This is a genomic window from Knoellia sp. Soil729, from assembly GCF_001427985.1.
Lineage (GTDB): Bacteria > Actinomycetota > Actinomycetes > Actinomycetales > Dermatophilaceae > Knoellia.
Genome location: NZ_LMSA01000002.1, coordinates 1,131,414 through 1,187,133 on the forward strand (window position 1 = coordinate 1,131,414; position 55,720 = coordinate 1,187,133).

The 55,720-nt window shown below is 70.0% G+C and carries 55 protein-coding genes, 1 tRNA gene and 1 pseudogene (2 of these 57 only partly in view); 28 read left to right on the forward strand and 29 right to left on the reverse strand.

The features are described from left to right. A protein-coding gene (locus ASG74_RS10360; RefSeq protein WP_082569647.1) for an NmrA family NAD(P)-binding protein crosses the window boundary here: on the forward strand, positions 1-1,289 show its 3' portion. The gene continues 409 nt to the left of window position 1, outside the view; only the last 1,289 of its 1,698 coding nucleotides appear in the window; its start codon lies off the left edge, out of view; its stop codon occupies positions 1,287-1,289. Positions 1,290-1,295: 6 nt separating this feature from the next. Here ASG74_RS10360 and ASG74_RS10365 read toward each other — a convergent pair whose 3' ends face one another. Further along, positions 1,296-2,123, reverse strand: a complete 828-nt coding sequence (locus ASG74_RS10365; protein WP_056142428.1) for a helix-turn-helix domain-containing protein — start codon at positions 2,121-2,123, stop codon at positions 1,296-1,298. 182 nt (positions 2,124-2,305) lie between these two features. On the opposite strand from ASG74_RS10365, the gene ASG74_RS10370 reads away from it, so the two are divergent. From ASG74_RS10370 to ASG74_RS10385, 5 genes and pseudogenes are all read left to right on the forward strand, one after another. Next, positions 2,306-3,163, forward strand: coding sequence for an SGNH/GDSL hydrolase family protein (locus ASG74_RS10370; protein ID WP_082569649.1), 858 nt, complete (start codon positions 2,306-2,308; stop codon positions 3,161-3,163). Between the two features lie 54 nt (positions 3,164-3,217). After that, positions 3,218-3,392, forward strand: a pseudogene (locus ASG74_RS17195) (aldehyde dehydrogenase family protein); the annotation flags it as partial. Between the two features lie 319 nt (positions 3,393-3,711). Further along, entirely contained in the window at positions 3,712-4,317 is a 606-nt protein-coding gene (locus ASG74_RS10375; protein ID WP_156465350.1) for a hypothetical protein, read from the forward strand. 207 nt (positions 4,318-4,524) lie between these two features. After that, a complete protein-coding gene (locus tag ASG74_RS10380) occupies positions 4,525-4,749 on the forward strand; it encodes a tautomerase family protein (RefSeq protein ID WP_056142437.1) in 225 nt (74 codons plus the stop codon). A gap of 162 nt (positions 4,750-4,911) precedes the next feature. Further along, entirely contained in the window at positions 4,912-6,549 is a 1,638-nt protein-coding gene (locus tag ASG74_RS10385) for a LuxR family transcriptional regulator (RefSeq protein WP_056143498.1), read from the forward strand. On the opposite strand, the gene ASG74_RS10390 is transcribed toward ASG74_RS10385, so the two are convergent. Next, positions 6,530-7,459, reverse strand: coding sequence for a hypothetical protein (locus ASG74_RS10390; RefSeq protein WP_056142439.1), 930 nt, complete (start codon positions 7,457-7,459; stop codon positions 6,530-6,532). The two genes, ASG74_RS10385 and ASG74_RS10390, sit on opposite strands and share 20 nt — an antisense overlap. A gap of 105 nt (positions 7,460-7,564) precedes the next feature. Next, the gene (locus ASG74_RS10395) at positions 7,565-8,248 is read right to left on the reverse strand and encodes an alpha/beta fold hydrolase (protein WP_056142443.1); all 684 of its coding nucleotides are present in this window, start codon (positions 8,246-8,248) and stop codon (positions 7,565-7,567) included. Between the two features lie 155 nt (positions 8,249-8,403). Between ASG74_RS10395 and ASG74_RS10400 the strand changes: the two genes are divergently transcribed. Then, positions 8,404-9,144 (forward strand): spermidine synthase, encoded by a 741-nt coding sequence (locus ASG74_RS10400; RefSeq protein WP_056142447.1) that lies wholly within the window; start codon positions 8,404-8,406, stop codon positions 9,142-9,144. A 184-nt stretch (positions 9,145-9,328) separates the two neighbouring features. Beyond that, positions 9,329-9,826, forward strand: coding sequence for a hemerythrin domain-containing protein (locus ASG74_RS10405; protein ID WP_056142450.1), 498 nt, complete (start codon positions 9,329-9,331; stop codon positions 9,824-9,826). 114 nt (positions 9,827-9,940) lie between these two features. On the opposite strand, the gene ASG74_RS10410 is transcribed toward ASG74_RS10405, so the two are convergent. Beyond that, positions 9,941-10,510, reverse strand: coding sequence for a DUF2231 domain-containing protein (locus ASG74_RS10410; protein WP_056142452.1), 570 nt, complete (start codon positions 10,508-10,510; stop codon positions 9,941-9,943). Positions 10,511-10,729: 219 nt separating this feature from the next. Here ASG74_RS10410 and ASG74_RS10415 point away from each other — a divergent pair, with 219 nt between their 5' ends. Then, positions 10,730-11,167, forward strand: a complete 438-nt coding sequence (locus tag ASG74_RS10415; protein ID WP_056142455.1) for a methyltransferase family protein — start codon at positions 10,730-10,732, stop codon at positions 11,165-11,167. Between the two features lie 84 nt (positions 11,168-11,251). On the opposite strand, the gene ASG74_RS10420 is transcribed toward ASG74_RS10415, so the two are convergent. Next, positions 11,252-12,643, reverse strand: a complete 1,392-nt coding sequence (locus ASG74_RS10420; RefSeq protein WP_235498920.1) for a glycoside hydrolase family 3 N-terminal domain-containing protein — start codon at positions 12,641-12,643, stop codon at positions 11,252-11,254. Between the two features lie 296 nt (positions 12,644-12,939). Between ASG74_RS10420 and ASG74_RS10425 the strand changes: the two genes are divergently transcribed. Further along, positions 12,940-14,784 carry a hypothetical protein gene (locus tag ASG74_RS10425; protein ID WP_056142462.1) on the forward strand — a complete coding sequence of 615 codons (1,845 nt, stop codon included), beginning with the start codon at positions 12,940-12,942 and terminating at the stop codon, positions 14,782-14,784. 102 nt (positions 14,785-14,886) lie between these two features. Here the strand turns inward: ASG74_RS10425 and ASG74_RS10430 are convergent, their stop codons facing one another. Next, positions 14,887-16,410 (reverse strand): acyl-CoA synthetase, encoded by a 1,524-nt coding sequence (locus tag ASG74_RS10430; protein WP_056142467.1) that lies wholly within the window; start codon positions 16,408-16,410, stop codon positions 14,887-14,889. 122 nt (positions 16,411-16,532) lie between these two features. On the opposite strand from ASG74_RS10430, the gene ASG74_RS10435 reads away from it, so the two are divergent. Beyond that, on the forward strand, positions 16,533-17,321 hold the full coding sequence (locus ASG74_RS10435; RefSeq protein WP_056142471.1) for a hypothetical protein: 789 nt from the start codon (positions 16,533-16,535) through the stop codon (positions 17,319-17,321). A 2-nt stretch (positions 17,322-17,323) separates the two neighbouring features. On the opposite strand, the gene ASG74_RS10440 is transcribed toward ASG74_RS10435, so the two are convergent. After that, positions 17,324-17,947 carry a hypothetical protein gene (locus ASG74_RS10440; protein ID WP_156465351.1) on the reverse strand — a complete coding sequence of 208 codons (624 nt, stop codon included), beginning with the start codon at positions 17,945-17,947 and terminating at the stop codon, positions 17,324-17,326. Between the two features lie 493 nt (positions 17,948-18,440). Between ASG74_RS10440 and ASG74_RS10445 the strand changes: the two genes are divergently transcribed. Continuing rightward, the gene (locus ASG74_RS10445) at positions 18,441-21,317 is read left to right on the forward strand and encodes a hypothetical protein (protein ID WP_056142477.1); all 2,877 of its coding nucleotides are present in this window, start codon (positions 18,441-18,443) and stop codon (positions 21,315-21,317) included. Between the two features lie 77 nt (positions 21,318-21,394). Then, entirely contained in the window at positions 21,395-21,736 is a 342-nt protein-coding gene (locus ASG74_RS10450) for an MmcQ/YjbR family DNA-binding protein (RefSeq protein ID WP_056142480.1), read from the forward strand. Positions 21,737-21,765: 29 nt separating this feature from the next. On the opposite strand, the gene ASG74_RS17200 is transcribed toward ASG74_RS10450, so the two are convergent. After that, positions 21,766-21,987, reverse strand: a complete 222-nt coding sequence (locus ASG74_RS17200) for a hypothetical protein (RefSeq protein WP_056142482.1) — start codon at positions 21,985-21,987, stop codon at positions 21,766-21,768. A 243-nt stretch (positions 21,988-22,230) separates the two neighbouring features. Here ASG74_RS17200 and ASG74_RS10460 point away from each other — a divergent pair, with 243 nt between their 5' ends. Continuing rightward, on the forward strand, positions 22,231-22,833 hold the full coding sequence (locus tag ASG74_RS10460) for a hypothetical protein (protein WP_056142487.1): 603 nt from the start codon (positions 22,231-22,233) through the stop codon (positions 22,831-22,833). Between the two features lie 133 nt (positions 22,834-22,966). Here ASG74_RS10460 and ASG74_RS10465 read toward each other — a convergent pair. From ASG74_RS10465 to ASG74_RS10475, 3 genes are all read right to left on the reverse strand, one after another. Beyond that, positions 22,967-23,049, reverse strand: a tRNA-Leu gene (locus tag ASG74_RS10465). Positions 23,050-23,103: 54 nt separating this feature from the next. Continuing rightward, entirely contained in the window at positions 23,104-24,342 is a 1,239-nt protein-coding gene (locus ASG74_RS10470) for a glycosyltransferase (RefSeq protein ID WP_056142490.1), read from the reverse strand. Beyond that, positions 24,339-24,986, reverse strand: a complete 648-nt coding sequence (locus tag ASG74_RS10475; protein ID WP_235498888.1) for a MerR family transcriptional regulator — start codon at positions 24,984-24,986, stop codon at positions 24,339-24,341. Before ASG74_RS10475 ends, ASG74_RS10470 begins: the two co-directional genes overlap by 4 nt. Before the next feature lie 56 nt (positions 24,987-25,042). On the opposite strand from ASG74_RS10475, the gene ASG74_RS10480 reads away from it, so the two are divergent. Beyond that, positions 25,043-25,555: a DUF4188 domain-containing protein gene (locus ASG74_RS10480; RefSeq protein WP_200942562.1), complete on the forward strand. Its 513-nt coding sequence runs from the start codon at positions 25,043-25,045 to the stop codon at positions 25,553-25,555. An 84-nt stretch (positions 25,556-25,639) separates the two neighbouring features. Here ASG74_RS10480 and ASG74_RS10485 read toward each other — a convergent pair whose 3' ends face one another. From ASG74_RS10485 to ASG74_RS10510, 6 genes are all read right to left on the reverse strand, one after another. Next, positions 25,640-26,296 (reverse strand): 3-oxoacid CoA-transferase subunit B, encoded by a 657-nt coding sequence (locus tag ASG74_RS10485; RefSeq protein WP_056142497.1) that lies wholly within the window; start codon positions 26,294-26,296, stop codon positions 25,640-25,642. Continuing rightward, positions 26,293-26,973, reverse strand: coding sequence for a 3-oxoacid CoA-transferase subunit A (locus tag ASG74_RS10490; RefSeq protein WP_056142502.1), 681 nt, complete (start codon positions 26,971-26,973; stop codon positions 26,293-26,295). The genes ASG74_RS10485 and ASG74_RS10490 overlap by 4 nt, the downstream gene beginning before the upstream one ends. After that, on the reverse strand, positions 26,973-27,266 hold the full coding sequence (locus ASG74_RS10495) for a muconolactone Delta-isomerase (RefSeq protein ID WP_268766030.1): 294 nt from the start codon (positions 27,264-27,266) through the stop codon (positions 26,973-26,975). Before ASG74_RS10495 ends, ASG74_RS10490 begins: the two co-directional genes overlap by 1 nt. A gap of 20 nt (positions 27,267-27,286) precedes the next feature. Next, a complete protein-coding gene (gene catA / locus ASG74_RS10500; RefSeq protein WP_056142507.1) occupies positions 27,287-28,141 on the reverse strand; it encodes a catechol 1,2-dioxygenase in 855 nt (284 codons plus the stop codon). A 47-nt stretch (positions 28,142-28,188) separates the two neighbouring features. Beyond that, the gene (locus ASG74_RS10505; protein ID WP_056142510.1) at positions 28,189-29,292 is read right to left on the reverse strand and encodes a mandelate racemase/muconate lactonizing enzyme family protein; all 1,104 of its coding nucleotides are present in this window, start codon (positions 29,290-29,292) and stop codon (positions 28,189-28,191) included. Positions 29,293-29,398: 106 nt separating this feature from the next. Next, a complete protein-coding gene (locus ASG74_RS10510) occupies positions 29,399-30,388 on the reverse strand; it encodes a LysR substrate-binding domain-containing protein (protein ID WP_082569651.1) in 990 nt (329 codons plus the stop codon). Between the two features lie 108 nt (positions 30,389-30,496). On the opposite strand from ASG74_RS10510, the gene ASG74_RS10515 reads away from it, so the two are divergent. From ASG74_RS10515 to ASG74_RS10525, 3 genes are all read left to right on the forward strand, one after another. Further along, positions 30,497-31,717: an acetyl-CoA C-acetyltransferase gene (locus tag ASG74_RS10515; protein WP_056142513.1), complete on the forward strand. Its 1,221-nt coding sequence runs from the start codon at positions 30,497-30,499 to the stop codon at positions 31,715-31,717. Next, positions 31,717-32,526, forward strand: a complete 810-nt coding sequence (gene pcaD / locus ASG74_RS10520; protein ID WP_056142515.1) for a 3-oxoadipate enol-lactonase — start codon at positions 31,717-31,719, stop codon at positions 32,524-32,526. Before ASG74_RS10515 ends, pcaD begins: the two co-directional genes overlap by 1 nt. Before the next feature lie 291 nt (positions 32,527-32,817). After that, a complete protein-coding gene (locus tag ASG74_RS10525) occupies positions 32,818-33,405 on the forward strand; it encodes a hypothetical protein (protein WP_056142519.1) in 588 nt (195 codons plus the stop codon). Positions 33,406-33,594: 189 nt separating this feature from the next. Here ASG74_RS10525 and ASG74_RS17205 read toward each other — a convergent pair whose 3' ends face one another. The 5 genes from ASG74_RS17205 to ASG74_RS10550 all read right to left on the reverse strand — a co-directional run bounded on the left by ASG74_RS17205 (position 33,595) and on the right by ASG74_RS10550 (position 39,261). Then, entirely contained in the window at positions 33,595-34,812 is a 1,218-nt protein-coding gene (locus ASG74_RS17205) for an NYN domain-containing protein (RefSeq protein ID WP_056142524.1), read from the reverse strand. Positions 34,813-34,919: 107 nt separating this feature from the next. Continuing rightward, positions 34,920-36,080, reverse strand: a complete 1,161-nt coding sequence (locus tag ASG74_RS10535; protein WP_056142527.1) for an MFS transporter — start codon at positions 36,078-36,080, stop codon at positions 34,920-34,922. After that, positions 36,077-37,612, reverse strand: coding sequence for a tripartite tricarboxylate transporter permease (locus tag ASG74_RS10540; RefSeq protein WP_056142530.1), 1,536 nt, complete (start codon positions 37,610-37,612; stop codon positions 36,077-36,079). The genes ASG74_RS10535 and ASG74_RS10540 overlap by 4 nt, the downstream gene beginning before the upstream one ends. After that, a complete protein-coding gene (locus ASG74_RS10545) occupies positions 37,612-38,142 on the reverse strand; it encodes a tripartite tricarboxylate transporter TctB family protein (protein ID WP_056142534.1) in 531 nt (176 codons plus the stop codon). Before ASG74_RS10545 ends, ASG74_RS10540 begins: the two co-directional genes overlap by 1 nt. 93 nt (positions 38,143-38,235) lie before the next feature. Next, positions 38,236-39,261 carry a Bug family tripartite tricarboxylate transporter substrate binding protein gene (locus ASG74_RS10550; RefSeq protein WP_056142536.1) on the reverse strand — a complete coding sequence of 342 codons (1,026 nt, stop codon included), beginning with the start codon at positions 39,259-39,261 and terminating at the stop codon, positions 38,236-38,238. Between the two features lie 124 nt (positions 39,262-39,385). Between ASG74_RS10550 and ASG74_RS10555 the strand changes: the two genes are divergently transcribed. The 9 genes from ASG74_RS10555 to pknB all read left to right on the forward strand — a co-directional run bounded on the left by ASG74_RS10555 (position 39,386) and on the right by pknB (position 50,444). Next, a complete protein-coding gene (locus ASG74_RS10555; protein WP_056143504.1) occupies positions 39,386-40,063 on the forward strand; it encodes a GntR family transcriptional regulator in 678 nt (225 codons plus the stop codon). 60 nt (positions 40,064-40,123) lie between these two features. After that, complete coding sequence (locus tag ASG74_RS10560) at positions 40,124-41,641, forward strand: MmgE/PrpD family protein (protein WP_056142541.1); 1,518 nt, start codon at positions 40,124-40,126, stop codon at positions 41,639-41,641. 30 nt (positions 41,642-41,671) lie between these two features. Next, entirely contained in the window at positions 41,672-42,571 is a 900-nt protein-coding gene (gene prpB / locus ASG74_RS10565; RefSeq protein WP_056142543.1) for a methylisocitrate lyase, read from the forward strand. Between the two features lie 241 nt (positions 42,572-42,812). Continuing rightward, complete coding sequence (locus ASG74_RS10570) at positions 42,813-43,739, forward strand: FhaA domain-containing protein (protein ID WP_056142545.1); 927 nt, start codon at positions 42,813-42,815, stop codon at positions 43,737-43,739. A gap of 19 nt (positions 43,740-43,758) precedes the next feature. Next, a complete protein-coding gene (locus ASG74_RS10575) occupies positions 43,759-44,286 on the forward strand; it encodes an FHA domain-containing protein FhaB/FipA (RefSeq protein ID WP_056142548.1) in 528 nt (175 codons plus the stop codon). A gap of 3 nt (positions 44,287-44,289) precedes the next feature. Further along, positions 44,290-45,699, forward strand: a complete 1,410-nt coding sequence (locus ASG74_RS10580) for a PP2C family protein-serine/threonine phosphatase (protein ID WP_056142553.1) — start codon at positions 44,290-44,292, stop codon at positions 45,697-45,699. Beyond that, complete coding sequence (locus ASG74_RS10585) at positions 45,696-47,078, forward strand: FtsW/RodA/SpoVE family cell cycle protein (RefSeq protein ID WP_056142565.1); 1,383 nt, start codon at positions 45,696-45,698, stop codon at positions 47,076-47,078. The genes ASG74_RS10580 and ASG74_RS10585 overlap by 4 nt, the downstream gene beginning before the upstream one ends. Continuing rightward, on the forward strand, positions 47,075-48,532 hold the full coding sequence (locus ASG74_RS10590) for a peptidoglycan D,D-transpeptidase FtsI family protein (RefSeq protein WP_056142568.1): 1,458 nt from the start codon (positions 47,075-47,077) through the stop codon (positions 48,530-48,532). Before ASG74_RS10585 ends, ASG74_RS10590 begins: the two co-directional genes overlap by 4 nt. 7 nt (positions 48,533-48,539) lie before the next feature. Then, positions 48,540-50,444, forward strand: coding sequence for a Stk1 family PASTA domain-containing Ser/Thr kinase (gene pknB, locus ASG74_RS10595; RefSeq protein WP_056142570.1), 1,905 nt, complete (start codon positions 48,540-48,542; stop codon positions 50,442-50,444). Positions 50,445-50,597: 153 nt separating this feature from the next. On the opposite strand, the gene ASG74_RS10600 is transcribed toward pknB, so the two are convergent. The 5 genes from ASG74_RS10600 to ASG74_RS10620 all read right to left on the reverse strand — a co-directional run bounded on the left by ASG74_RS10600 (position 50,598) and on the right by ASG74_RS10620 (position 54,097). After that, positions 50,598-51,551, reverse strand: a complete 954-nt coding sequence (locus ASG74_RS10600) for a hypothetical protein (protein WP_056142573.1) — start codon at positions 51,549-51,551, stop codon at positions 50,598-50,600. A gap of 215 nt (positions 51,552-51,766) precedes the next feature. Then, positions 51,767-52,426 carry an aminodeoxychorismate/anthranilate synthase component II gene (locus ASG74_RS10605; protein ID WP_056142577.1) on the reverse strand — a complete coding sequence of 220 codons (660 nt, stop codon included), beginning with the start codon at positions 52,424-52,426 and terminating at the stop codon, positions 51,767-51,769. After that, a complete protein-coding gene (locus ASG74_RS10610; RefSeq protein ID WP_056142580.1) occupies positions 52,423-52,665 on the reverse strand; it encodes a hypothetical protein in 243 nt (80 codons plus the stop codon). Before ASG74_RS10610 ends, ASG74_RS10605 begins: the two co-directional genes overlap by 4 nt. Continuing rightward, positions 52,665-53,345, reverse strand: a complete 681-nt coding sequence (locus ASG74_RS10615; RefSeq protein ID WP_056142583.1) for a class E sortase — start codon at positions 53,343-53,345, stop codon at positions 52,665-52,667. The genes ASG74_RS10610 and ASG74_RS10615 overlap by 1 nt, the downstream gene beginning before the upstream one ends. Then, entirely contained in the window at positions 53,342-54,097 is a 756-nt protein-coding gene (locus ASG74_RS10620) for a DUF881 domain-containing protein (RefSeq protein ID WP_056142586.1), read from the reverse strand. Before ASG74_RS10620 ends, ASG74_RS10615 begins: the two co-directional genes overlap by 4 nt. A gap of 67 nt (positions 54,098-54,164) precedes the next feature. Between ASG74_RS10620 and ASG74_RS10625 the strand changes: the two genes are divergently transcribed. Continuing rightward, a complete protein-coding gene (locus ASG74_RS10625) occupies positions 54,165-54,419 on the forward strand; it encodes a cell division protein CrgA (protein ID WP_056142590.1) in 255 nt (84 codons plus the stop codon). A 252-nt stretch (positions 54,420-54,671) separates the two neighbouring features. Here the strand turns inward: ASG74_RS10625 and ASG74_RS10630 are convergent, their stop codons facing one another. Continuing rightward, entirely contained in the window at positions 54,672-55,607 is a 936-nt protein-coding gene (locus ASG74_RS10630; RefSeq protein WP_200942563.1) for a rhomboid family intramembrane serine protease, read from the reverse strand. A 56-nt stretch (positions 55,608-55,663) separates the two neighbouring features. Beyond that, positions 55,664-55,720, reverse strand: partial view of a peptidylprolyl isomerase gene (locus ASG74_RS10635; RefSeq protein ID WP_056142592.1) — the end only. It continues 462 nt past the right edge of the window; the window shows 57 of its 519 coding nt (coding positions 463-519); its start codon lies beyond the right edge, outside the window; the stop codon is at positions 55,664-55,666.

Sequence of the window (55,720 nt, forward strand, 5' to 3'; positions counted from 1 at the left end):
ACCTGGTCGAGATCTCCAACACGCGCCCGGTCGTCCTCGGCGTGGGCAACTTCATGCAGTGCGACGAGGCCCTCCTCGACGTCATCCGCGCCGGCCAGTTCGTCCTCCCGACCCACCGCGAGGGCCTGAACCGCGTCGACCTGCGCGACCTCGGCGACATCGTCGCCAACGTCCTGCTCGACCCGACGATCCCCGCCGGCGCCTACCCCGTCGTGGGGCCGCGCTCGCTCACCGGAGCCGAGTGCGCCCGCACCTGGTCGCAGGCCCTCGGCATCCCCGTCACCTACGTCGGCGACGACGACGCGGCGATCGACGCTGCGCTCGAAGCCCACCTCACCGGCTACCGCCTCGAGGACTGGGAGTCCTCGTTCAGGGCCCTGCGCGGGTTCGCCGTCACGGCCAAGAAGTCCGAGATCGACGCCACCACACGCCTGCTCGGCCGCCCACCGACCGACTTCACCGAGTTCGTCGGACGCATCGTCGACGAGCACGGACTCGCGCCGGCCACGGCAACGGGAGCGGACGGTATACCGGCGAACGAGGACGCAAGGGGCACTGCGGTGAAGCAGCTCGACCTCCCCGGCCAGACGCACGTCGCCGAGGGCCCGCACGACCACACGGGCATGCATGTCATGCACCACGCCTTCCGCCGCGACCTCGCGCGGTTCGCCGCAGCCGCGACCGCGACGCCGCTCGGCGAGCCGGACACCTGGGCTGCGCTGGGCGAGCGCTGGGACCGGTTCTGCCACGTCCTCCACGAGCACCACCACTCCGAGGACACGCTCTACTGGCCCGTCCTCGACACCGCAGTCCGAGCCCGTGGCACTGACGCCGACCGCGCCGAGGTGGCGGCGATGAGTGACGAGCATGCCGAGATTGACCCCACGCTGACCGCCCTCACCACGGCCTTCCGCGCCATGGCGGACCACCCGTGCGAGGACCGCCGGCACGCGATCGAGATCCGGCTCGCTGGCCTGCGGGAGGTGCTCGGCGCCCACCTCGAGCACGAGGAGACCGTCGTCCTCCCGCTCGTCCAGCGGGTCATGACCGAGGGCGAGTTCGCCGAGGTCGAGCGCGAGATCCAGAAGGGCTACCGCCTGCGCGACACGCCCTTCATCATCGGCTGGGTTGTCGACGGCCTGCCGCAGGAGGCTCTCGAGCGCTTCTTCGCCTTCAGCGGTCCGCCCTGCAAGCTCCTGTATGCCGTGGTGCGGCGTTCGTACGCCCGTCGCGAGCAGCGGGCCTTCCGTCACGCCGGACTGGTCGGGGCACCCAGCCACACGGTGTGAGAGAGGTCAGTCCTGCGCGTCCGAACCGGCGAGCGCAGGTGGGCGGGTGTCACCCAGCTCGGCCACCAGCCGGGTGGGGCTCGCCCCGCTGAGGCTATGGAAGTCGCGGACCAGGTGCATCTGGTCGTAATACCCGGCGCCGTGAGCGACGTCGAGCCACGACCGGCCCGGGCCGACGAGCTTGGCGTCGAGGGCGAACTGGAACCGGGCGATGCGCGCGAACCGCTTGGGCGGCAGACCCAGCTCTCTCTCGAACTGCCTCTCGAATTGTCGAACGCTGAGCGAGGCCAGTCCAGCCATCTCCGCGACACCCAGGCGGCCGTGGCGGCTGAAGGTGTCCATCGCGACCTGGGCGATGGTCGCGGGTGCGTTGTCGTGGAGCTTGCCGAGGAGATGGGCCTCGACCAGCCGGACGCGCTGCTCGAAGCTGGTCGCGTCGGCGAGGACCGACCAGAGGGCGTCGATGCCGGGCCCCAGCACGTCCCCCGCCGGATAGGAGCGGTCAGCCAGGTGCTGCGTGGGGATGCCGAGCAGGCGCTGGAGCGCCGTCGGCTGCAGGAAGACCGCGAAGGACTCCACACCGGCGCCCAGGGCGAGCGTCGCGTTCGGCGAGCAGTGCGAACCCACGAGGGCGATGCGGTGTGCGGGCTCACTCCTCCCGTCGCGATAGTCGACGGTGAACAGCGAGCCGAACTCGAACCCGAGGACCACCTCGAGGGAGGCCGGCACTCGCTGCACCACCGGGGCCTCGAGGGCGCCGGTGGTCCGCTGGGCGTAGGCGCGGACGAGATCGCGCAGGGCTGGGCTGGGCGCGGCGGACTGGAGGGTGCCCATCAACCCTCCTCGCCCGTGGCTGGACGCCGGCAGAGACGTCGCTTTCGTCCTAGGCGACGGCCTCCTGACACCCCGATAGTAGGGATGCAGACCCGTGGCCGGAGGCGGATTCCTCATGGTCGGACGGTCCACGCTCGGACGGGTCACGTCCGTGCGGCGAGCTCGAGAGAGAGGGCACGGCGATGAGACTTCTCGGATGGGTCGTGGCTGTCGGCGTGGCGGCACTCGTGGGGGGATGCGGCGCAGCCGAGAAGCCGGTCACCAGCCCGTCCTCCTCCTCGTCGGCAGGCTCGACGGCGACCCCGGCACCCAGCGCCTCTGGAGCGCCACTGTCCCTCGTGGCGATCGGTGACTCGATCCCCTTCAACAGCAAGGACGACTGCCCGAACTGCACGGCGTTCGTCTACCAGTACGGCGACGCGTTGGCCAAGGCGACCGGGCGCACGGTGCAGCCGAACAACCTCTCCGACCACACCGGCCTCACCCTGCCGCGACTGTTGGAGAACCTCGACTCCCTCTCCACGGACCTGGCGGGGGCCGACGCGATCATCGTGGGGATCGCCCACAACAGCATCGAGCTCGGGACCGACGCGCCCTGCGGTTCGACCCTCGACCCCAACACCGGCGCCCTCACCGACTGGACCAAGGTCGACAAGGCGTGTGCGACGCGCTCGGCCGCAGCCTCGCGTCCCCGCTACGACGAGCTGTTCAGCAAGGTGGCGGCGCAGCGCGCGGGCAAGCCCACCATCCTCATCGCCCTCAACAAGTACAACGACTGGGTCGGCTCGAGCTCGCTCAACCTCACGGCCGACCAGGCGACGCGGACGGTGCTGGTCCACGACGCGTGGAGCGCGATGATCTGCGACTCGGCCAAGGCACACCAGTTCAGCTGCGCCGACATCTACCACGCGTTCAACGGCCCGACCGGGGAGAAGCCGAGCGGGGACCTGCTCGCCGACGACTACACCCATCCGTCGCAGAAGGGGAACGACGAGATCACCCGGGTCCTCGTCGACCTCGGCTTCGCGCCTCTGGCATAGGTGACCGTCCAGAAGCCGAGGCCTCGGCGCTGGGCCGGGGAGTCGAGGGGCGTTGCCCTGCGCACCGACCACCGCATCGACTCCGGCTGGGTGCAGGTCAACCAGGGTGGCGGGCAGGTCGTGGGCCAGTCCTACGGCGGGATGAAGTCCAGCGGTATGGGCCGCGACCTTTCACTCGAGGATGCTCGAGGGCTTCACCCCGATCAAGCAGATCAACGTCAAGCTCTGACGGTCTCGGGACTGGGCGGCGGAGGTCGACGGGACGGGAAGGTGCGCGGACGGCATACGCGAGTGCCTGACCCGCTGGCCCTGGCGAGCCGGCCTGCCGGCTGAGTAGCCGGGCGGATGCCCACCCCGCGGTGAACGGGGATGCTGGTCCTGCCATCACCGCCACCGCAGGCCAGGAGGAACACGTGGGTCCGACCACCGGCACGCACGGCCCGGCCTGGTCGAGCGGGCCGCCCGGGAACGGCGCTCCTCCCCGCTGGTTCGGTGCCACTCATCGTGTCCGACTGCAACGTCGGCCCGTCTGGGTGCGAGTCCTTACCGTGGTTGGCGGATTCGTGTATGCCGTGATCGCGTTCTTTGCGCTCGGCTTCTTCGCCGTGCCGTCCGGGTTCCACGGCTGGCTGCCCGCGGCACTGGGCTACCTCCCGGGCCTGCTCCTCATCACCATGGGGCTCGGCATGGGGCGGTGGCCGATCGCCATCGCCTGGGCCGTCGGGGCCGCCCTGCTCTTGGGCGCTTGGGCCTACCGGCAGTCGGCCCCGATCCACGAACGAATCGAGGCGGTCGCCGCGAACGTGAGCACTCCCCCTGGGTGGACCACCATCGATGACGGCTCGTGGACGGGCAGCACGTGGGGCCTGTTCGGCTCGTGGCCCGAGGTGACCTACACCTACGCGACCCCGGATGCGCCCCAGGTCGCCACCGACAGCTACACCGCCCGACTGGAGGACGACGGCTGGGAACAGCAGCCTCCCCCGGACGCGTCACCGTCCAGCTCGCCGGGCGTCATCGCCGAGACCTGGACGAAGGGCCGCTGGACCGTCGAGGTCCACGTCGCCGGATCTCACTCTCGGCCACGCGAGTTCGACACGGTCGTGCCGGACGCCCTGACCCGGGTGGATCTGTACTTCGACGGTCAAGGCTGAACCAGCGGCACGCCTTGGGTCCGCACACGGCATACCAAGGTCTGTTCCTCGGCACCTGCGGCACGCAGTCCGCCGATGGCCTGAACAGGCCATGGCGCCCCGCGGCAGAGATGGCCTGCTCTCGGGATGTGCGCGGGGTGGCCAGGGCCGGAGGGTGGTCGTAGCGCTTCCGAACTCGCGGAGGTGCCCCGAGCACAGGAGGAAGTCATGCCGTTCATCCAGGTCAAGGTCATCGAGAAGGTCTTCACCCCCGAGCAGACCCAGCAGATCGTGCGGAGCCTGACCGACGCCATGGTCGCGATCGAGGGCGAGAACATGCGCCCGGTCACGTGGTGCGTCGTCGAGGAGGTCAAGAGCGGTTCCTGGGGCATCGCCGGCAACCCGCTGACGACCGAGGACGTGCGCGCCCTCGCCGCCGGCGTATCGGCGTAGGCGCACCCGCCCCCGCGCCCACGTCCTTGCCCACTGGCGACACACCGTGCTGGACCTGGCGTGCGGTCGGGTCTGGCCCTGGAGGTGGCGGCGGCCCGCGGTGCAGGTGGCAGGTCGGATGACGTCCTTGCGCAACGCCGCCAGCTGGCCCACTCTCAAGAGATGAGCAGCGAGCCAGCGGCACCGCCGCCTGAGGAGCTGCTGCTGCGCGCCGGAAGGTGGGAGACCGCCCGCGACGAGCTCCGCCAGCGGTTGGCGGATCGTCCCGACGGCCCAGCCTTCGAGGGCCTCGCCCAGGCGTTGTGGTGGCTGGACGACGGTACGGGCTGCCTCGAGGCACGCGAGGACGCCTACCGCTTCTATCGGGATGCCGGTCAGGATCCCGAAGCCGGCCGTGCCGCGAGTGCACTCGCCTATGACTCCCTGCTCTTCGGGGAAGGCGAGACGGTGGCTCGTGGCTGGATGACCCGGGCAGAGCAGCTGCTGAGCGCGATCCCGGAACGAGCCGGACATGGTTGGCTCGCCCTGCGCCGGGGCGAGCTGGGGCTGGCGACGCAGGGCGATCCTGCGCTCGCCCAGCAGGAGGCCGATCGCGCCTGCGCGATCGGCCGCCGGGTCAATGACCGCAACCTCATGTATGCCGGTATGGCCCTGAGCGGTCTTGCCCAGACCACTGCCGGCCGCCCCGACTCCGGCCTGCGGGAGCTCGACGCCGCCGTCGCAGCCGCCACGACGGGCGAGGTCGACGACCTCATGTGGATGGGCAAGATCTTCTGCTGGCTCATCATCGCCTGCCAGCAGACCCACGACCTCAGCCGGGCCGACGAGTGGTGCCGACGCGTCGAGGCGGTGTGTGAACGACGGCACCTCGACCCGCTCTTCACCGTGTGCCGCATCCAACACTCCTCCGTGCTCATCGAGCGGGGCACGTGGCGGCAGGCGGAGAGCACCCTTGCCGCCGTCCTCGACCGCGTCGAGCCCTCCCGGCGGCACACCCGGCTCGACGCAGTGGTCCAGCTGGGTGAGCTGCGTCGGCGCCAGGGGCGCTTCGCGGAGGCGGAGGAGCTCTTGATGCAGGCGGAGTTCGACCCGTCTGCCATCGTGTCCCTCGCCCTGGTGCGGCTGGCTCGTGACGAGGCGGACGTTGCCTGGGCCGAGATCCGACAGGTGCTGGCAAGGACCCCGACAGCCAATCGGCTGCAACGCGCCCGGTTCCTGCTGCCCGCCGTGCAGGCGGCGCTCGCCGCCGGTGAGCGTGGCGCCGCCCAGCAAGCCGCCGACGAGCTGCGGGAGACCGCTGCCCTCGTGGGCAACACCCCGACGCTCGGCCTGGCCGCCGCGGCGGCCGCAACCCTGGCGCCACCGGCGGAGTCGGTCAGCGCCTGGCGGGACGCGGTGCGCTCGTTCCGCGAGAGCGCCCTGCCCTTCGACGAGGCGGAGAGCCGCCTCGGCCTCGCGGACGCGCTCCTGCAGTGCGACGACGTCGGGGCCGCCGAGGAGCAGGTGTCGAAGGCATGGACCCTGCTCGAAGGCCTGGGAGCCCAAGGCATGTTGACCGACGCGGACCGTCTCCGACGACAGATCGCGTCGGTGCGAGGAACCCCCCACGCTCTGCTCAGCGAGCGAGAACGCGAAGTGCTGCGCTGCGTCGCCGACGGCCAGACTGACCAGCAGATCGCGAAGGCACTGACGCTGAGCCCGCACACCGTCCACCGGCACGTCGCGCACATCCTCATCAAGGTGGGTCAGCCGACCCGGGCCGCCGCTGTCGCGCATGCCCTCAAGCACGACCTCCTGTAGCCGCGTCGCGAGGGATGGCTCGGCGGCGCTCGAACCAGCGCTCGAGGTCGGCCAGGGCCTGCGGGTCGAGCGCCTGCTCCGGGTCCGCGACGATGTCGCGCTGGACGCGCTCGAGAGCCACGGCATACATCGGCGCACCCAGCGCGAACTCGAGGTTCCCGGCATACCAGGGCCGGAAGCGCTGGGCGCCCCAGCGTTGGAGCATCCCGGCGACGAAGCCGGGCCTGCCCCGGCGGGTCCAGAAGCCCACGGCCCGACTGAGGACCCAGGCGAGCGCGAACGCGGCTCCCATGACGGCGAGGGTGGCCGCGACCTCGTCGCTCGCGAAGTTGTCGAGGACGGTGCGCAGGTCGGCATAGATCCTGCGAACCACGGGATCCTGCAGGTTGAGCTGCGTGAGGAACGCCTGCGCGCCCTGCGCCTGGTCCTCGAGGTCCTGGATCGCCTGCAGTGAGGGCCTGCCGGCCCAGGCCGTCTGGACGTGCTCCTTGATTTGCGGCACGGTCTGGAGGACGTTGGTCGGGCGGATGCCGAGGAGGGCGTCCCTGGCCGCGGTGACCTCGTCGAAGGTCGTGCTGATGCGTCCGACCGTCTCTGAGCTGCGCTGGACGGCGGAGTCGAGCTGCTGCGGGTCGGGTGCGTGGTCGCGGGCGTAGTCGAGGGTGGCCTGGACCTGCTCGCGGTGCTCGACGACGTAGCTCGCCTGCTGGTAGCGCAGCAAGAGGTTGGGGACGGCGTGGACCGCGTCGTGGACCTTGCCGCCGACACTCTCCGAGCTGCTCAGCGCCACACTGAGCGCGGCGGCCGCCCCGTAGGCCTTGAGCGCGAACTCGAGGAGGGCGCCGAGGACGCGCCGGGCGAGCTCCTCGGGTCTGCGATAGAGGGGCAGACCCTGTCGAACGGGTGCCATGGTGACTCCAGGGTGTGCATCGTGGTGCTGCGGCAGGGACGGTCCATCGCACCACGTGGTGCACCACCACGGCGGGAGACACCCGGCTCGGCGGTTGGGCCCGGGTCACTGGACCGAGGCGAACACCTCACCGACGAGTGGTGCAACGAGTGGCCCCTGCGTCCACGGCACCATGTGCGCCCCGGAGCCGAGCGTCACCGCGCGGCTGCCCGGGGCACCGCGTCGCGCGACCGCCTCGGCCCAGTCGGCGGGGCAGATGGCGTCGTGCGACCCGCGCACGACCACGACGGGTGCGCCGACCCCGTCGAGGGTGCGCAGGAGGTCGTCGCGGCGTGCGGCGTCCATCGCTCGCACCATGGACGGCAGCCCGGTGTTCGCCCACTGGCGAAGCAGCACCGGCCCCTGTGCCGGCCTCTCGTGGAGCGCCGTCGGTAGCCAGCGGCGCACGAGCCCCGGCCACGACGCGGCACGTGGGTCGGTTGTCGGGCCGACGAGGACGAGCGACGCGACACGCTCCGGGGCCAGGGCCGCCACGTGCGCTGCGACCTGGCAGCTCGCAGAGTGCGCGAGGAGCACGACCTGCTCGCGTCCGTCCGGCAGGGCGTCGCGCACCGCCGACGCCAGGGCCCGTGGGGCGAGGTCGAGCCCGCGCGACGCCGGCTGGCCGAACCCGGGGAAGAGGTGGACGGTCGGCTCCACCTCCGGAGGCAGGAGCTCGAGGGTCGGGCGCCACGACTCGGGCCCCAACCCCAGACCGGGCAGCGCCACGACGACGGTCCGGTGGGTCACGCCGCCACGCTAGCCCGGGGCGGGGTTCGGTGATGCGCTCAGGGCCGGAAGCGCGACAGCGGCTCGACAGCGTTGGTGACGCGGACTGCATACCGGCTCGGCAGGGGAGCTTGGGGCTGAGCCAGCAGCACGGCCCGCGGCACTAGTCTCGGGCGGTGAAGATCCGTGAGCTCGACTACGCCGACACCCCGTGGGGTGAGATCAGCCTCCGGGAGCGCTGGGACCCCATCACCGAGCGAGACGTCTACGAGGTCAAGCTCGGTGACGACTTCCTCATGTCGAGCCAGTTCACCACGGGCGAGGAAGAGCTCTCGCGCATCGCCCTCGCGGCCGTGCCGGGTGCAGGACCCCTCACGGTGGTCGTCGGCGGCCTCGGCTTGGGCTACACCGCATTGGCCGCCCTCGAGGACGGGCGGGTGGCTGAGCTGACCGTCATCGAGGCCCTGCCCGCGGTGATCTCGTGGCACGAGCGCGACCTGTTGCCCGACACCGCCGGGATGGCGGCCGATCCTCGCGTGCGCCTGGTCCGCGACGACTTCTTCGATGTCGTGCGCACGGGTCGCGCCGACCGCACCTATGATGCGGTGCTCGTCGACATCGACCACGCCCCCGACTGGCTGCTGCGCGAGGACCACGGCGACCTCTACACCGCCGAGGGGTTTGGACGCGTCGGCGCCATGCTGACCGATGACGGCGTCTTCGCCCTGTGGTCCGACGAGCCACCCGAGCCCGAGGTGGTCCAGCGGATGAGTGTCGCGTTCAAGCATGCCGACGCCCATGTGGTCCCTTTCCCGAACCCGATCACGGGAGGACACTCGAGCAACACGGTCTACCTGGCGGGGGGTCCACGCCGCGACGACATCGTGGCGTGGGCACGAAACCATCCCGCCACGTAGGCGAGTACCGGGAGGGCCGCGAAGACCACCGCACCATGCCTCACGGCATACCGGGTGGGGAACGGTGCGCGCAGCGCGACCATCGGGAGGAGCTGCTCGCAAACCCCCCTAACCCGGTCCCCGCAGGTACATTTCGAGGCCGAGCCCACGCGCACTTGAGTGCGCCGATCCACTGAGGAGTGTCATGTCCCAGGACGCCATCGTCATGCTGCGTGAGGACCACAAGGAGGTCAAGGCGCTGTTCCGGGAGTTCCAGAAGTCCACGACGACCGATGCCCGCAAGGGCAAGATCGTCGAGAAGGTCATCGAGCTGCTCACGGTCCACACCTACATCGAGAACGAGGTGATGTACCCACGCGTGCGCGAGCTGCTCCCCGAGCTCGAGGGGGACGTGCTGGAGTCCTACGAGGAGCACCACGTCGCGGACGTCCTCGTCATGGAGCTGACGGCCATGAGCCCCGGCGACGAGCGCTTCGAGGCCAAGACCACCGTCCTCATCGAGAACGTCACGCACCACATCGACGAGGAGGAGTCCGACTGGTTCCCCAAGGTCCGTGACGGGCTCTCCCGCACGCAGTTGCGTGAGATCGGTGAGGAGCTCGCCGCCGCCAAGGAGCGGGCTCCCCGCCGTCCGGAGCAGCCGAGCGCCCTGAAGAAGACGATCGACGCGGTCATCTCCTAGGACCACATGGGTCCACCCGCTCACGCGGGAGGCCGCCGACACGGTCCGGCCCGCTGCAGCGCACTCGGCGCTCCAGCGGGCCGGATGCGTTCAGGGCCTCGGGGAGTCGCCTCCTCAGAGCGGCGTGGGAGCGTTGTCGTAGGCCGGGTCATGGCTGCCCACCTTGCGCGCCTCTGCCAGGTGCCCGCCCAGATAGGCACCCACTCCCGAGACCGCCATCCCGGCCAGCCCCAGCCCCACGCCCGTCCTGTGTGCACCCTTCCTGCGGGCGACCCAGGACGCAGCGTAGGCGCCGATCGCGACCCCGTTGGTCAACGCGTGCACGAGACCCACCCGCTTCTCACGGGTCCCGGCCGCCGACCACTCGGCCCACCCGGTCCACGCAGTGGGGCCGACTGCCAGAAGGCCAGTGCCAACGAGCCTTTGCGCCGCCGCGGCCGAGGTACGCCCACCGAAGAGGTCGAGGAGGCTCGCCGACGTCCAGGTGCCGATCACCACATCGGTGAGCACCGGGTGGATCGCATGTCCGAGCCACTCGCCACGCAGCACCGACGCGCGCTTCCCGGTGCCGAACGCGGCACGGATCGAGGGCTCGATGGCTCGCACCGGCTTGTCGAGCGCCGCGGTCTGCTCGAGCCGCAGGGTCCAGCGCACGATGGCGGGCGGTCGGTCGACTGAGCTCATGGGCTTCTCCTTGCGTTCCGTGACGGGACGTCATCCATGGCGCCCTCGAGAAACAACGGTGCCCCGAGTTGGTGAGGTGGTCAACACACTTGGCCTTGGGCGGCCTCCGTCCGGGCTCTTGACTGGGTGCTGTACGTCGCAACAGTCACTGCTCACCCAGCCCGGCGGTGGGTGACGAGACTGCTGGACGTGCCTGCGCGCACGTGGGATGGTCGAGCCATGCCCCACGTGCCACCTCCGGCGATCGCGCTCGTCGCCGCGATCGCTCAGCACGCCTTGGCACCGCAACGTTCCACGGCTTCCTGGCGGCGCCTCCCGGCCGCGGCTGTTGCCCTCGGCAGCGTGGCGCTGCCCACGGCCACGTTGCGCCGGTTCCTCGACGCCGGGACCACCCTCGACCCGAGTCACCCCACGAAGGCGAGCACCCTCGTCACGGACGGGCCGAATGCGTTGACCCGCAACCCCATGTATCTCGGCCTGGCGGGTCTTCTCAGCGCTCACGCCCTGGCCCGCGGCGGATGGACCCCGTGGCTGCCGGTGGCCGGCTTTGTCCTGGTGGTCGACCGCTTCCAGGTCCGGCCGGAGGAGGAAGCTCTGCGCGCACGCTTCGGCGAGGCGTACGACGCCTACTGCTCGCGCGTCCGCCGCTGGGTCTGACTGAGGTGCTCTCGGGCGGCGCGCTGATCCTGTCCTGCAGAGAACCGGAGGCGCGGGAGCGCCAACACCCACGTCAACACCCACTCAGAGCTGGGTGTTGAGGTAGGCCTGCAGCTGTGTCACGGTCCGCGAGTTCCAGGTGCGCGCCCCGTCGGTCCCCATGCCCAGGTAGAGCTGCATCGCCCGCATGGAGGCCGGACCCCACAGGCCGTCGACCGTGGTGCCGATCCGGGCCTGCAGCGCGCGAGTCGTCGTCGAGTTCCGCGTTCCGGTGACGGTGACACCCAGCCACCGCTGCAGGGCCGAGGTCGTGGCCGGCCCGAACGACCCGTCGAGTGAGAGCCGGGCGCCGAGCAGTCCCTCGGCCGCCTTGGCAGTGAGCACTCGCATCACCGACGCCGCGACCTTGCCACGGAACGCGGAGCTCGTGGCAGCACGCGACGTCACGGCGCTCACCATCGCCGGGATGGTCGAGGCGTTGACGGTCAGGACCTCGTCCCCACCGGCATCGATGAAACGCACGGCGCGCTCGCCCGCCGACCAAGCCGCGACAGCCTTGGCGTTGCCCAGGTCATCACTCATGACGACGCCCCGGAAGCCGAGGTTGGTGCGCAGCAGACCGGTGACGACGGTGGGTGAGAACACCGCCGGCTGTGAAGAGTCGATCCTGGTGTAGATCGCCGAGGACATCATGACGACCGGGACACCGTTCGCCACGGCCGACCGGAACGGCGCGATGGAGGCGGAGGTCGTCGTCGTCACGCCGTCCTTCACGCCCGCCGTCGTGTCGGTGTTGCCCGTGACGTAGCCCAGCCCCGGGAAGTGCTTGGCCGTCATCGCGAGGTCAGCCGCACGCTCGCCGGAGAGGAACGCGCCGCCCTTGACCGTCACGACACTCGAGGTATGGCCGAACTCCCTCTGCCAGTAGCCGATCGGCATGTTCGTCGACGCAGTCGCGGCAGGGACGGTGTCCAGCACCGGTGCGAGGTTCATGTCCACGCCCGCGCGGCGCAGCTGCCGTCCCCACGTGCCTGCTGACGACGCGAGGGTGGTCGTCGCCCACGTCCCCATGGTCAGCGCGGTCGGCATGCGCGAGAACCCGCTGCCCTGCAGCACCTGGACGTTGCCCCCCTCCTGGTCCGTGGAGACCCACAGCGGGACACCGGCCGTCGCGCCGGTGGTCGCCAGCCGGTCGAGGCGAGCAGTCAGCGCCCGGACCGGTGCGGCCCCCGCTGTGGACCGGCCGGTGAGCACGACGTTGCCCACGTGGTACGTCCCGATCGCAGTCGAGGCGGCCGAGGACAGACCGGTGGCCGGCGTCCCGACCATGAACAGCTGGCCGATGCGCTGGGCGTTGCTCATCCGGTTGTATGCCGCCTGCGCCAGCTGCGCTGCCGTGGCCGCCTCCGCGCGGGGCGGAACGGGGGTGCCGACCGAGAACATCGTCGCCGCTGCGGCCACGGCAAGACCACGCATCACACGGGGACGGGACAGCACGGCGACCACCACCTCAAGCTCGGCGCAACAGATCCACGTTACGCCGCCGCGGCAGTCTGCGGAAGGTGTCGTCCTGGTGATGGCAGGGGGTCGAAAACCAGCACGACGGGGCCTTGTCGCGGTTCGTCGGCGGTGCCACAGTGAGACGTTCCCCCGCTGGTCCCACTCCCTGACCCAGCGAGGTTGCGCCCCCGGGCTCAACCGGGCGCGGGGTTGCTTTCGCCGGCCAACCGTCGGCATGGCGCCGCGCCCTTGGACGCGGGGAGGAGGGCGCTATGCGCCACCACAGGATCAGTTCGATCGCAGCGTCGGCACTCGCCGTCGGTGCGCTCGCTCTGGGGTCGACACCGCTGAGCGCGCAGGGTTCCGCCGTGGTCCGGACCGACACACCCGTCACCGTCGACCACGCGTATGTGAAGGCCAACTCCCGCACACCGTCGGCGGGTGACGCCATCACCGCCTGCGGAGCCAACAGGCGTCAGCAGAATGAACCGTCGACCGCCGTGGATGCCCGCAACCCCGAGGTGGTCGTGGCCGGCTCCAACGACTACTGCACCGTCGAGCTCGCGGGCGGCACCTGGGCAGGCTTCTACCGCAGCACGAACTCAGGGATGGGCTGGACGGACAGCCTGCTGCCCGGCTACCCGACGGACGCCTCGCCCGAGGGGCTGGCGAGCCCCTTGCACCAACGCGGGATCGCGAACGCCGGCGACCCGGTGCAGGCGTGGGACCTGCAGGGCCGGCTCTTCTACATGGGCAACGCCTTCAACCGCGAGCTCCCCCAGAACGGCTCGGTCTGGGTCGCGACCTATGACCAGGATGCCGCCCACTACGTGCGCACGGTCATCGTGGGGAAGGCCGGCCCGGCACTGAATGGCCGCTTCAACGACAAGACCTCCATCGAGGTCGACCGAGGTGTCAACAGCCCGCACCGGGGCAACGTGTATGCCGCCTGGAGCCTGTTCCAGGGCAACGGCAACAACTCGATCCAGTTCGCGCGATCCACCAACCACGGAGCAACCTTCAGCCACCCGGCCAAGATCTCCACCGGGTCCAAGGACGTCCAGTTCGCCGACATCGCGGTGACGAGCAACGGCACCGTCTACGTCGCCTACCGCCAGTTCGATTCCCGGAGAGGCCAACAGAAGGCAGCCATCCAGTACGTCGTCTCCACCGACGGTGGAGCGACGTTCAGCCCGGCCGCCACCGCAGCGCAGTTCGAGCCCTTCGACGCGGCGGACTTCGCCGGTGACCCCGCGGCGGCGAAGGAGGCGCACGAGCAGGCCTTCGAGCATGCCGACGGACCGGAGTCCGAGGCGGGAGACGAGTCGGTCGGCGACAGCCGCGACTGCGGGTCCGGGCCCTTCGCCTGCCAGAGCGGGTTCGTGTTCTTCCGTCACGACAGCCAGCCCCGGATCACCGCCGACCCCAAGTCCGCCAGCCAGGACGTGTACCTCGTCTATGACGCCACGATCCCCGGGACTGAGGAGGTCTCGCAGACGACCTACAACACTGCCGACCCGCAGGGCACTCACCTGCGCGTGGGCCAGGGTGGGATCTACTTCGCCAGCATGCAGGGTGGAAGCTGGTCCGCCCCCAGGCTGCTCGCTCCGTCAGCCAAGGGTCACCAGTTCTTCCCCGACATCAACGCCGACGGTGGAGTCCTGCACGCCCTGTGGCACGACAGCCGCAACGACCCGGCATACGACGTCCAGTACCCGCCCGGCAACAACGGCGACGTCCGTGACGCGGCCGGCTTCGCAGCGGCAACTCGTGGTCTGGACACCTATGCCGCGTCGTCGACCAATGGCGGCACGGACTGGGCGCTGACCCAGCTCTCGGCCACCAGCCAGATGCCGAACTACGAGATGTTCGGAGACCGCAGGGTGCCCTTCCACGGCGACTACAACTATGTGTCGTCCGTCGGCGGGTTCGCCTACAACACCTGGACCGACACCCGACAGGTCGCACCCGGGGACGACCCCCGGTATGCCGGCGGTGAAGGGTTCGACGTCCACCAGTGCCGTACCCAGGACGCGACCGGTGCCTGGTCTGCCGACACCTGCCCCAACGACGGTGGTCTCGACCAGGACATCTTCGGCGCAGCCACGACCGGCTGACCCTCCTACGCCTGCGGTGCAGCTCGATGCGAAGCCCCCTCCGGCTTCGGGGCTGCACCGCAGGTCCACCGCCGTGGCGGCGCCCGAGTGGCGCCGGCGCGCTCAGGCGTCTCGCAGCTCGCGCTTGAGGATCTTGCCGGAGGCGTTGCGCGGCAGGTCCTCGACAAAGACCACCCGCTTCGGGAGCTTGAAGCCCGCGAGCCGCTCGCGCACGTGCGCCACGAGCTCCTCCTCGGTCACCTCGCCCTTGCGCACCACGAAGGCACTGACCGCCTCCACCCACTTCTCGTCAGGCATGCCGATGACGGCCACCTCGGCGACGGCCGGGTGGGTGTAGATGGCGTCCTCGATCTCCCGTGAGGCGACGAGCACGCCACCGGTGTTGATGACGTCCTTGATCCGGTCGACGACGAACACGTAGCCCTCCTCGTCCATCCTCACGAGGTCACCGGAGTGGAACCAGCCGTCGGCGAAGGCCTCGGCGGTCGCCTCCTCGTTGTCCCAGTAGCCGTCGCACAGCTGGGGTGAGCGATAGACGATCTCACCGGACTCGCCCACCGGGACGTCGTTGCCCTCGAGGTCGACGACCCGGGCCTCGACGAAGAGCACCGGGCGCCCGGCCGAGTCGGGACGCTCGGCGTGCTCCTCGGGGCGCAGCACCGTGCACAGCGGCGCGACCTCGGACTGGCCGAAGCAGTTGTAGAAGCCGAGCTCGGGAGCCTTCTCCTGCAGCCGGGTCAGCACCGGCCCGGGCATGATCGAGGCGCCGTAGTAGGCCTTGCGCAGACCACCGAGCCCACGCGTCTCGAAGTCGGCGTGGTTCGCGAGCGCCACCCACAGCGTCGGTGCGGCGAAGAACGCACGATGCCCGTCCTCGGCGATCCGGCGCAGCACCTCGGCCGGGTCCGGCACCTCGAGCAGCGTGTTGGTCGCGCCGACCGCGAGCCACGGGATGAGGAAGACGTGCATCTGCGCCGAGTGGTAGAGCGGCATGACGTGCAGCGGGTTGTCGTCGGCGGCGAGGTCCAGTCCCACGATGCACGAGAGGTACTCGTGGACCAGGGCCTTGTGGCTCATCATCGCGGCCTTGGGGCGCGAGGTCGTGCCGGAGGTGTAGAGGAACTGCGCGAGGTCGGTGTCGGCGACGTCCTCCTCGACGACGGGGACGTCCTCGCCCTCCTGCGTGGCAAGCGCGACGAGTGAGTCGTCGTTGTCGCGCAACGGAATCCGGTGCTCGAGCTGGCCGGCGACCTCGGAGTCGAGGTCGTCCAGGCGGCCGGCGAACGCGGGGTCGACCATGATCGCCCGACTGCCGGACTGGCTCACCAGGTAGGACAGCTCCACCCCGGTGAGGTTGTAGTTGAGCGGCACGTGCACGAGGCCGGCGCGGGCGCATGCGAGGAAGCCGACCAGGTAGGCGTCGGAGTTCTTTCCGTATGCCGCGACACGGTCACCCTTGGTGAGTCCCAGACCCAGCAGGTGCGCAGCCGCACGCGACACCGCGGCGTCGAGACCGGCATACGTCCACTCCCGGTCCTCGAAGCGCAGGGCCACTCGATTGCGGAACGTGGCCGCGCTGCGACGGATGATGCCGTCGACGGTGCTGCTGCTGGGGGAGAGAGACATCCGTGAACCTCCGGTCCGGGGTCCTGCGCTGGACCCGCTCGTGACCACACGCTAGCTGGGACGCCGGCTGCGGGTTGAGCACCCTTGACCCGTCGTGCCGGCCGGGGTGCCATGGTGGGCTTGTGAAGCCCTCGCCGACGGTGTTCGACCTGTTCGCGGTGCCCGAGAGCACCGTGACACTGGAGGGTGGCCTGGGCCTCAGCGTCCTCGCCGGGGACCTCGTGCTGTCGCCGGGCCGGGACGAGCGAACGGCCACCTGGCTCAACCCGGTCATCGCGCCACTGGCTGCCGAGCTCGACCACGAACGTCCCCGCTCGCTGCGGATCGCCATGCCCATCCCGACCCGGGATCTCCGTTGGGTGGTGCACGGCTGGGGTGCCACGAGGTACGAGCCGGATGCCCGGCTGTGCCACGACCTCGACGTCCTCCTGGCGACGGGTCGGCTGCTCCACGCCCGCCTCGCTGCTCGGCTGGACGCCCCACCACCGGGCATCCAGGAGCGGCAGGACCGCTGGGCCACAGCGGAACGCGTGGCGTTCGGCGAGCGCCAGCCGACCGGCATACCGACGTCTGTCGCTCCCCTCGTCGCACGCCTCATGGCGGCGCTCGACACGACGAGCCTCGGGCCCGATCAGCTCGTCCACGGAGACCTCGCGAGCAGCGTCCTGCTCGACGCGAGCGGCATCCCGCTGGTCATCGACTTCTCGCCGGCGTGGAGGCCCACCCTGTGGGCCGAGGCCGTGTGCGTGCTCGACGCCGTCCTCCGACGTGATGCCGACGTTGCCGTCATGCGCGACTGGTCCGTTGGCGCGCAGCGGCAGGCGATGCTGCGCGCGACGCTCTTCCGGCTGCTCAGCGACCAGGACCCGGACGTGGCCGCGTACCAGCGTGCCCTCGCGAGCGTGGGCTGACCTCAGTCGTCCGGCGTGGCCTTCGGGCCCTGGGTGTGCGTCTTCGCCTTCGTCTTGCCGGATCTGCCTGCCTCGCCCGGCTTCTTGTCCTTGGCTCCTGTGCCGGGGCGCGTGATGGCGGCACAGAAGTCGTCGACCTTGTCCTGACCACCGGCAGCAGCCACGAGGTTGCGCATCGCGACGGACCCCTCGGCGCCCTCCGCCCCGTCGTCGTGCTTGTGGTGGTTGGCCCAGGCGTGGCACAGACCGAAGCCGGCCGGGCCGTTCGCGTCCGGACCCACAACGCGATCGGCCTCCTTCTCGCCCGTGCCAGGGGTGTCCTGGGTGGCACTCGAACTCGTCGAGCCGGAGACCGGAATGACGGCCGGGGGTGCGGTCGGAGGTCGCGTCGCGGAGTACGCGACCACTGCGGTCCCGCCCAGTCCGATGGCGATGCCGGCAGCTGCCGCACCGGTCCGGACGCTGATCAGGGAGCTGAGCACAGGGATTCTCCTCGAGGGCGGGCTGATGGTCGGTGTCGTCGTCCCGGTCGGGGCGATGGTGGCCCCAAACAGGGCGATCGGCTCGGCGAGGCCGCTGAGCTCGTGTGGCCCGGCCTGTGCCGTGAGGACGTCGCGGAGCCGCACCACGAAGGCCTGAGGGCGATCACCTCGGCCTGTACCCGCGGCAGCTGCGCGAGAAGAAAGAGTGCTTCGTCGGTGCCGATCCTCTCCAGGGAGCGGTCAGCGGTGGGACCCGTCGGCGGCCCCACGATGGCGCGGTGCCACGCGGCCTCGACCTCTGCGACCCGGGGGCGGCGGCGGCCCTGGTCCACGGCGTCCCGCCACAGCGTGGCGAAGGCGACCTCGTCGCCCTCCTGAGCGCGGGTCAGCACCGAGGCGAAGTCCTCGCCGATCACGTGTCCAGTGTGAGACCAGTCGGCCGGTCATGCACCGGTTTTGCGTGACCGGCACTCGGTCGGGAGACGCGAGACCTGACCGGGGCGGACGGCATACCGGGTGAGCTCCGCTTCAGCCCTCCCCACTCATTGTCATTGTGGTCACGCCGATCCCTCGCCGCCCCTAGGATGGCGCCCGATCGGGCGGTCTCGCGCGCCCACGCAGGGAAGCAGGGTGGGGCATGCACAGCGTGCGCGCAATCTCGTTCGTGGTCGTGGCCGCGCTGGCAGGGCTCGGCGGTGCCTCCTTGGCCGTGCCAGCTGCAGCCGCCGGTGGTGCATCGAGCGCCACATCGACAACCACACCGACGACGTTTGGGCTCGGCGACGGTGTCGCGCTGATCGGCGACTCGGTCAAGGTGTCCAACTTGGGCGCACTCAACAAGTACCTGCAGGCCGGCCCGACCGCAGGCACTCCGACCGCGCGAGTCGACGCTGCAGCGAAGACCGTCACACTGACGGTGGATGACCCAACCACCGGGAACACGGCGACCCTGACGATGGCGTGGCCGGCGCGCGTCGGCTCCTGGGGGTTGAACCCCACCGGGGCCGAGGCCGAGGGAAAGGTCAGCCTCACGCGCCGCGCGAATGACAGCGCGTGCACGTTCAGCCAGGGCATCCTGACGGTGTATCGCGCCGAAGCCAGCCCCACCGGCGAGGTGGCGGCGCTGTCCGCGGATGTCGGCGGCTCGTGCGCCAAGGTGGGCAGCACCACCACCGTGGGGGCGTTGGTGCGCATCGGGGACAGTGAGCCCAGCCGTCAGCTGGCGATCCCTCGAGCGACACCCCTCACCTATTCGGCCGGCGCGCTCGCCGGCACGGTGATCACCCACGAGGTGACCGTCACGAACGCCGGCGCGCGCCCGTGGAAGGTCACCGACATGGCCATCGCGTCGCGAAGCACCTCGGTGCCGAGCTTCAGGATCGTGCCCGAGGGCAACCGTTGTTCCGGACTCACGCTCGCCAGCGGTGAGACGTGCACCGTCCAGGTGACGACCACCGCCACGACGTCCAGCATCAACGAGTACCTTCTCGCCGGCGGCGACCAGTTCGGGGGGTTCGTGGTGCCGCTCAGCCTCGAGGGGTACGCGCCCGTCGAACCGCCGACCGCAGTCACCGCTGCTGCGGGCCGGCTCTCCGCGACCGTGTCCTGGCAGCCGCCGAGCGTCCTGCCCCGCGACGGCTATCGGGTCTACGACGTCACCGGCGGGGCCCGGACCCTGCTCACCAGTGCACCGCCCTCGGCCACCTCCATGGTGGCTCCCGGCGCCGGCCCGCGCCAGCTGGCCCTCGTGGCCGCCAACGGGCGCTTCGCCGAGTCGCCCGACGCCGTCGTCGACGTCCCAGCAGTAGCCAGTGAGCTCGTGGCCAACGACTGGTACGGGTTCTCCGCGGGCTTCGACACGGGGCGCGCCGACGTCACCCCCCGTGCTCTGGGAGTCGAGCGGGTGGACCTCGACCCTTCGCGTACCCGTTGGGTCACCACGGGTCGCTCCGACGTCAGCGTCTGCTCCGTCGCCACGGAGCAGTGCATCGGCGTCCCCGGGACGATGACCACGAGCGCTGCCGACGCGCCACTGGAGGCCGTCTGGCTACCGGACGGCACCGTCGCGTTCCTGCGTGGTGACCCCTCCAGTGAGAGCTCGCGAGCCGTATGGGTGGTCCGAACGGACGGCTCGGGCCTGCGGCGGATCGCCGCCATCGCGGAGGGCCATGACCTCGCCGCCACCCCCAGCGCCACCGAGGTTGTCGTGCACTCGTCCGAGGGCTTCGGTCGCCTCGTGCGGGTGAACGTCACGTCGGGTGCGATCACGACGGTCCCCGGGACCGACTGGGTGGACGACTTCACCGTCACCACACGTGGACAGCTCGTCGTCCAGAGCCGCGACGACAAGTCGCTGACAAACGGCGCGCGCACCACGACCCTGATGAACCTCGACGGCTCGGCCGCACGCCGACTTGCCCTCCCTGTCGGGGACAACCGTGAGGTGACCTTCGACCAGACGGGCACCCAGCTGGCGTTCGCGCGCTACACCGGAGACTGGCAAGCCACCCTCTGGGTCGCTGCCGCCGACGGCTCCCAGGCCCGCCAAGTGTCCACGACTTCCCGGGGCTGGATCGACCTCGAGTGGTCGGTGGGCGACCGGCTCGCCCCGAGCGCGAGTGTCACGGTTCCGGCATACACCGCGCGCAGCGCAACCGTGGCCATCGGTGCGACAGACGGGGACGACGCGGCGGGGTCGCTGGTCCGGAAGTGCCGTCTCGACGCGGCCACGACGTGGACCACCTGCGGACCGACACTGGCGCTCAGCGCTCTCGCTGCCGGGACGCACACCCTGCGAGCCCAGGTCACCGATGCAGGTGGTCTGCAGTCTGCGGTGGTCACCAAGAGCTGGGTCGTCGATGCCGCCGCCCCCACCACGGCGCTCAGCGCCCCGGCGTCAGTGCAGACGACCCCGACGATGACCCTGACGTGGGCGGGCATTGACACTGGCGGCTCGGGCCTGGCCAGCTACGACGTCCGGGCGCGCACGGCCCCAACCTCAGCGGGGCTCGGGGCCTACCAGTACCCGACCTCGTGGCAGAAGCGCACCACCCGCACGCTGCCGCTCACCCTGAGCAAGGGCTACCAGTACTGCTTCTCCGTGCGCTCCCGCGACCGCGCGGGAAACGTCGGTGCCTGGAGTGCGGAACGCTGCACCACCATGCCCCTGGACGACCGCTCGCTGACGGCATCGATGGGATGGACGCGTGGAACCTCGAGCAGCTACCTGTTCTCGACCTACAGCAAGACCATGCGCACGGGAGCACAGCTGACACGCACCAGCGTCAGTGCGCGCCGCATCTCGCTGGTGGCGACCACCTGCTCCACCTGCGGGAGCGTCGACGTCTATCACGCCGGCGTGAAGCTGGGCCGGGTGAGCCTCTACTCGTCCACGACCAAGGTCCGCCAGGTCAAGTCGCTTCCCCTGCAGTCGGTCACGCGCAAGGGGACAGTGGCGGTGCGCAGCACCAGCACGCGCCCGGTCTACATCGACGCGCTGGCCGTCACCCACTGACGCAACGGCTCGCCGTCCTGGGGGCCGCGATGCGCCGAAGCCATCCCGTTGTTGGTTCGCAGTGCCATTCTGGGCGTATGCCGGTCACGGTCGCCGATGTCCGCTCAGTGGCGCAGGGGTTGCCTCGCAGCTATGAGGCGATCGTGCGTGACCGGGTGAAGTTCCGCGTCGGCAGCATCGTGTGGCTTGCGTTCAACCCCGAGGAGACGGAGATGGGGTTCGCGTTCCCCAAGGAGGAGCGAGCCGCCCTGGTCGAGACCGAGCCCGACGTGTTCTTTCTGCCGCGACCGTCGGAGCTGCGCTTCAACTGGGTCGAGTGCTGGCTCGCGGCGCTCGAGGAGGAGCGGATGCGGGAGCTGGTCCTCGACGCGTGGTGCCTGGTCGTGCCCCGCACGCTCTGGCCGATGGCCGGCCGCTGAGGCGCTGGGCGACGCCCAACCCAAAGGGTCTAGAACTTCGTCATCTTGCGGCAGGGGGTGGCGATCCGCAATGTCTTGTCGGTGAAGTCCACCGTGAGGCCGCCCGCGTCCACGCTGAGCACGCGCCCCACGCCGTGGGAGTCATGCACCACGCGGTCGCCGAGCACATAGGTCTCGGCCACGAGCTCGGGCTGAGCCTTGAAGGGGCTGTTGGCGTGCCGCGGACGGGGGCCTGAAGAAGAGGTTGCCATTGGGTCCAGTATGCGCCTTCAATCCCGCTGGGCCTAGGCCACCTCGGTTCCGCTGCCTCGAAGGCAGTGTGTGGCAGCCGTCAGCCCAGTGGCGCAGAGGGTTCGCAAGGGCGCGTGAAAGTTTTCACAAGGTCGGGACCAAAGGCCTTATTGGGCCGCTTTCGCAGGACCGATATTGGAAGTGCCCGAACGGGTGAAGGACATGGGGAACCAACCACCCCCACAGCATTGCGGGAGCACACCATGCGACGTCGTACCTTCGACGCACTACTCACCACTGTCGGCCTGGTCGTGGCCGCAGTCCTCCTGGCCGGAGGTGGCCTGCTGTCCTGGGCCAGCAGCTTCGTCTCCGACAACGTGCAGAGCCAGCTGGTCGCCCAGCGGATCACGATGCCCAGCGGCAAGGCCATCGAGGACCCGGCCATCAAGCCCTACCTGTCGCAGTACGCCGGACAGGAGCTGACCACCGGCGCCCAGGCCAAGGCCTTCGCCGACCACTACATCCTCGTCCACATGAACAAGTCCTCGAACGGACGCACCTACGAGGAGGTCTCTGGCGAGTTCATGGCCCTGACCAAGTCCGCCAACGCTGACCCGGCCAAGGTCAAGGAGCTCGGTGACCTGCGCCAGTCCCTGTTCATGGGCAACACCCTGCGCGGCATGCTCCTCAACGCCTACGCCTTCGGCACCATGGCCACCATCGCCAGCTACGGCGCCATGGCCGCCTTCGCAGGCGCTGGTCTCCTGGTCCTGCTCAGCCTGCTCGGGCTGCTGCACCTGCGCCGCGTGCCCGCGGCCCTGGAGGTCCGGCTCGGCGGGGCTGCCCCCGCACCCGCCATGGCCTGATCGACCCGAGCACCACAGGGCGCCCCACCCCGGATCCGGAGTGGGGCGCTTTGCCGTTGACGCACCGCAGAACGCGAAACACCCCGAACCTCAAGGGTTCGGGGTGTCGCCGATGTCGTGAGACGACATGTTGTGCGCAAGGGGGGATTTGAACCCCCACGCCCTTTCGGACACTGCGACCTGAACGCAGCGCGTCTGCCGTTCCGCCACTTGCGCTGGGAACTGGTCCAGTGTGCCGCAGACACCGGCGTCTCTCCAAATGCGACCGTGTCAGCCGAGGAGCTCGACAGCCCGCCCGACGCCGTCCTCGCGCCGGATCTCCTCACCGACCGATGCCGCCCGGGCACCGCACTCCCCGCGTGCGAAGCCACGCAGCACCTCGGTGAGCCACTCCACCGACAGGGCGTACCGCCGGATCGGGCGCGCACCGACGCCGATCTCGTGCACCCGCCTGCCCCAGTAGGGCTGGTCACCGATGTGGGACACCACCGCCTGAGGCACCCCCGCGCGCAGGGCCGCCGCGGTCGTCCCCGCACCACCGTGGTGCACCACCCCGGCCACCTGCGCGAACAGCCACTCGTGCGGCACGTCGTCCACGACCCTCACCCATCGCTCGTCCTTGGACTCGAGCCCGGCAGCACCCGCGTGGAGCATGACGCGCACCCCGGCGGCACGTGCTGCCTGCGCGACAACGGCGCTCAGCGGCTCCGCCTCGCGGGTCGACATCGACCCGAAGCCCACATAGGCGGGTCGTGGACCCCCTTCGATGTATGCCGTGAGCTCCGGTTGCGGTGTCTGCGTGGCCTTCTCGTCCAGGAACCAGTAGCCGGTCACCTGCGGGTTGCCCCTCCAGTCGGGCGCCGGAGGGACGACGAGAGGGGAGGCCGCGAGCAGCCCGGGCGTGCGGCGGACCGCGTCGAGGAACCCTCGTCGTCCGGTCGCGGGGAGTCCCAGCTCGGCTCGCACCCGGTCACCGGGCAGGGCGAACGCCGACGCCACCGCCTGCAGGGTCGCCTGTCCCGCAAGGGCATTGGCGAGCGACGACCTGGCGGCGAATACCGGCTGGAGCGTCGCCGCCCCCAACCGTGTCGCACGCATCGGGGCGAGCTCGGCGACCACATGGCGCCCACCACCGACCGATACCAACGCGTCGACGGTGTGCACGGTGAGGATCCCGCTCACCCACAGGTCCGCGGAGCCGGCGAGCGGGACGAGCGCGCCGGCATACCCCCGGGTCGAGCCCCGCACGAAGCGGCGCAGGGCGGAGAGCTCGCGAACGGGGCTGCTGCTGGAGTGGCCGAGCCACTCCACGCCCAGGGGCGACTCGATGAGCTCGCCGATGCGCACGCCGGCCGGCACGAAGCCGAGGCGGTGGCGGGTGACGAGGTCCTCGAAGTCGTCGCCGGCGCAGACCGTGACGTCGTTGCCCGCCCGCGACAGCCCGACGCCGAGCGCCACCATCGGCTGGACGTCGCCACGCGAGCCCGCGGCGAAGATGTTGACCTTCATGGCCTCTGCGTCCGAGTCATCGAGACGTGCTGCTGGGCCAGCTTGCGCAGGGCCGAGAGCACCGGGTCGAGCAGGATGGTGCCCAGGACGACCTGCCGCACGGCACCTTCGGGATCGGCCGGGACGCTTGCCACGTCGATCTCGGCGATGCCCACGACCTGGTCGGCGTAGTGGTCCATGCGCTCCTCATCGAGGCCGATTCCCGCGTGGTCGCAGGCGAGCCAGGCCCGGTCGAGCTCGTCGAGGAACGGGTCGTGCGGGTCGACGTGCCAGTCGCGTGACTGCAGCCAGGGAGACGCACGTCCCTGGCCGTCGTCGTCCGCGCCGGGCTCTCGCGGACGGACGAGGGAGCGCTGCGCCGTCTCCAGCACGGTGATCCAGTCCTGCCCGGGAGTGGTGATGACCTCGAGGACCCGCCCGACTGTGGCGAGCGACAGACCGCCCACCTCACTGAGGGCCCGCACGAGTCGCACCCGCTCGACGTGCGAGTCGCCGTAGTCGGCCTGGGTCCGCGACACCGTGGCGCCGGGGTGGAGCAGCCCCTCGCGCAGGTAGTACTTCAGGGTCGCGACCGAGACGCCGGTGCGCTCGGACAGCTCCGCCAGCCGCACGGCATACCTCCCTCCTTCCGAAACTCTTGACATCGGATAGTAACGCTCTCCAAACTGGGATAGTTCGCCTATCCGACCCGGGAGTCGCCATGAACGACCACATCGTCCGCACGACGCACGCCCATGACGGCGAGGTCGTCGTGTTCCACATCGGGATGACGGTCCGCAAGTGGCATCGTCCGGACCTGTGGATGCCGGTTTTCACCGCCATGCCCACGATGCTCGCCGAGCTCGAGCGCAACAAGGCGGCGGCGGCACGTGGAGAGGTCGAGGACCTCGGATTCCTCGGCGCCACAACCCTTCTGGGCGCGCGTGGCCCGTGGGTCATCCAGTGGTGGAGGAGTACGGAGCAGCTCTACGACTACGCGCGGATGAACGAGCGAGCCCACCTGCCCGCGTGGCGCGCGTTCAACGCCGCGGCGCGCAGGAGCCCGGGCGCCGTGGGCATCTGGCACGAGACCTATGCCGTCCCGGCCGGACACGTCGAGACGATCTATGGCAACGGCGCCCGGGTCGGCCTGGGCAGGGTCACCGGCACCGTGCCCGTGGAGCGCCGGGGCCGAGCCGCCCGCGATCGCTTGGGCACCCCCTTGAGCCACTGATTGCCCGTTCGGCCGGTGCCCGCGCACCACTGATTGCCCGTTCGGCCAGGCCGAACGGGCAATCAGTGGGGGGTGCAGCGGGTGTCAGCGGGCGGTGGCGTCGAGGAGGGGGACGTCGAGGAGCGCCTTGAGGTCGGCGAAGGAAGTGCCGTGCAGGGCGCGGACCTCGACCCCACCGGGCGTGATGGCGAAGGTCGCGAGGTCGGTGTAGACGCGCTTGACGCACTGGACGGCGGTGAGCGGGAAGCTGCACTCCGGCACCAGCTTGGGCGCACCGTCACGGGTCAGGAGCGTCATCATCACGTAGGTCTCCTTGGCCCCCAGGGCAAGGTCCATCGCACCGCCGACCGCCGGGATGGCGCCGGGCTTGCCGGTGTGCCAGTTGGCGAGGTCGCCAGCCGCCGACACCTGGTAGGCACCGAGGACGCACACGTCGAGGTGGCCGCCGCGCATCATCGCGAACGAGTCGGCATGGTGGAAGTAGGAGGCTCCCGGGAGCTCGGTCACCGGGATCTTGCCGGCGTTGATGAGGTCGGGGTCGACCTCGTCACCGTGCGCCTCGGGGCCCATGCCGAGCATCCCGTTCTCGGTGTGGAGCGTGACGCCGGAGTCGGCGGCGAGGTGGTTCGACACGGTGGTCGGCAGGCCGATGCCGAGGTTGACGAACGACCCGTGGGGGATGTCCGCCGCCACCGCGGCAGCCATGCCGTTCTTGTCGATTGGCTGGCCGTTGGCCGTCATCGCTCTGCACCCTCTCTTGGAGTCACGCGGACCACGCGGTCGACATAGATGCCGGGCGTGACGACGTTCTCGGGGTCGATGCCGCCGATCGGCACGACCTCGTTCACCTGGATGACCGTCGTGGCCGCGGCAGCCGCCATGATCGGTCCGAAGTTGCGGGCGGTCTTGCGATAGGTGATGTTGCCCGCCTCGTCGGCGACATGCGCCTTGACCAGCGCGACGTCGGCCCGCAGTGCGTACTCAAGTACCTGCTGGCGTCCGTCGATCTCCCGGACCTCCTTGCCCTCGGCGAGCATCGTGCCGAAGCCGGTCGGTGTGAAGAACGCACCGATACCGGCTCCAGCAGCGCGAATTCGCTCGGCGAGGTTGCCCTGCGGGACGAGCTCGAGCTCGATCTCGCCGGCGCGGTACTTCTCGTCGAAGTGCCAGGAGTCGCTCTGCCGCGGGAAGGAGCAGATGACCTTGCGGACCCGGCCCTCACGGATGAGGGCCGCGAGGCCGAGGTCGCCGTTGCCGGCGTTGTTGTTGACGATGGTCAGCTCGCGGGCGCCACCCTCGATGAGGGCGTCGATCAGCTCGACGGGCTGACCGGCCGCTCCGAACCCGCCGACCATGACCGTTGCGCCGTCACCGATGCCGGCGACAGCCTCGGCGGCCGTGGCGACGATGTCGACCATCAGCGCTGCTCGCCCGAGCGTTCGCCAGCTGGCAGCGCCGAGGGGTGAGCGGCGAGTGGCTGCACGTCGATCGTCATGAACGCGAACAGCGGCAGGTTCCACAGGATCTCGTGGAGCCGGTCGTGGTCGCCCACGTCGAAGATGCTGAGGTTGGCGTAGCGGCCGGGCAGCCGCCAGATCTCCAGCCACTCACCCGCGCGCTGCAGGTCCTGGCAGTAGGCCTTCTCACGCGCGAGCGTCTCGGTCCTCACGGCCTCGTCGAGGTCGCGAGGGATGTCGACATCCATCGTCACGGCATACAGCATGTCTGTCCTCAGGCCTGGGCGAGCGCGAAGTCGTAGGTGACCTCGACGCCACTGCCGTCGGCCTTGGGGGTCGGGGCGAGGATCAGCTCGGGCTTGGTCGCGGAGGCGATGTCGGAGTCGAGGTACTCGCCGCCCTCGAAGTAGAGCTGCGTGGTGATCGTCTGGTAGCCCGGGGCTGCGACCTTGAGGTGCAGGTGGGCGGGACGCCAGGCGTGCCAGCCGGCCGCGGCGATGAGCTGACCCGTGGCCCCGTCGTGGGGGATCTGGTAGGGCGCGGGCTGCATCGTGTGGGCCATGAAGCGGCCGTCGTCGCCAGCGGTGAAGGTGCCGCGTAGGTTCCACTCGGGCAGGCCGGGGGCGAACTGGCTGTAGAAGCCCACGTCGTCCGCGTGCCAGAGCTCGATGACCGCACCGGGCAGGGCCTTGCCGTCGCAGTCGGTGATGGTGCCACCGAAGTCGAGCGGGGTGCCGGGCTCCTCGTCGCGCATGGGCAGCGTGCCCTCGGCGCCGAGCTGCGGGGCGTTGGGGACGTAGAACGGGCCCTCGATGCTGCCCTTGCTGCCGTCGCGCTCCTTGTTGACCGTCTCCTCGACGACGTGCTCGACGAAGACGTCGAGGAAGAGCGGCCACTCGCCGTCCTCACCCACGCGGATGAGCCAGCTCTTGAGGGCGTCGTACTCGTCGTAGGTGACGTCGTGCTCGCGGATGACGTCGTGCAGTGCCTTGAGGGCGGCACCGGCGACCGTGGAGACACGCTCCGGGTCGACCTGTGCGCCGGACTTGGACTTCTCCTGGAAGTAGCGGGTTGCGTTGGCGCCGGTCTCGGCTGCCTTGGCGTCCTTCTCGGTGAGCTGGTCGGTCATGAGCGTGCCTTTCTGGGATGACGGCGTCGTTGCCGTCGAGAGGGGGTTCAGCTGTCGGTGCGGTAGTGCGCGAGCTTGTCCTCGTCGATGGCTATGCCGAGGCCGGGGCCCTGGCGGACCCGGAGCTCCCCGTCGGCGATCTCGAGGGGTTCGGCGAGGAGGTCGTCGGTCTGGTCGAGGAAGTTCGACAGCTCGGCGGGCCGCCGGGCGGTGAGGGGGAAGGCGGCGCCGAACGCGGCGGCGCACAGCGAGCCGATCTGGGTGTCGATCTGGTTGCCGATGACGACGTCGACCCCCAGGCCCTCGCAGAGGCCGACGAGTCGCTGGCTCGTCGTGAAGCCGGTGCGGGAGGTCTTGATGCTGATGCCGGTGGCGGAGCCGCTGAGCAGCTCGCGGGTGACCTCGCCGGGGCGGGCGACGCTCTCGTCGGCGAACATCGGGATGGTGCTCTGCGAGACGAGCCAGCGGCGGCCGAGCACGTCGTCGGCGGGGCAGAGCTCCTCGGCGAAGGTGAGGTCGAGGTCGACCATCTGGCGCAGCGCGCGGGCGGAGTCGCGGGCCGTCCAACCCCGGTTGCCGTCGATGTAGAGCTCGACGTCGGGGCCCATCGCCTCACGCAGGGCGCGGACGGCGGCGACGTCGTCCGTGAAGGGGTCCCGACCGACCTTGACCTTGAACGTCGTGATGCCGTACTCGTCGCGGATGCGCTCGGCCTCGGCGACCATCTGCTCGGGAGGGGCGAAGCCGACCATGTGCGAGACGCGCAGGCGGTCGGTGTAGCCGCCGAGCAGCTCGCTGACCGAGGCGTTGAGGGACTGGCCGATGACGTCCCAGATCGCCATGTCGATGGCTGCCTTGGCCACGGGGTTGGCGACCGTGCGGTCCATCCGGGCGTGGACGACCTCGCGCTCGAGGATGCCGACTCCGGTGATGGCCGGGGCGAAGAAGTCGCGGATGACCGAGGTGACCGACGCCTGGGTCTCGCCGTAGGTGAAGGGGCGGGGCGGGGCGTCGGCCTGGCCGACGAGACCACCGTCGGTGTGCACCCTCACGAGGACGTGCTCCGCGGCCAGGATCTCGCCGCTCGCGAAGCGCAGGGGCTTGCGGTAGGGGATCGCGTACGGAATCGCCTCGATCGCGGTGATCTTCACGTGCTCTCCCTCTCGCGCCGGCGTCGTTGTCCGGATAGGGGTAGTCTGCTCCTGAGATCAGGTCGTGTGAAGTACGCAATTCGTTGCGACTGAGACGCAACGCCTCTCAACCCTCGCTCTGCGAGGGCGTGGGTATGCCGTCCGCCCGCGTTGCGTCTGCGGATGCGGCTGCTGGACCCACCGGATCCGCAGACGCAAGCGCGGTCGCGGGTGGAGCGAGGAGCGTGCGCAGGCAGGCGAGCACGCGCGCCACGTGGGGCGAGCTCTCGGTCTCACGCGTCGCGACGGCCAGCTCGACGAACTCGCCCCCACCTTCGAGCGGGCGATAGACGGCACCGGCGATCGACAGAGCGCGCACCGGCTCGGGCACGAGCGCCACCCCCAGCCCCGCAGCGACGAAGACGACCAGCGTCGAGGTCTCCTGCACCTCCTGCACGACGCGTGGCACGAAGCCCGCTCGCTGGCAGGCGTCGAAGATCGAGTCGTGGACCACCGAGCGGTGGCGCGATGGATAGGTGATGAAGGGCTCGTCCCGCAGGTCCTCGAGCCGGATGCGCTCCCGATGAGCGAGGGGGTGCGAGGCGGGCAGGGCGACGACAAGCGCCTCCCGCCGCAGGACCCGCACCCGCAGGCCGGGGTCGCGCACCGGCGGCCGCAGGATGCAGATGTCGAGGCTGCCGTCGCGCAGTCCCTCCTCCTGGGCTGGGGTCAGCATCTCGCCGTGGAGGTCGAGCTCGAGCTCGGGACACTGCTCGCGCAGCACCGGGACGATCGTGGGCAGCAGCTCATAGGTGGCCGACCCGATGAGCCCGAGCGACACCCGCCCCACTTCTCCCGCCGCGACCCGCTGAGCCTCGTCACCCGCGTCGTCGACGTCCGCCAAGATCGCGCGGGCCCGGTCGAGGAAGCGCTCACCGGCCGGGGTGAGCTCGACCCGACGGGTGGAACGGGTGAGGAGCTGGACCCCGATCTCGGCCTCGAGCTGCTTGATCTGCTGCGACAGCGGGGGCTGCGCCATGTGCAGACGCGCGGCGGCCCGGCCGAAGTGGCGCTCCTCGGCGACGGCGACGTAGTAGCGCAGGTGGCGAAGCTCCATACCCGCGAAGGTAGGCACCCGGCATACCGGCTGTCCAGACTTTTCGCGTCATAGTTGAGCCGGAATGAGTATTGGACCGTCTTGATCGCCCGTCCTAGGCTCGCGAGCATGACCCTCGACGATGTCGTCATCTGCTCGCCCCTGCGCACTCCCGTGGGGCGGTTCGGCGGCGCCTTCGCGAGCCTGAGCGCCGCCGACCTCGTGGGTGGGCTGCTGCGCGAGCTGGCCGACCGCACGGGTCTGGGGGAGGGCGACGTCGACGACGTGATCCTCGGCCAGTGCTACCCCAACGGCGAGGCCCCGGCGATCGGACGCATCGCCGCGCTCGACGCCGGGCTGGGCACGAGCGTCCCCGGTGTCCAGGTCGACCGCCGCTGTGGCTCTGGACTGCAGGCGGTCCTGTATGCCGTGACGCAGGTTGCGACCGGAGGTGCCACCACCGTCGTGGCTGGCGGGGTGGAGTCCATGTCGCAGGTCGAGCACTATGCCCTGGGCCTGCGCGACGGCGTCCGCGGTGACGGGGTCCAGCTCATGGACCGCCTGGCCCGGGCCCGTGTCACCGCCGGCGGCCGCGACCACCCGATCGAGGGCGGGATGATCGAGACGGCGGAGAACGTGCGGGAGCGCTACGGCGTCAGCCGCGAGGACCAGGACGCGTGGGCGCTGCGGTCCCAGCAGGCCACTGCCGCAGCGGTTGCGGCTGGATCCTTCGACGACGAGATCGTGCCGGTGACCGTCCTCGGCAAGCGCGGGACGTCGGTCACCGTGTCGGTGGACGAGCACCCCCGCCCCGAGACGACCGCCGAAGTGCTCTCCGGGCTGCGCCCCATCCGCGGCAGGCTCGACTCCGAGTCCACCGTCACCGCCGGCAACGCCAGCGGGCAGAACGACGGGGCCGCGCTCTGCATCGTGACGACTTCGGCCGAGGCCGACCGCCGCGGGTGGGACCCGATGCTGCGCCTGAAGTCGTGGGCCGTGACCGGTGTCGAGCCCGAGCTCATGGGCATGGGTCCCGTGCCGGCCGCGCGCCTGGCTCTCGAGCGCGCCGGGCTGACCTTCGCCGACCTCGACCTCATCGAGCTCAACGAGGCGTTCGCGTCACAGGTTCTCGCCTGCATCCGCGAGTGGGGCCTGACCCACGCCGAGATCGAGAAGGTCAACGTGAACGGCTCCGGTATCTCGCTGGGTCACCCGGTTGGCGCGACCGGTGGACGCATCCTCGCGACCCTGGCCCACGAGCTGCTGCGGCGCGAGGGGCAGTACGCCCTCGAGACGATGTGCATCGGCGGCGGGCAGGGCCTGGCCGCGGTCTTCGAGCGGGTGGCCTGATGGGTGCTCGTGTGGGTGCGGGCGCGGTCGAGGTTGCCCACCGGATCGACGCCTCTGACTCCCTGCCCGCCGATGCGCCGACGGTCGTGCTGTCGAACTCGCTCGGTGCCACGACGTCGATGTGGGAGGCCCAGGTCGCTGAGCTAAGCCGGGTCGCGCGCGTCGTGCGCTACGACACCCGTGGCCACGGGGGGTCACCGGTCGTGCCCGGGCCGTACTCGATCGACGACCTCGCCGACGACGTCATCGCCCTGCTCGACCGGCTCCACCTGGGTCGGGTCCACTTCGTCGGCCTCTCGCTCGGTGGCATGACCGGGATGCGCCTGGCGGCCCGCAACCCCGAGCGCATCGACCGGCTCGTCGTCCTGTGCAGCTCGCCGCTGCTCGAACCGGCGCAGGGATGGCTCGACCGCGCCGCCACGGTGCGCGAGAGCGGCACGGGGGCCGTTGCTGACGCAGTCGTCGCGCGCTGGTACTCGCCCGCGTTCCTCGCGTCGCAGACCGAGCGGGTCCAGGCCGCCGTGGCGACGGTCTCGTCCACCCCGGCCGAGGGTTACGCCGGCTGCTGCGAGGCGATCGCGACGATGGACCTGCGCTCCGACCTGCCCTCGATCTCCGCCCCCACGCTGGCGATCGCCGGAGCCGACGACCCGGCGACGCCGCCGCTCCACCTCGAGCTCATCGCGAGCTCGGTGCAGGACGGCCACCTCCTCGTCGTTCCCGAGTCGGCCCACCTCGCCAACGACGAGCAGCCCGGAACCATCACCCCGGCGATCCTCGAGCATCTCGGCCTCCCCACGTCGCACTGATTGCCCGTTCGGCCAGTCCCTCCGTTCCACTGATTGCGCGTTCGGCCAGTCCCTCCCCTCCACTGATTGCGCGTTCGGCCAGTCCCTCCCCTCCACTGATTGCGCGTTTGGCCGGTCCGAACGGGCAATCAGTCGCGGGTCTGGCGGCTCTGGGAGGGGTGTGACGCGAGTCGCACGGTGCCAGCGCAAGAGCCGGGACCTATGTCCCATCCGCTCCGGAGCCCCTCTGCCTACGTTGGTTGTACCGGAGGTGATTCCACCACCGGACCACCCCAACCGGAGGTAGACATCATGCACACCACCAAGAACGCCTCGGTGGTCCGGGAAGCCGCGACCACCACCCGCACCGACATGCCTCACCTCGAGGACGTCGTGCGCAACCCCATCGCCCAGTGGGCCCTCGTCGGCCTGCGGATCGTCCTCGGGTTCACCTTCCTGTGGCCGTTCCTCGACAAGCTCTTCGGGCTCGGCTACACCACCAAGGAGGCGAACGCCTGGGTCAACGGAGGATCACCGACCACCGGCTTCCTCACCAAGAACCCGGCCGTCGTCGACGGGCCCTTCGGGGGCTTCTTCGCCAACTTCGCTGGTGGCATCTGGGACTACCTGTTCATGTTCGGCCTGCTCGGCATCGGCATCGCCTTCCTCTTCGGAGCCGGCATGAAGATCGCCGCATGGGGAGGCACCCTGCTCCTGGCCCTCATGTACTTCGCGGAGTTCCCGCTCGGACGCGGTGGTGAGGACTTCACCAACCCGCTGTTCGACAGCCACTGGATCGAAGCTCTCGGCCTCATCGCCCTCGCGTACACCTTCGCTGGCGACAAGCTCGGAGTCGGCCGCTGGTGGAGCCGGATCGTCGGCAACACCTGGCTCCGCTGACCACCCCGAACCGACCGCCGCATCAGCCTCCGATGCGGCGGTCTCCCTTGCCCGGGGGCCGGACGCACTGCCCGAACGCGCAATCACTCGGGGGTTGGGGGCCGGACGCACTATCCGAACGCGCAATCAGTCGGGGGTTGGGGGCCGGACGCACTGTCCGAACGCGCAATCAGTCAGGGTTGGTGGGGCTCAGGCGAGGCGGATGCGGGCGACGTGGAACCAGAAGCGTTCGCGCACCTCGTGCCGGCTCGCGTCGTCGATGTCATAGACACCGGCCCGGCTCGACAGGTCGTGCAGCAACGCCCGGTCGAGCTCGCCCGGGATCATCGGCTTGGCCTGCCGCAGCGCCAGGAGGGTCTCGGGGGTCGCGGTCCGGCACCACGAGGCGATGACCGCCTTGGCCACCGTGTCGATGAGCTCGGGGTTGAACTCACCGTGCTCGTCCACGACCGGCTCGTCACCCGACGACGTCGACCACGTGGGCTCGGCCGAGGGCAGCACGACCTCTGACGCGCGCTTGCGCCCGAGCATCGCCGGAGTGGGGATGCCCGCCTTGGCCACGGTGTCCGGAACAGCTGGAGCCTCCTGCGAGACGGGTTCGCGCTCCGCGGACCCCTGCGACTCAGCGACCGGTGTGGTCACCGAGTTCTCCACCTCCCCCTCCGGCTCGGGCTGCTGGGGCTGGTCGACAGCCCCGACCTCGTCGGTCGGCACCGAGGCATCGTCAGTACCGACCGCGCTGGCCGCCGCCTCCTGCCCGACCCCAGCATCCTCAGCGTCCACAGCCTCGACATCGCCCCCGACATCAGCCCCGGTGTCGCCCTCCTCAGGCTTCGGCAGCAGCCCCTCCGCCAGGGCCCGCGAGCGAACGCACGCGTCGATGACCTTCGCGTCGATGGGCTGCTCGCCGTCGGCGGCCCGGCGCAGGTGCTTGGACACGGCATAGCCCTGGCCGTCGTGCCGCGGCACGCTCAACAGGACGACCTGCACGCCGGCGCTCTGCGCCTCCTCGACCGCCTCCGTGAGGTCGTCGTCCCCCGAGACGAGGTAGACCACGTCGGCGACCCGGGCCCGCCCCTGCAGAGCGAGGTCGAGACCCAGGCGCACGTCCACGCCCTTCTGCTCCCCGGCATACGACAGTCGTCCCAGGCGCAGCTTGATGCGGGGCAGGAGCCCGATCTGGTCCTGGTGGTAGTCGGGCTGGCCACCCGAGCGCGAGCCGGAGTCGTACCAGTTGACGCGCAGCAGGGGCAGTCCCGAGTCGGCCTCGACCTGGGCGACGAGGCCCGCGATGAGGCCCGCGTAGTCGACCTCGATGCCGCTGCGCAGTGAGGATCCGGTGACCCGGGTCGCCGCGGAGGCGAGCAGGTAGCCGACGTCGACATAGACCGCGCAGTAGGACCTCATACCCCCAACTGTCTCAGCCGAGTTCGTGGACGGGGCACAGGTCGGGGGGAATCGTGTCGCTCACCGCGTCGCGAGTCATCGCCTCCGGCGCACGCGGCACTCCTCCGTCAGGGATCGGGGGAGATCAGCAGTCGTGACGCGACCCCGGTGAGCAGCAACCCCGCAGCCGTCACGACGAAGATGCCGCCCGTCCCGATGCTCCCGGTGAGCGCGCTCAGGCCCACCGGGATGACGGACTGACCCAGCCGGTTCGCGCTCAGGCGCAGGGCCAGCCAGGTCGAGGTCGTCCCGGGCGGTGCCGCCACGGCGACGATGGACATCGACACGGGTTGCCCGACACCCAGGGCGAAGCCAGCAACGACCAGCACGACGCCCAGGAGGACCGGGTTGACGGGCGCGGCCACCAGCGCGATGGACAGCCCCGCCACCACGCAGGACGTGGTGACGAGCCGGGACCTGCCGTAGCGCTCTGTCAGCCGCGACAACCCCAGCCGCGACACCATCGTGGCGCAGGCACGCAGGGTGAGGAGGAGCCCCACGGTCCAGGCCGACATCTCGCGTTCGACGCCGAGTGCCGGCAGGTAGACTTGGATGAGGTCGACCGCTGCGAGAACGAGCATCGACACCAACATCGCCCCCGTCATCCGGCGGCGCACGTCATTGGGGACCCGCAACACCTCAGCGAACGAGCTGGGTCGGTCCACGGGCAACGCGCTGCTGCGCCCGCCCCGCAGGAGCAACGTCACGAGGAACATCACCGCACACGCTGCGACATAACAGACGATGAGGGCCCGGGTGTCCGGCATGACGGCCGCCCCACCGATCACACCCAGCAGCGCTGGAGCGGCCGCCTGGCCCAGGGTCCCGAAGAAGGTGTAGGTGCCGAACGCCGAGTCCAGGCGGCCATCACCCGCGCGGGCGACCAGCCCCTGCTCGCCGATCACGCTCATCAGGTGCCCCAGACCGATCGCGGCGTTCCACCAGAGCAGTGCTGCCAGGGACGACGACCACAGGAGCCCGATCCCGGCACCGATCATGATCAGCGCGCCCAGCCACATGCTTACGTACTGGCGGCCCCTGTCGTTCCACCGCCCGATGAACACCGCAAGGGCGAGTGGCACCACGGCAAAGCTCGCTGCGATCAGACCCACGAGTCCCGGGCTCACGCCCAGCTCGATCGCCCGGTATGCCGACGTCGGACGAACGATGTATGCCGCCAGCTGCAGGAAGAAGGCGTGCGCCAGGACGGCCCTGAGGGTGCGGCTCACGTACCGTCGTCGTCCGAGGCGTTCGCCTCGCTGATCTCGTTCCGGCTCGGTTTGCGACTGCGCAGGTACCAACCGCCCGCCAGAACCACCGCCAGCGTGCCGTAGACGACGATCGTGAAGGGCGTGTTGACGAGCGTGGTCACGTCCCCGCCAGCAATGTCGAGCGCCCGACGCAACTGGACCTCGGAGAGCGGGCCCAGGATCGCGCCGACGATCAGCGGTGACACCGGGAAGCCGAACCGCCTCATCAGGTAGCCGACCAGGCCGAACACGAGGAGCACACCCACATCGAACGCCGAGGCGTTGACGGCATACGTCCCGAGAAGCGCGAAGGCCATGATCCCGGCAAAGAGGTACGGCTTCGGAATGTGCAGGATCTTCACCCACAGTCCGATGAGGGGGAGGTTGAGGAAGAGCAGGATGACGTTCGCCACGAGGAGGGACGCGATCAGTCCCCACACCAGGTCGCCCTGCGTGCTGAGCAGCTGGGGTCCGGGCTGGATGCCGTACTGCTGGAACGCCACGAGGATGACGGCCGCGGTGGCCGATGTCGGGATGCCGAGCGTCAGCAGCGGCACCAGCGTCCCGGCCGCGTTGGCGTTGTTGGCGGCCTCGGGGCCGGCCACGCCCTCGATCGCCCCGTGCCCGAACTCCTCGGGGTTCTTCGAGAGCTTGCGTTCCATCGAGTACGACAGGAACGTCGGGATCTCAGAACCGCCAGCAGGTATGACGCCCAGGGGGAAGCCCACCGCCGTGCCGCGCAACCAGGGCCGCCACGACCGTCGCCAGTCCTCGCGGGTCATCCACTTCTGGCCCTTCTTGGCGAGGTCGAGCATGTCGAAGCCCAGGCTGGACTGGTGGGCTGCGACGTAGAGCACCTCGCCCACCGCGAACAGGGCGACGATCAGGACGACGGTGTCGATCCCGTCCAGGAGCCTGGCCTGCCCGAACACCAGCCTCTGCTGACCGCTCTGGAAGTCGATGCCGATGAGACCGACGACGAGCCCCAGGCTCATCGAGAGCAGACCGCGCAAGGGGGAGCTGCCGACGAGCGCACTCACCGTCAGGAAGGCCAGAACCATCAGCGCGAAGTAGTCCTGGGCGCCGAGCTTGACCGCGATCTCGACCATCCACGGCGCGAAGAACGCCAGCATCAGCGTGGCGATGGTCCCCGCGACGAACGAGCCGATGGCCGCGGTCGCGAGCGCGGCGGCACCCCTGCCTCGTCGCGCCATCTTGTTGCCGTCGATGGCGGTGATAACCGAGCCGGACTCACCGGGCGTCTTGAGCAGGATCGACGTCGTGGACCCGCCATACATCGCCCCGTAGTAGATGCCCGCGAACATGATGAACGCGGCGGTGGGCTCCAGGCCGTAGGTCATGGGCAGGAGCAGCGCGATCGTGAGCGCCGGGCCGATACCGGGAAGCACACCGATGAGGGTTCCGACGAACGTCCCGATCAGGGCGAAGAGCAGGTTCTCGGGTGTGAGCGCGTGGACCAGGCCTCCGAGCAGGCCCTCGACTCCGTCCATCAGAGCACTCCTTCGAAGATGCCCGCGGGCAACGTGATGTCGAGCAGACGGGTGAAGGCGAGATAGACGACGAGGGACAGCACGACGGCGATGAAGGCCGACTTGAGGTGGCTGCGCGCTCCCAGGGCCGCTGCGGTGAGCCAGAAGGCGACCGAGCTGACGACGACGTAGCCGAGCAGCTCGACGGTGAGGATGAAGAAGACGACTGCCGCGATGCAGACCGCGAACGGCACCCAGCGCGTCATGGTGACGTCGATGTCACCCTCGGCGGCATCCGCCTCCCCGAGCTGGCCCCTGGCCACCTGGACGCAGAGGAGCACGCCCAGGGCAAGCATCAGGACACCGATCACCTCCGGCATGAAACCGGCCCCCACCCCGGAGGCCGAACGTGACTCGTCCTGGGTGAAGCCGTCGAGGAAGACCACGGCACCCATGGCGGCAAGGGCGAGGGAGATGGCCCACTCACCCCAGGGTTGACCGCGCCTTCGCCGCCCGTCCTGCTGAGCCAGGGTCGTTGCGTCGGTCGTCATCTCTTCCTCGCCTCGGTGAAGGGTGCGTCGGTGCGCCCTGCTGGTCATCTGCAGGACGCACCGACGGCGTTGGGTGGGCGCCGACCCGCGGTGCTACTTGGCCAGACCGAGGTCGGTCAGCACGCTCTTGACCCGGGTGTTCTCCTCCGCGAGCCAAGTGCCGAACTCGTCACCCGCCAAAAAGTTGTCGTTCCAGGCGTTCTTCTTGACGGCGTCCTGCCAGGGCTGGGACTCGTGCATCTTGTTCATCGCCGCGACGTACTGCGTCCTGAGACCGGCGTCGATGTCCTTGGGAGCCATCATCGAGCGCCAGTTCTGGAACTCGAGCTTGGGGTCGACCGCAGTGGCGTTCTGCGCGAAGGTCACGCCGTCGACGTCCTTGGGCGAGGAGATGAAGAGCCCGTTGAGCTTGCCGTTCTTGATCTGCTCCGAGAACTCGTTGAGTCCGGAGACGCCGGCCTGGACCTTGTTGCCAAGCAGAGCGGTCGTGGCCTCGCCACCACCGCTGTAGGGCACGTAGTTCACGTCGGTGGGCTTGACCCCGTAATGCTGGGCGAGCAGGCCGATGAAGATGTGGTCGGCACTTCCGGCCGAGCCTCCCGCGATCGCCACGGACTTCGGGTTCGCCTTGATGGCCGCGAAGAGGTCGTCGAGGCTCTTGAAGGCCGAGTCCTTGGGCGTCACGATCACCTCGTACTCGCCCATGAGACGCGCCACGGGAGTGAGGTCGTCGAGGGTGACGTCGGTCCCATTGCTGATGACTCCGCTCATCATCGCCAGGCCGGAGGCGACGAGCAGGTCCTTCTTGCCCTTCTGCGGGGCCACCTGGGCGAGGGCCACCGTGCCGGAGGCGCCCGGCACGTTCTTCACCTCGGCCGACTTGGCGATGTCGGCGGTCTTGAGCGCGTCGGCGACGGCGCGCGAGGTCTGGTCCCACCCGGAGCCGGGGGCGGCCGGGGCGATGATCTCGAGGCGGTTGAGCTGGGTGAACTCGGCAGTGGCGGCGCTGCCGCCGGACGCCTCGGAGTCCGTGGAACCGCTGCTGTCGGAGCCGCAGGCCGTGAGGGCCAGGGCGCTCGCCGCTGCGGCAAGTGTCGCAACGAGGGTGTGGGTCTTCATGTGGGCTTCCTTGAGGTTCGACGACGGTGTCCAACGCACGCAACGTATACATAAGCCACCGTGAAAGCAAGGGCTGAGCGGCGTCCTTGGCGTTGCGTGTTGCGCTATGTATACACTCAGCCTCATGCCGTCGAAGCCGCTCTCCGCCAGTGCACGAGCCTACGAGCAGCTGCGATCCGAGATCCTGGACGGCAGCATCGCCGCCGGATCCACCCTTTACGAGGTGGAGCAGGCCAGCCGCCTGGGGGTCTCTCGGACCCCTGTCCGGGAGGCCATCGGTCGTCTTGTCGCGCAGGGACTCGTCGAGCCCGGTGGCGGCCGTGGGAGCGTCGTCACCGACGTCTCCGACCAGGACGTCGAGTCACTCTTCGAGATGCGAGCCTGCCTCGAGGCGCAGGCCGCTCAACTCGCAGCCCTTCGCGGCAAGCGGTCAGTCTTCGTCGATTTCGCGGAGGAGTTCCGGAGTGCGGTCCCGGTGCTGAGGTCGCCCTCGCTCGACAAGGACGCGGTCCGTGACTACTACGGCCTCATCCGGCGCTTCGACGAGGCCATCAACGTCGCGGCGGCAAACCCCTACCTCGTCGACGCCATGGAGGGTCTACGGACCCATGTCGCGCGAGTTCGGCGTAAGGCAGGGTCCTCGCCGGAACGCTTGACTGCATCTGCCCTCGAGCATGCGTTGATCGCTTCGGCCATCGCCGGCGGGGACACGGCTCTGGCGTTGCACGCCACACACGTCCACATACACAACAGTCTTGAGCATTTCCGGCAGGCCTTCGCGGGTCTGGGTAATCCAGCCTGAAGGCGACGGAATGCGCGCGCCCGCACGGCACCCCGACCCCCTCAGACCAAGGAGAGATCGATGAGAGAGCACCACGTCCGCGTCCACCGCAGCGATGAGCAACTTCCGCGCGAGCAACAGCTCGCTTGGGCGATGGCGGAGGTTGCCGCAGACCCGGTCGAGGTCTCATCTTCTGCCACGCAGATGATCGTCAACAGGTTCATCGACAACGCCGCAGTCGCCGCGGCCTCAATCACCCGGCCAGCCGTCTCTTCCGCGCGCGAGCAGGCCGCCACCCACCCACCCAGCCGCAACGGCCAGGGCTCGACTGTGTTCGGGCTCGCACTGGACCAGCGCGTGAGCCCAGAGTGGGCAGCGTGGGCCAACGGGGTGGCCGTTCGCGAGCTCGACTACCACGACACCTACCTCGCAGCGGACTACTCGCACCCCGGTGACAACACCCCTCCGGTCCTGGCTGTCGCCCAGCACGTGGGCAAGGACGGGCACGCCCTCGTCCGCGGCATCGCGACCGGTTACGAGCTCCAGATCGACCTGGTGCGCTCGATAATCCTGCATCAGCACAAGATCGACCACATCGCCCATCTCGGACCGTCGGCGGCCGCCGGGATCGGGACGCTGCTGGGGCTCTCGACCGCGACGATCCATCAAGCCATCGGGCAGGCGTTGCACACCACCACGACCACGAGGCAGTCGCGCAAGGGCGAGATCTCCTCGTGGAAGGCCTACGCCCCGGGCTTCGCTGGCAAGATCGCCGTCGAGGCGGTCGACCGTGCGATGCGTGGGGAGTCCAGCCCGGCGCCGATCTACGAGGGGGAGGACGGCGTCATCGCCTGGCTCCTCGACGGCCCGGAGGGCGGCTACGACGTGCCCCTGCCAGAGCCTGGTGAGGCCAAGGAGGCCATCCTCCTCAGCTACACCAAAGAGCACTCGGCCGAGTACCAAGCGCAGGCGTGGATCGACCTCGCCCGCAAGCTGCTGCGCGAGCACCCCGCAGTGGGAGACCCTGAGCAGGTGGAAAGCATCGTCGTCCACACCTCCCACCACACCCACTTCGTCATCGGCTCCGGGGCCGGTGACCCCCAGAAGTACGACCCGTTCGCCTCGCGCGAAACACTCGACCACTCGCTGCCCTACATCCTGGCTGTCGCGCTCCAGGACGGCGTCTGGCACCACGAGAAGTCGTATGCCGCGACGCGGGCGCAGCGCCCCGACACCGTGGCGCTGTGGCAGAAGGTCACCACCGTCGAGGACCCCGAATGGACTCGGCGCTACCACGACGGCGGCGACTCCCAATCGTACGGCGGGCGGGTCGTCATCACCCTGAGGGACGGCACCCAGGTCATCGACGAGATCTCGGTGGCAGATGCCCATCCGGCCGGAGCCAGGCCCTTCGCCCGTGAGGACTACGTCCACAAGTTCCGGATGCTTGCCGTGCCGACCATCGGCGAGGCCGAGGTCGAACGGTTCCTCGGCCTGGCCCTGCGACTGCCCGAGCTCTCTCCCGACGAGGTCCGTCAGCTGAGCTTCACCGCCGGACCCGACATGCTCCGCCTGGATGGGCCCCCCGGCCTCTTCTGACCGACGCTTCATCGACACCGAAGGAGCAACGTGCTCTACGCCAGGACCACACCAGCGGACAAACGCAGGCACCTGCGGGAACGGTTGGCTTCCGGAGAGCTCCTGCAGTTTCCCGGAGCCTTCAACCCGCTGTCTGCCAAGCTGATCGAGCGCAAGGGCTTCGACGGGGTCTATGTCTCCGGCGCCGTGCTCAGTGCCGACCTCGGTCTGCCCGACATCGGTCTCACCACCCTGACCGAGGTTGCGGGACGCAACCGCCAGATCGCCCGCGTCACGGACCTGCCGGCGATCGCCGATGCGGACACCGGCTTCGGTGAACCCATGAACGTCGCTCGCACCGTCCAGGAGTTCGAGGACGCCGGGCTCTGCGGCCTGCACATCGAGGACCAGGTCAACCCCAAGCGGTGCGGCCACCTCGACGGCAAGCAGGTCGTGGGTGAGACGACGGCGATCCAGCGGATCCGTGCGGCCGCGGATGCGCGCCGCGACCCCAACTTCCTCATCATGGCAAGGACCGACATCCGGGCGGTGGACGGGTTCGAGGCAGCGGTGGTGCGGGCCAAGCGGCTCGTCGACGCCGGGGCCGATGCCATCTTCCCGGAGGCCCTGTCGACGCTGGCCGAGTTCGAAAGGATGCGGGCCCAGCTGGACGTACCGATGCTGGCCAACATGACCGAGTTCGGCAAGAGCGACCTGTTCACGACGACGCAACTCAGGGAGGTCGGCGTCAACATGGTGATCTGGCCCGTATCCCTGCTGCGGATGGCCATGGGAGCAGCCGAGCTGGCTCTGGACACGCTGCAGCGGGAGGGATCCCTTGCATCCCGGTTGGGCGAGATGCAGCACCGGCGCGACCTCTACGACCTGGTGGACTATGAGGACTACAACCACTTCGACGCAGGGGTGTTCAACTTCCGTCTTGAGGACTGAGCGGAGATCCACCCGCTCGGCGCATCACGTGGTGCAGCAAAGACACCCCCTTTCGAGCAACGCACGAGCACCGGAACCACCTGCGCCCTACGACAACCTTCACGCCAGCCTCACGAGTCACCACAGCCCCGCCGGATAGCATCGATTGGACCAACGGCCTAGCCACGGCCGCGGCACGACCGCGGCACGACCGCGGCACGACCGAGCGACCAACCGAGCGACGAACCGAAGGAGGCGCGCCATGGGACTCTTCGACCGCCTGGAGAACAAGCTGGAGCGCGCCGTCAACGGGGTCTTCGCCAAGGCCTTCCGCGCCGAGGTCCAGCCCGTCGAGATCGCGAGCGCCATCCGCCGCGCCATGGACGACCGCGCCGCGAGCACCTCGGCCAAGGGCCGCACCCTCGTGCCCAACGTCTTCGCGATCGAGCTGAGCGAGACCGACTACGAGCGCCTCACCGACCACGGCAAGGAGCTCGAGGACGAGCTGGTCGCCGCCGCGGAGGAGCACGCCGACAGCCAGCACTACCAGCCCGGTGGACCGATCGACATCCTCTTCGACGAGGACTCCGACCTCGAGACCGGTGTCTTCCGCATTCGTCCCAGCACCGCAAAACGCCCGCGCGCCACCGGCATGACTGGCCAGCACCAGCAGGTGCGCCGACCGACCTACGACGACGACCCGTATGCCGGTGAGTCGCCCGCCGCCGGCACCGCACCTCCCGCGCCGGTCCCGACACCCGAGCAGGCGCCGCGTCAGAGCCGGCCAGCGCCACCGGCTCCACCGGCCCGGCAGGGTGAGGACGACGAGCTCGGCGAGACCACGGCATACCGCCCGGCGCAGCCGCCACCCAGGAAGAAGCGGGCCAACCCGGCCGACCGGCCGTGGCTCGACGTCGACGGCGAGCGCTACCCGCTCATGGGCGCGATCACGGTGCTCGGCCGAGACGACGTCGCCGACATCATCCTCGACGACCCGGGGATCTCGCGTCGCCACAGCGAGATCCGCGTGACGCAGGACGGGCCTCACACGGTTGCCACGATCCGCGACCTGGGGTCCACGAACGGCACCTTCGTCGGGGGTGAGCGCGTCACGTCGACCCACCTCGAGGACGGCGACCGCATCACCGTGGGTCGCACCTCCGTCACCTTCCGCGCGGGCCGCACATGACACGAATGGGGACACCGAGATGAGCGAGCTCACCATCACCCTCATGCGCCTCGGCCTCCTCGTGGCGCTCTGGGCGTTCGTCATCGCCGTCGTCGGAGTGCTGCGCGGAGACCTCTACGGCACCCAGGTGACGCAGCGCCGCTCCGCGCCGCCGCGCGGCAACACCCCCCGTCCGGTGGCTCGCGGAGCCGCTCCGGCCCGGGTCCCCGCGGAACAACGCCCGGTGGGCCGACGACCGCAGGAACGCGGTGACCGCGAGCCACGACAGCTGCGGGTCATGAGCGGACCCCTGGCCGGCAGCAACCTCCCCCTGCGGGAGGCCGGCACGCTCGTCGGCCGCAGTCCCGAGTCCGCCCTCGTCCTCGAGGACGACTTCGCGTCCGGCCGCCACGCCCGCATCTACAAGGGCCCTCAGGGCTGGGTCGTCGAGGACCTCGGCTCGACCAACGGCACGTTCATCGGGCAGCAGCGGCTCGACGCCCCGACCCCGGTCTCCGCGGGGACGGAGATCCGGTTCGGCACGACCATCGTCGAGCTGCGGAGGTAGCCGGTGGCGATCGCCTTCAACTTCGCCGCCCGCTCCGACGTCGGGATGGTGCGCAGCAACAACGAGGACAGCGGGTATGCCGGTCCGCACCTCCTCGCGATGGCCGACGGCATGGGTGGTCACGCGGGTGGCGACGTCGCCTCGTCGACCATCCTCGGCGCGCTGGTCGGCCTCGACGGCGAGTCGTTCTCGGGGGTGGACGCGACCCAGGCCCTGCTGCGCCGGATCACGTCGGCCAACGCCGAGCTGGGGCAGCTCGCGCACGACGACCCCGACCTCGACGGCATGGGCACGACGCTCATCGCCATCCTGCGGGCCCGCGACAAGCTCGTCCTGGCCCACATCGGCGACTCCCGGGCGTTCGTCGTGCGCGACGGCGTGGTCAGCCAGATCACCAAGGACCACAGCTTCGTGCAGTCGCTCGTCGACGAGGGCCGCCTCACCCCCGAGGAGGCGTCGACCCACCCACAGCGCTCGCTCGTCACCCGCGTCCTCACCGGCGCCGACGGTGAGGAGCCCGACGTCGTCGTGCGACAGGCGATCGTCGGCGACCGCTACCTCATCTGCTCGGACGGGCTGACCGACTACGTCGCCCGCGACACCATCGACGAGGTGCTCACCACCGAACGCAAGCCGGCCGACTGCGCCGAGCGGCTCGTGCAGCTGGCCCTGCGCTCCGGTGCCCCCGACAACGTCACCGTCGTCATCGGCGACGTCGTCGACCTCACCAAGCTCGTGCCCAGCGACTCGCCCCAGATCGTCGGGGCCGCCGCGGCGGTCCGTCGCCACACCCGCCCGATCCCGCTCACCCCCGCAGCCAAGGCAGCGGCCCTGTCCGACGAGGCGAGCGGCCGGTCGCGCGACGAGGACGTGGAGCTCGCCGAGGAGGGCTCCCACAGCCGCACCGCCACGCTCCTGCGCATCCTCGGCATCGGCCTGGTCGCCGCCATCCTGCTCGTCGGTGGCGGCTATGCCGCATGGGCCTGGTCCCAGGCGCAGGTCTATGTCGGTGTCAACGACGGTCGCGTGGCCGTCTTCAAGGGAGTCGACCAGACGCTCGGACCGATCACCCTCTCCGAGGCCGAGACCACCAGCGGCATCGCCATCGACGACCTGCCCGACTTCTACCGCGCCCAGCTCGACCGCGGCATCACGATGGAGGACCGCGCCGACGCCGCCGCCCTCGTCGGCAACCTCGAGGTGCAGGCCCAGGCGTGCCGCTACGCCAAGTCGCAGGGCCTGGCATGCACGACGGTCGCCTCCACCTGGGTGACGCCGACGCCCACCCCCACGCCGTCGAGCACGGGGTCGAGCACTCCGACGCCCGGCAGCACTCCGACCGGCGGCACTCCGACCGGCGGCACGCCGACCGGATCCCCGTCCCCGTCAGCGACGGTGAGCCCGAACGCATGACCACGGTCTCGTCACTCGCCTCCCGCAAGGGCCGCAACGTGGAGCTCGGGCTCCTCGTCTTCGCGGTCGCCATCGTCGCGCTCGCCTACATCAACGTCGGCGTCGCGGTCGAGGGTGCGATCCCGCCGAGCCTCGTCGCCGTCGGCTCAGGCTTCGTCATCATCACCGCCGTCTTCCACCTCGTGATGCGCTGGCGCGCGCCGTATGCCGACCCGCTCATCCTTCCGATCGCGACCCTGCTCAACGGCCTCGGGCTCGTCATGATCAACCGGCTCGACCTGGCCAACGGTCGCGACCTCGCCGAGGGCATGGCGCTGCGGCAGCTGATGTGGAGCGCCATCGCCGCCGCACTCGCGATCGCCGCGCTCATCATCCTGCGCGACCACCGCATCCTGCGCCGCTACACCTACCTCGCCGGTGCGCTCGGTTTCGGCCTGCTGCTGCTGCCGCTCGTGCCCGGGCTCGGTGTCGAGAACTACGGCTCCCGGATCTGGATCGCCGTCGGGCCGTTCTCGTTCCAGCCCGGCGAGGTCGCCAAGATCGTCCTCGCCATCTTCTTCGCCGGCTACCTCGTGCAGACCCGCGACGCCCTGTCGGTCGCCGACCGCCGCATCCTCGGGCTCACCTTGCCGCGAGGTCGCGACCTCGGCCCGATCCTCGTGGCCTGGATGCTGTCCGTCGGCGTGCTCGTCCTCGAGAAGGACCTCGGGTCCTCGCTGCTGTTCTTCGGGCTCTTCGTCGCCATGCTCTACGTCGCGACCGAGCGCACCTCGTGGGTGGCCATCGGCATGCTGCTGTTCTGCGTCGGGTGCTACATCGCCAACATGATCTTCAGCCACGTGCAGCGCCGGGTGCTGCTCTGGCTCGACACCTTCAGCCGTGAGGCCCTCGACACCTCCGACCAGCTCGCCCGGGGCATCATGGGCATGGCCTCCGGCGGCATGTTCGGCACTGGTCTGGGCCGCGGCCGCCCCGACCTCACCTACTTCGCCGAGAGCGACTTCATCATCCCGAGCTTCGGTGAGGAGATCGGCCTCATCGGGCTCTTCGCGCTGCTGCTGCTCTACGTCCTGCTCATCGAGCGCGGCCTGCGCACCGCCATCGGCGCGCGCGACGGGTTTGGCAAGCTGCTCGCCTCTGGCCTGGCCTTCTCGGTCGCGCTCCAGTGCTTCGTCGTCGTCGGTGGCGTCACCCGGGTCATCCCGCTGACCGGCCTGACGATGCCGTTCCTCTCGCAGGGCGGCTCCTCGCTCCTGGCGAACTGGACCCTCGTCGCCCTGCTGCTGCGCATCAGCGACCACGCGCGCCGTCCGGTGCCGGACCCGGCGGCCCCGAACCCGGTGGCGAGCAACCAGACCCAGGTGGTGAGGCTGCGATGAACTCCCCCATCCGCCGGCTCTCCTTCGTCGTCGCCCTCCTCTTCGCCTCGCTGCTCGTGTCGACCACCCTCATCCAGTTCGTCTTCGCCAAGGAGCTCAACGCCCGCCCCGACAACCGCCGCACCCTGCTCAGCACCTATGCCCGCGAGCGCGGCCAGATCCTCGTCGGCGACACCGCCATCGCGAAGTCGGTCCCGGCCGACAACCAGTACAAGTGGCTGCGCACCTACCCGCAGGGCACGGACTACGAGCACATCACCGGCTACTACTCGTTCTACGGTGCCGGTGGCGGCCTCGAGCAGGCCGAGAACGGGCTCCTGTCCGGCAGCAGCGACAAGCTCGCCTTCCGCCGCGTCTCCGACTTCTTCACCGGCCGCCAGACCACCGGCGCAAGCCTGGAGCTCACCGTCAACGCCGCGGTCCAGCAGGCCGCGATCAAGGCCCTCGACGGGCGCAAGGGCGCCGCCGTGGCGCTCAACCCCTCGACCGGTGAGATCCTCGCGATGGTGAGCAACCCGGGTTATGACCCGAACGCGCTCTCGGGTCACGACCTGAGCAAGGTCGACGCGGCATACAAGAAGCTGACGAACGACAAGGACCGGCCGCTCGTCAACCGCACCATCGGCGGCGACCTCTACCCTCCGGGCTCGACCTTCAAGATCGTCACCGCCGCGGCGGCGCTGTCCAGCGGCAAGTTCCAGCCCGACAGCGTGTTGCCCGGCCCGGCCGTGCTCGACCTGCCGCAGACGACGACCGGCCTGCCCAACCACGGCAGGAGTCCCTGCGGCCCCGACGACACGACGACGTTGCTGCACGCGATGGAGATCTCGTGCAACACGGCGTTCGGCTACCTCGGCATGGAGATCGGCGCCGACGCGCTGCGGGAGCAGGCGGCGAAGTTCGGTGTGGGAGACCAGATCTCGATCCCGATGAGGGTCACGCCGAGCAGCGTCCCGGCCAAGCTCAACCTGCCGCAGCTGGCGCAGTCGGCCGTCGGTCAGTACGACGTGCGGGTCACGCCGCTCCAGGTGGCGATGCTCAGCGCGGGGGTGGCCAACCACGGCATCGTGATGAAGCCCTACCTCGTGAAGTCGGTGCTCTCCAGCGACCTCAGCGTCATCGAGCGCGCCCAGCCCGAGCAGCTCTCGGAGGCCGTCACCCCGGAGGTCGCCGCGCAGCTCACCGAGATGATGGAGGCCGTCGTCCAGAGCGGCAGCGGCCAGCCGGCGCAGATCGACGGCGTCCGCGTCGCCGGCAAGACCGGGACCGCCGAGACCGACCGGGTGGCGCGGGCCCACGCGTGGTTCACCGGGTTCGCCCCGGCCAACGACCCGCAGATCGCCGTGGCGGTCGTCGTCGAGAACGGCGGCGACCCCAACAGCGAGGCCCGCGGAGGTGGCGCCGTGGCCGGCCCCATCGCCAAGGCCATGTTGGAAGCGGGGCTGAAGAAGTGAGGACGCCATGAGCGAGGACCCGCTCGTGCTCGCTGGCCGCTACGAGGTGGGGGAGCTCATCGGTCGCGGTGGCATGGCCGAGGTCCACCTCGGGCACGACACCCGCCTGGGCCGTCCCGTCGCCATCAAGATGCTGCGCACGGACCTGGCGCGAGACCCCTCGTTCCTCAAGCGGTTCCGGCGCGAGGCGCAGTCCTCGGCCGGGCTCAACCACGCCTCGATCGTCGCGGTCTATGACTCCGGCGAGGACCACAGCGTCGAGTCGGGCGGGGCACGCGTCACCGTGCCCTACATGGTCATGGAGTACGTCGAGGGCAAGACGCTGCGCGAGATCCTCACCGAGCGCGAGAAGCTGCCCACCGACGAGGCCAGCCGGATCACCGAGGGCGTGCTCGACGCTCTCGCCTACAGCCACCGCATGGGCATCGTGCACCGCGACATCAAGCCGGCCAACGTCATGGTCGGCTCCGACGGGTCGATCAAGGTCATGGACTTCGGGATTGCCCGGGCCATCGCCGACACCGCGGCCACCATGACGCAGACGCAGGCCGTCATCGGGACCGCGCAGTACCTCTCGCCCGAGCAGGCGCAGGGGCAGAACGTCGACGCGCGCTCGGACCTCTACTCCACCGGCTGCATGCTCTACGAGCTGCTCGTGGGCCGGCCGCCCTTCGTCGGCGACAGCCCCGTGTCCATCGCCTACCAGCACGTCGGCGAGCAGCCGGCCGCACCCTCCGCCCGCGCGGAGGGCATCAGCCAGGACGTCGACGCCATCGTCCTGCACGCGCTCGCCAAGGACCGCGAGGAGCGCTACCAGGACGCCGCGTCCTTCCGCACCGACCTCCAGGCCGCCCGCTTGGGTCGCCCCATCAGCCAGGCTGCCGCCGCGTCCCTCGCCCCGCTGGCTGTCGCGGCGACGAGCCAGCTCGCCGCGACCGAACCCACCGAGGTGTATGCCGCGACCACCCGTCCCGGGGACGGCTCACCTGTCGTGCCCACGCCGGGTCCTACGACCTCGACCTTCCCGGCCGCGGTTCCTCCGAGCGAGCGGCGCCACCGTGGGGCCGGCACCAAGGTCCTGCTCACCGTCGCAGTGATCGCCGCGCTCGCCCTGCTCGGGTTCGGCCTCCAGCAGTACCGCCTCATGCAGGAGGCGGCGAGCAAGGTCTCTGTCCCCGGCGTGGTGGACAAGCCGCGCGACACCGCCGTCGCCGACCTCAAGCGCGAAGGCCTCACCAACATCACCGAGACCACCACCCGCAGTGACGCCGTCGTCGAGGGGTCCGTCATCAGCCAGACTCCGCGCGCCGGCACCCGCGTCGACCCGGAGACGACCACGGTCAACCTCGTCATCTCGTCCGGACCCAACGCCGTGCTGGTGCCCGAGCTCAGCGGCATGACGGTCGAGGAGGCCACCGCCGCACTCGAGAAGGCCAAGCTCGCCGTCGGGCGGACGATCAAGGTCGACACCAACCTGCAGCCCAAGGGCAAGGTCGTCTCCAGCGATCCCGAGGTGGGCAAGTCGCTGCCTCCCGGCGAGATGGTCAACCTCAGCGTGTCCACCGGTCAGGTCGTGGTCCCCAAGCTCACCGGCCTGACGCAGGACGAGGCGTCGGCCGCGCTGAGCAAGATCGGCCTCTTCCCCAAGACGAGCTACGAGGAGACGAACCGCGCCAAGGAGGGCACGGTCATCGACCAGAAGCCTGAGGAGAAGAAGAAGGTCGACGTGGGTTCGGACGTGTCGATCGTGGTGGCCCAGAAGGAGCCGCCGCCACCGACACCGAAGACGGTCACTCCGACGCCGACGCCGACGCCGACTCCCACGCCGACGCCGACTCCCTCACCCACCCCGACGCCCAGCATGACGCCCACGACCACCCCGACGGGCCCCACACCCACCCCCTCCCCCTGACCCAGCCGCTTGGCTCACGTCGCTGCCCGGTCTGGCCCGGCGCTCTCACGGGCGCAGTCACAGCCCGGGATTCGCGCCACCTACTGCACCGTAGGTGTGGTGATCACCCCACTTCCGGTGCAGTAGGGCATGCACCAGAGCCCGTGGAGCGCCTCAGGCCACCCGCGGCGTGACACGGACGGCGGGTCGCGCGCGTCCCAGGGCACCGGCATACGTGGCTTCGATCTTCCGGAGCACCGCCACAGGGTCACGGCGCACCCCCGTGGGAGTCACCCCGATCACGGCGATCCCTGCGGCCACCAGTTCGGAGTCGCGCTCGATGGTGTCGACGAACTGGTCGCCGTTGGAGTGGTAGGCCCGGGAGTGCACCATCACGGCCATGGCCACGTCATCGAGCCACAGGTCTGGCGTGATGAGTGCCCGCCCGTTGGGGTCCGAGAGCCGTGGGTTCGTCATGGCCTCGGGGAGGATGCTCGAAGTGCCCATGAGCTGGAGCACCTCGTCCTCGGCCACGGACCACACACCAAGTGCAGCCGACTCGACAGCAGGAAGCACCTTCGCACCGTCGCCGGGACGCAGGCGGTAGCACCACTCTGCCAGAGCATCGACCGTGGTGAGCTCCCGCTGGACGGCCTCGACGATGAGAGCGGTGCGACTGCGCATGCTGCGTTCGGCGACTGCCGCGTCCACACAGGCCCGTGCCACCGACGTCATTCGCAGGCCACCTCGCATCATGGCAAGCGGGTCGTCGAGCAGGGACCGACGAATGGTGACGAAGCCCTTGCTCCGGCTCGCCTGCGACCCCGGCACCACTACGAACACGCGGCCACGAGGATTGGCGTTGGTGAGGCCGTACTGCGAGGCGGCCGTGGCTCCTGCCAACTGGGACTGCGGCCCAGCATGAAGAAGGGCGGCCATGAGCCGCTGGCGCTCGGTCACCGCGTGCGCCGCCACGACATAGGTGCACGGGAGGATCACCCGCCACGACCTGCCGGCATTCCATCTGATGGTCTCCTTGGACACGCCGTGCAGGAGGAGCTGCTGACGGGTGATCACGCCGAACTGCAACTGCACGGTGGCAAGGACGTCGTCCGGAAGTGGCTTCATTGCAGAAGCATTCGCCGCCGTGGTCCCTGGACGCAGCACCTCTGGGCGCGCCTGTGGACGCCGAACTGCGGGGTCACAGTCTGTGGATATCCCGCCGATGGGTGTCCGCGGTGGCAAGCGCACTCACTGCTGCAGGAGTTGCTGCACCGAAAGTGGGGCGATCACCACACTTACGGTGCAGTAGCCGGCTGCCTGGGCCGGAGGAGCTGGGTGGTTCAGGCGGAGACCTTGGCGGCGACGTCGGCGCCGTCGTGGACCAGCGGGCTCAGCCCCTCCGAGCGCGCCACCGCCTCGCCGTCGCCGCACACCTCCAGCCAGTTGGCCAGGAGCCGGTGACCGCCCTGGGTGAGGACGGACTCGGGGTGGAACTGCACGCCGTGCAGCGGCAGCTCGCGGTGCTGGACCGCCATGATGATCCCGCTCTCGGTGTGCCCCGTGCCGACCAACGAGTCCGGCAGCGTCGACGGGTCGATCGTCAGGGAGTGGTAGCGCGTGGCGGTGAACGGCTCCGGCAGCCCCGCCAGCACCCCGGCCCCGCCGTGGTGCACGAGCGAGGTCTTGCCGTGGAGGAGCTCGGGCGCACGGCCGACGACCCCACCGGCCACCACACCGAGCGCCTGGTGCCCCAGGCAGACGCCGAGCATGGGCTGCGCACGCTCACCGCAGGCCTCGATCATCGCCATGGAGACACCCGCCTCCTCGGGGGTGCCCGGCCCGGGCGAGACCAGCACCCCGTCGAAGTCCGCGCCGTCGGCCGCACCGATCGCGTCGTTGCGCACCACCGTGCACTGCGCCCCGAGCTGCTCGAGGTAGCCCACGATCGTGAAGACGAAGGAGTCGTAGTTGTCCACGACCAGGATCCGGGTCTGGCTCATGAGAGGTCCTCGGGGTGCGGGAGGTGCGGGAGGTGGGCGAGCGGCGTCACGAGCTGGGGTGCGAGGGCGCTGGCACCAGTGTCGGTCGTGACCGTGCTCTCGGACCAGGGCAGCCACGCCTCGACCATCGGGAAGAGCCACTCGAAGCAGACCACGACCACCACGGCGAGCAGCAGCAGGGCAAGGAACGCCCTGACGACAGCGGGACCCGGGAGCGAACGCCACAGCACGGCATACATCAGGATCCTCCCTGGGTCGAGACGGCTTCGGACGGTGGGCCCTGCGCCCGCGGACGCTCCTCGACGAGGTCCGCGTGCACGATCCACCGCTGCTTGGCGCTGAACTTCGGGTGGCAGGAGGTGAGGGTCAGCACCGCCTTGGTGGGCGTGGCGCCGGGCCTGCCCGGGACGGGCGCGATGACCTCGCCCTGCCAGGGGCGGACGATCTCGTGGCCAGAGACGGCATAGACGGTCCAGCCAGCCGCCGTCTCCACGACGATGCGGTCGCCGGCGCGCAGGGTGTCGATCTGCGCGAGCGGCTTGCCATAGGTCGTGCGGTGGCCGGCGATGGCGAAGTTGCCGACCTCGCCGGGCCCCGCCGTGCCCGAGTAGTGGCCCAGGCCCTCGGCCAGCTCCTTGGCGCTCGTGCCCTCGACGAGCGGGCGCGCGTAGTCGGCGCCGAAGCGCGGGATCCGCACGATCGCGAACGCCCCCGCGGGCAGGTCGGACGCGGCGGCGCCGGCAACCGGCGCAGTAGAGGGGGACGGCGAGGAGAACTCGCGGGAGAGCGAGGAGACCGTCGCCGTCTGGGCCCGGTCGGACTCGACGTCGGTCCACCAGACCTGCCACACGACGAAGAGCAGGACGAGCAGGCCCAGGGTGACGAGGAGCTCACCGAAGACACCGACCGCACGCCTCACGGCTTGGGAACCGCCGTCGCGTGCTCGGGGGTGATCGACCCCGCGTAGGCGGGGAACTCCAGGCGGTCGTAGCTGCGCACCTCGTAGCCGAGGCCGACGGCCTTGACGTACTCCTGGTAGATCTGGACCTCGGGTGAGCGCCGGAGGAAGTCGCGCAGCCGGTCGGGGTCACCGATCGCCCGGATGCGGTACGGCGGGGAGTAGACCCGGCCCTGGAGGATGAGGGTGTTGCCCACGCACCGGATGGCGCTGGTCGCGATGATGCGCTGGTCCTGGATCATCATCGCCTCGGCGCCACCGGCCCAGAACGCGTTGACGACGGCCTGGACGTCCTGCTGGTGCACGACGATGTCATCGACGCCGAAGCCCTCGGGCAGCTCGTCCTGCGTGAGGGACGAGTCGTCGAGCGCCACCCCGACGCCCGGGCCCTGCACCGCCGTGCGCCCGGCCGCGAAGACCAGCCTCTCGGCCCGGCTCTCCAGTCCCGCGATCGCGGTGCTGCCCGGGGCGCCGTCGTGGGTGAGCTGGTCGACCTCGGCCGTGAGCCGCTGCAGCTGGCCGGTCATGCGGGCGTTGTCCTGGGTCTTCTCGCGGATGATGTCGGGCAGCCCCCCGCCGTCGGAGCGCAGGCTGCGGCCCTGGGCGACGGAGCCGCTGGTGGCGAAAAGGACGCCCGCGAGCACAGCGACGACCGGCACGGCCACCGACCACGGGCTGGGCCGCGCCGTGAGGAACGCCTTGCGCTGGACCACGGGTCAACCCCTCCTCCGGTACAGGCTCTACGCTAGGCCACGACACCACACGCCAAGGAGACAGTCCGTGCCAGAGTCCAAGGGCCGCCCCAAGCCCGCCTACACGCCGCCACGCACGGCGCAGAGCCACGCCACCAAGCCGAACCCGCCGTGGTTCGTGCCCGTCATGATCGGTCTGATGCTCATCGGTCTGGTCTGGGTCGTGACCTACTACATCTCCGGCGCGCACGAGTACCCCGTGCCCGCGATCGGCCGCTGGAACCTCGGTGCCGGCTTCGGCTTCATGATGGCCGGCTTCCTCATGACGACGCGCTGGCGCTGAGCTGCACCGATCCGGCGAAGCCGGCTCCCCGGCATACGAGAACGGCCCCTGACCACACGGTCGGGGGCCGTTCTTTCCTGTGTATGCCGTGTGCTCCCGCGAGTGCCCACCTCGAGTTGTCCACAGGGGTTGTCCCCAATGTGGACGAATGACACGGGTGTAATCCACAGCTTTGTGGGAGGTCGGCCACGGTCCCCGACGGGCGGTGTGCACTGCTGCGGCACAGCGCAGCAGTGCACAGCGGGGTCCGGGTCAGATCGGGGAGGAGGTCACGGCGTACTTGACCACCGTGAGCAGCACGAGCAGGGCCGTGATGCCCCCGAGCGCGAGCCAGTGCACCGAGAAGGAGGCCCGCTCGGTGCCGGCGCCGCCGCCGTTGGGCCGCTTGCCGAGGTGGGTGAACACGGCGGCACACGCCATGCCGACGAGGAAGCCACCGAGGTGCGCCTGCCACGCGATGCCCGGCACGACGAAGCCGATGACCGCGTTGATGCCGATCGTCGCGTACATCATCGAGGCGGACCGCCCCAGCCGTCGCTGGAGGATGAGGAAGGCGCCGAAGAGCCCGAACACCGCGCCCGAGGCCCCCACCGCGCCGGTCTCCCAGGCGCCGTAGTCGCGGTTGTTGAGCTGGTCGACCGTGTGCGGGAAGGCGAGCAGGAGGTAGACGACGGACCCGCCGATGGCGCTGATGAGGTAGAGCGCGGCGAACCGGGCGCGCCCGAGCATCGGCTCGAGGTACTGACCCATGATCCACAGGGCATACATGTTGAAACCGATGTGCAGGAGGTTGTGCGGGGCGTGCGCGAACGCCGAGGTAAGGAAGCGCCAGGGCTCGGTGTCGCCGAGGAACGGCGCGAACTCCACGTCGTTGGTCAGCCCGGGCAGAACCCACTGGCCGACGAACACGACGACGCAGATCGCGATGATCGTCGTCGTGACGAGCGGGCGGCCACCGATCGCGGCCACGTCGCCACCGAAGATGGTCCTGCCCTGCCGCACCGACTTGGCGCCTTCGCGCACGCAGTCGACGCACTGCACACCGACGGCGGCGGGGCGCTGGCACTCGGGGCACACGGGGCGCCCGCACCGCTGGCAGCGCACGTAGGACACGCGGTCGGGGTGGCGCGGGCAGACCGGCACCTCGTCGGGGGTGCCGGTCTGTCCGTATGCCGTGGGCTCACTCACCGTCGCAACTCTAGTGGCGCTCTCTCAGCGCCCTGGACGGCGAGCGGAAGTAGGGCTCAGGCCTCGACGTCGAAGCTCTCGATGACGACGTCGTCCTTGGGCTTGTCCTGCGC

Bases quoted from the DNA above. Each gene is read 5' to 3' on its own strand.
- ASG74_RS10410 (WP_056142452.1), bottom strand. From the start codon at position 10,510: ATGAGCTCAGTCGACCGACCGCCCGCCATCGTGCGCTGGACCCTGCGG.
- pknB (WP_056142570.1), top strand. From the start codon at position 48,540: ATGAGCGAGGACCCGCTCGTGCTCGCTGGCCGCTACGAGGTGGGGGAG.
- ASG74_RS17205 (WP_056142524.1), bottom strand. From the start codon at position 34,812: ATGAGGTCCTACTGCGCGGTCTATGTCGACGTCGGCTACCTGCTCGCC.
- ASG74_RS10605 (WP_056142577.1), bottom strand. From the start codon at position 52,426: ATGAGCCAGACCCGGATCCTGGTCGTGGACAACTACGACTCCTTCGTC.
- ASG74_RS10480 (WP_200942562.1), top strand. From the start codon at position 25,043: ATGAACGACCACATCGTCCGCACGACGCACGCCCATGACGGCGAGGTC.
- ASG74_RS10600 (WP_056142573.1), bottom strand. From the start codon at position 51,551: ATGAAGCCACTTCCGGACGACGTCCTTGCCACCGTGCAGTTGCAGTTC.
- ASG74_RS10380 (WP_056142437.1), top strand. From the start codon at position 4,525: ATGCCGTTCATCCAGGTCAAGGTCATCGAGAAGGTCTTCACCCCCGAG.
- ASG74_RS10445 (WP_056142477.1), top strand. From the start codon at position 18,441: ATGCACAGCGTGCGCGCAATCTCGTTCGTGGTCGTGGCCGCGCTGGCA.
- ASG74_RS10430 (WP_056142467.1), bottom strand. From the start codon at position 16,410: ATGTCTCTCTCCCCCAGCAGCAGCACCGTCGACGGCATCATCCGTCGC.
- ASG74_RS10470 (WP_056142490.1), bottom strand. From the start codon at position 24,342: ATGAAGGTCAACATCTTCGCCGCGGGCTCGCGTGGCGACGTCCAGCCG.
- ASG74_RS10525 (WP_056142519.1), top strand. From the start codon at position 32,818: ATGCACACCACCAAGAACGCCTCGGTGGTCCGGGAAGCCGCGACCACC.
- ASG74_RS10515 (WP_056142513.1), top strand. From the start codon at position 30,497: ATGACCCTCGACGATGTCGTCATCTGCTCGCCCCTGCGCACTCCCGTG.
- ASG74_RS10390 (WP_056142439.1), bottom strand. From the start codon at position 7,459: ATGGCACCCGTTCGACAGGGTCTGCCCCTCTATCGCAGACCCGAGGAG.
- ASG74_RS10415 (WP_056142455.1), top strand. From the start codon at position 10,730: ATGCCCCACGTGCCACCTCCGGCGATCGCGCTCGTCGCCGCGATCGCT.
- ASG74_RS10385 (WP_056143498.1), top strand. From the start codon at position 4,912: ATGAGCAGCGAGCCAGCGGCACCGCCGCCTGAGGAGCTGCTGCTGCGC.
- ASG74_RS10585 (WP_056142565.1), top strand. From the start codon at position 45,696: ATGACCACGGTCTCGTCACTCGCCTCCCGCAAGGGCCGCAACGTGGAG.
- catA (WP_056142507.1), bottom strand. From the start codon at position 28,141: ATGACCGACCAGCTCACCGAGAAGGACGCCAAGGCAGCCGAGACCGGC.
- ASG74_RS10365 (WP_056142428.1), bottom strand. From the start codon at position 2,123: ATGGGCACCCTCCAGTCCGCCGCGCCCAGCCCAGCCCTGCGCGATCTC.
- ASG74_RS10420 (WP_235498920.1), bottom strand. From the start codon at position 12,643: ATGCGTGGTCTTGCCGTGGCCGCAGCGGCGACGATGTTCTCGGTCGGC.
- ASG74_RS10555 (WP_056143504.1), top strand. From the start codon at position 39,386: ATGCCGTCGAAGCCGCTCTCCGCCAGTGCACGAGCCTACGAGCAGCTG.
- pcaD (WP_056142515.1), top strand. From the start codon at position 31,717: ATGGGTGCTCGTGTGGGTGCGGGCGCGGTCGAGGTTGCCCACCGGATC.
- ASG74_RS10405 (WP_056142450.1), top strand. From the start codon at position 9,329: ATGTCCCAGGACGCCATCGTCATGCTGCGTGAGGACCACAAGGAGGTC.
- ASG74_RS10450 (WP_056142480.1), top strand. From the start codon at position 21,395: ATGCCGGTCACGGTCGCCGATGTCCGCTCAGTGGCGCAGGGGTTGCCT.
- ASG74_RS10560 (WP_056142541.1), top strand. From the start codon at position 40,124: ATGAGAGAGCACCACGTCCGCGTCCACCGCAGCGATGAGCAACTTCCG.
- ASG74_RS10510 (WP_082569651.1), bottom strand. From the start codon at position 30,388: ATGGAGCTTCGCCACCTGCGCTACTACGTCGCCGTCGCCGAGGAGCGC.
- ASG74_RS10475 (WP_235498888.1), bottom strand. From the start codon at position 24,986: ATGTCAAGAGTTTCGGAAGGAGGGAGGTATGCCGTGCGGCTGGCGGAG.
- ASG74_RS10490 (WP_056142502.1), bottom strand. From the start codon at position 26,973: ATGGTCGACATCGTCGCCACGGCCGCCGAGGCTGTCGCCGGCATCGGT.
- ASG74_RS10590 (WP_056142568.1), top strand. From the start codon at position 47,075: ATGAACTCCCCCATCCGCCGGCTCTCCTTCGTCGTCGCCCTCCTCTTC.
- ASG74_RS10545 (WP_056142534.1), bottom strand. From the start codon at position 38,142: ATGACGACCGACGCAACGACCCTGGCTCAGCAGGACGGGCGGCGAAGG.
- ASG74_RS10460 (WP_056142487.1), top strand. From the start codon at position 22,231: ATGCGACGTCGTACCTTCGACGCACTACTCACCACTGTCGGCCTGGTC.
- ASG74_RS10540 (WP_056142530.1), bottom strand. From the start codon at position 37,612: ATGGACGGAGTCGAGGGCCTGCTCGGAGGCCTGGTCCACGCGCTCACA.
- ASG74_RS10610 (WP_056142580.1), bottom strand. From the start codon at position 52,665: ATGTATGCCGTGCTGTGGCGTTCGCTCCCGGGTCCCGCTGTCGTCAGG.
- ASG74_RS10575 (WP_056142548.1), top strand. From the start codon at position 43,759: ATGAGCGAGCTCACCATCACCCTCATGCGCCTCGGCCTCCTCGTGGCG.
- ASG74_RS10550 (WP_056142536.1), bottom strand. From the start codon at position 39,261: ATGAAGACCCACACCCTCGTTGCGACACTTGCCGCAGCGGCGAGCGCC.
- ASG74_RS10370 (WP_082569649.1), top strand. From the start codon at position 2,306: ATGAGACTTCTCGGATGGGTCGTGGCTGTCGGCGTGGCGGCACTCGTG.
- ASG74_RS10425 (WP_056142462.1), top strand. From the start codon at position 12,940: ATGCGCCACCACAGGATCAGTTCGATCGCAGCGTCGGCACTCGCCGTC.
- ASG74_RS10570 (WP_056142545.1), top strand. From the start codon at position 42,813: ATGGGACTCTTCGACCGCCTGGAGAACAAGCTGGAGCGCGCCGTCAAC.
- ASG74_RS10485 (WP_056142497.1), bottom strand. From the start codon at position 26,296: ATGACGGCCAACGGCCAGCCAATCGACAAGAACGGCATGGCTGCCGCG.
- ASG74_RS17200 (WP_056142482.1), bottom strand. From the start codon at position 21,987: ATGGCAACCTCTTCTTCAGGCCCCCGTCCGCGGCACGCCAACAGCCCC.